40 protein-coding genes (2 of these 40 only partly in view) are annotated in these 57,671 nt (G+C 72.9%); 15 read left to right on the top strand and 25 right to left on the bottom strand.

Translation table 11 applies throughout. From position 1 onward, the window contains the following. Together ACGFMM_RS27730 and ACGFMM_RS27725 are read right to left on the bottom strand one after the other, a co-directional pair. Positions 1-727, bottom strand: the 5' portion of a protein-coding gene (locus tag ACGFMM_RS27730; RefSeq protein WP_393649181.1) for an XdhC family protein. The gene continues 425 nt to the left of window position 1, outside the view; 727 of the gene's 1,152 nt are visible here — the first part of the coding sequence; its start codon is at positions 725-727; its stop codon lies beyond the left edge, outside the window. Between the two features lie 43 nt (positions 728-770). Beyond that, positions 771-2,246, bottom strand: a complete 1,476-nt coding sequence (locus ACGFMM_RS27725; protein WP_393649180.1) for an NCS2 family permease — start codon at positions 2,244-2,246, stop codon at positions 771-773. A 404-nt stretch (positions 2,247-2,650) separates the two neighbouring features. Here ACGFMM_RS27725 and ACGFMM_RS27720 point away from each other — a divergent pair, with 404 nt between their 5' ends. Both ACGFMM_RS27720 and ACGFMM_RS27715 read left to right on the top strand, forming a co-directional pair. Then, on the top strand, positions 2,651-4,345 hold the full coding sequence (locus ACGFMM_RS27720; RefSeq protein WP_393649179.1) for a PucR family transcriptional regulator: 1,695 nt from the start codon (positions 2,651-2,653) through the stop codon (positions 4,343-4,345). Positions 4,346-4,616: 271 nt separating this feature from the next. Then, positions 4,617-5,393, top strand: coding sequence for a GIY-YIG nuclease family protein (locus ACGFMM_RS27715; protein ID WP_393649178.1), 777 nt, complete (start codon positions 4,617-4,619; stop codon positions 5,391-5,393). A gap of 10 nt (positions 5,394-5,403) precedes the next feature. Here the strand turns inward: ACGFMM_RS27715 and ACGFMM_RS27710 are convergent, their stop codons facing one another. Then, positions 5,404-5,787 (bottom strand): very short patch repair endonuclease, encoded by a 384-nt coding sequence (locus tag ACGFMM_RS27710; protein ID WP_393649177.1) that lies wholly within the window; start codon positions 5,785-5,787, stop codon positions 5,404-5,406. Between the two features lie 238 nt (positions 5,788-6,025). Between ACGFMM_RS27710 and ACGFMM_RS27705 the strand changes: the two genes are divergently transcribed. Next, positions 6,026-7,306, top strand: a complete 1,281-nt coding sequence (locus ACGFMM_RS27705) for a DNA cytosine methyltransferase (protein ID WP_393649176.1) — start codon at positions 6,026-6,028, stop codon at positions 7,304-7,306. 33 nt (positions 7,307-7,339) lie between these two features. Here the strand turns inward: ACGFMM_RS27705 and ACGFMM_RS27700 are convergent, their stop codons facing one another. The 5 genes from ACGFMM_RS27700 to ACGFMM_RS27680 form a co-directional block, all read right to left on the bottom strand. Next, positions 7,340-8,278, bottom strand: coding sequence for a DUF3883 domain-containing protein (locus ACGFMM_RS27700; protein WP_393649175.1), 939 nt, complete (start codon positions 8,276-8,278; stop codon positions 7,340-7,342). Between the two features lie 10 nt (positions 8,279-8,288). Further along, positions 8,289-10,169 carry a DEAD/DEAH box helicase gene (locus tag ACGFMM_RS27695; RefSeq protein ID WP_393649174.1) on the bottom strand — a complete coding sequence of 627 codons (1,881 nt, stop codon included), beginning with the start codon at positions 10,167-10,169 and terminating at the stop codon, positions 8,289-8,291. After that, positions 10,166-11,461, bottom strand: coding sequence for a ParB N-terminal domain-containing protein (locus tag ACGFMM_RS27690; RefSeq protein WP_393649173.1), 1,296 nt, complete (start codon positions 11,459-11,461; stop codon positions 10,166-10,168). Before ACGFMM_RS27690 ends, ACGFMM_RS27695 begins: the two co-directional genes overlap by 4 nt. Before the next feature lie 44 nt (positions 11,462-11,505). Next, on the bottom strand, positions 11,506-12,168 hold the full coding sequence (locus ACGFMM_RS27685) for a hypothetical protein (RefSeq protein ID WP_393649172.1): 663 nt from the start codon (positions 12,166-12,168) through the stop codon (positions 11,506-11,508). A 565-nt stretch (positions 12,169-12,733) separates the two neighbouring features. Beyond that, positions 12,734-13,345, bottom strand: coding sequence for a TetR/AcrR family transcriptional regulator (locus tag ACGFMM_RS27680; RefSeq protein ID WP_393649171.1), 612 nt, complete (start codon positions 13,343-13,345; stop codon positions 12,734-12,736). 99 nt (positions 13,346-13,444) lie between these two features. Here ACGFMM_RS27680 and ACGFMM_RS27675 point away from each other — a divergent pair, with 99 nt between their 5' ends. From ACGFMM_RS27675 to ACGFMM_RS27650, 6 genes are all read left to right on the top strand, one after another. After that, positions 13,445-14,377, top strand: coding sequence for a TIGR03620 family F420-dependent LLM class oxidoreductase (locus tag ACGFMM_RS27675; protein ID WP_393649170.1), 933 nt, complete (start codon positions 13,445-13,447; stop codon positions 14,375-14,377). A gap of 107 nt (positions 14,378-14,484) precedes the next feature. Next, positions 14,485-14,874 (top strand): RidA family protein, encoded by a 390-nt coding sequence (locus tag ACGFMM_RS27670; protein ID WP_393649169.1) that lies wholly within the window; start codon positions 14,485-14,487, stop codon positions 14,872-14,874. 17 nt (positions 14,875-14,891) lie between these two features. After that, positions 14,892-15,494: a TetR/AcrR family transcriptional regulator gene (locus ACGFMM_RS27665; protein WP_393649168.1), complete on the top strand. Its 603-nt coding sequence runs from the start codon at positions 14,892-14,894 to the stop codon at positions 15,492-15,494. Between the two features lie 403 nt (positions 15,495-15,897). Then, complete coding sequence (locus ACGFMM_RS27660) at positions 15,898-17,625, top strand: ATP-binding cassette domain-containing protein (protein ID WP_393649195.1); 1,728 nt, start codon at positions 15,898-15,900, stop codon at positions 17,623-17,625. 179 nt (positions 17,626-17,804) lie between these two features. After that, positions 17,805-18,599 carry a hypothetical protein gene (locus tag ACGFMM_RS27655; protein WP_393649167.1) on the top strand — a complete coding sequence of 265 codons (795 nt, stop codon included), beginning with the start codon at positions 17,805-17,807 and terminating at the stop codon, positions 18,597-18,599. 54 nt (positions 18,600-18,653) lie between these two features. After that, on the top strand, positions 18,654-19,142 hold the full coding sequence (locus ACGFMM_RS27650) for a protein phosphatase (RefSeq protein ID WP_393649194.1): 489 nt from the start codon (positions 18,654-18,656) through the stop codon (positions 19,140-19,142). Between the two features lie 52 nt (positions 19,143-19,194). On the opposite strand, the gene ACGFMM_RS27645 is transcribed toward ACGFMM_RS27650, so the two are convergent. Further along, positions 19,195-20,841, bottom strand: a complete 1,647-nt coding sequence (locus ACGFMM_RS27645) for a hypothetical protein (RefSeq protein WP_393649166.1) — start codon at positions 20,839-20,841, stop codon at positions 19,195-19,197. A 7-nt stretch (positions 20,842-20,848) separates the two neighbouring features. After that, a complete protein-coding gene (locus ACGFMM_RS27640; RefSeq protein ID WP_393649165.1) occupies positions 20,849-21,676 on the bottom strand; it encodes a GntR family transcriptional regulator in 828 nt (275 codons plus the stop codon). Positions 21,677-21,825: 149 nt separating this feature from the next. On the opposite strand from ACGFMM_RS27640, the gene ACGFMM_RS27635 reads away from it, so the two are divergent. Both ACGFMM_RS27635 and ACGFMM_RS27630 read left to right on the top strand, forming a co-directional pair. Then, entirely contained in the window at positions 21,826-22,683 is an 858-nt protein-coding gene (locus ACGFMM_RS27635) for a (2Fe-2S)-binding protein (RefSeq protein ID WP_393649164.1), read from the top strand. Between the two features lie 235 nt (positions 22,684-22,918). Further along, the gene (locus tag ACGFMM_RS27630; protein WP_393649163.1) at positions 22,919-23,992 is read left to right on the top strand and encodes a DUF2637 domain-containing protein; all 1,074 of its coding nucleotides are present in this window, start codon (positions 22,919-22,921) and stop codon (positions 23,990-23,992) included. Positions 23,993-24,025: 33 nt separating this feature from the next. On the opposite strand, the gene ACGFMM_RS27625 is transcribed toward ACGFMM_RS27630, so the two are convergent. The 4 genes from ACGFMM_RS27625 to ACGFMM_RS27610 form a co-directional block, all read right to left on the bottom strand. Continuing rightward, positions 24,026-24,457 (bottom strand): ATP-binding protein, encoded by a 432-nt coding sequence (locus ACGFMM_RS27625; protein WP_393649162.1) that lies wholly within the window; start codon positions 24,455-24,457, stop codon positions 24,026-24,028. Between the two features lie 221 nt (positions 24,458-24,678). Beyond that, positions 24,679-26,421, bottom strand: a complete 1,743-nt coding sequence (locus ACGFMM_RS27620; protein ID WP_393649161.1) for a pyruvate dehydrogenase — start codon at positions 26,419-26,421, stop codon at positions 24,679-24,681. A 41-nt stretch (positions 26,422-26,462) separates the two neighbouring features. Next, positions 26,463-27,812: a protein phosphatase 2C domain-containing protein gene (locus tag ACGFMM_RS27615; protein ID WP_393649160.1), complete on the bottom strand. Its 1,350-nt coding sequence runs from the start codon at positions 27,810-27,812 to the stop codon at positions 26,463-26,465. A gap of 108 nt (positions 27,813-27,920) precedes the next feature. Continuing rightward, the gene (locus ACGFMM_RS27610) at positions 27,921-31,682 is read right to left on the bottom strand and encodes a S8 family serine peptidase (RefSeq protein ID WP_393649159.1); all 3,762 of its coding nucleotides are present in this window, start codon (positions 31,680-31,682) and stop codon (positions 27,921-27,923) included. A gap of 191 nt (positions 31,683-31,873) precedes the next feature. Between ACGFMM_RS27610 and ACGFMM_RS27605 the strand changes: the two genes are divergently transcribed. From ACGFMM_RS27605 to ACGFMM_RS27595, 3 genes are all read left to right on the top strand, one after another. Beyond that, on the top strand, positions 31,874-32,857 hold the full coding sequence (locus ACGFMM_RS27605) for a helix-turn-helix domain-containing protein (RefSeq protein WP_393649158.1): 984 nt from the start codon (positions 31,874-31,876) through the stop codon (positions 32,855-32,857). Between the two features lie 109 nt (positions 32,858-32,966). Beyond that, positions 32,967-33,449: a DUF456 domain-containing protein gene (locus ACGFMM_RS27600; RefSeq protein ID WP_393649157.1), complete on the top strand. Its 483-nt coding sequence runs from the start codon at positions 32,967-32,969 to the stop codon at positions 33,447-33,449. A gap of 46 nt (positions 33,450-33,495) precedes the next feature. Continuing rightward, the gene (locus ACGFMM_RS27595; protein ID WP_393649156.1) at positions 33,496-33,900 is read left to right on the top strand and encodes a PPOX class F420-dependent oxidoreductase; all 405 of its coding nucleotides are present in this window, start codon (positions 33,496-33,498) and stop codon (positions 33,898-33,900) included. On the opposite strand, the gene ACGFMM_RS27590 is transcribed toward ACGFMM_RS27595, so the two are convergent. The 11 genes from ACGFMM_RS27590 to ACGFMM_RS27540 all read right to left on the bottom strand — a co-directional run bounded on the left by ACGFMM_RS27590 (position 33,869) and on the right by ACGFMM_RS27540 (position 57,341). Then, a complete protein-coding gene (locus ACGFMM_RS27590; RefSeq protein WP_393649155.1) occupies positions 33,869-34,309 on the bottom strand; it encodes a GNAT family N-acetyltransferase in 441 nt (146 codons plus the stop codon). The two genes, ACGFMM_RS27595 and ACGFMM_RS27590, sit on opposite strands and share 32 nt — an antisense overlap. 4 nt (positions 34,310-34,313) lie before the next feature. Further along, complete coding sequence (locus tag ACGFMM_RS27585; RefSeq protein WP_393649154.1) at positions 34,314-35,663, bottom strand: AlkA N-terminal domain-containing protein; 1,350 nt, start codon at positions 35,661-35,663, stop codon at positions 34,314-34,316. Positions 35,664-35,739: 76 nt separating this feature from the next. Beyond that, on the bottom strand, positions 35,740-36,870 hold the full coding sequence (gene rsgA, locus ACGFMM_RS27580) for a ribosome small subunit-dependent GTPase A (protein ID WP_393649153.1): 1,131 nt from the start codon (positions 36,868-36,870) through the stop codon (positions 35,740-35,742). Between the two features lie 259 nt (positions 36,871-37,129). Then, complete coding sequence (locus ACGFMM_RS27575; protein ID WP_393649152.1) at positions 37,130-39,541, bottom strand: ATP-binding protein; 2,412 nt, start codon at positions 39,539-39,541, stop codon at positions 37,130-37,132. Next, positions 39,538-42,804, bottom strand: a complete 3,267-nt coding sequence (locus tag ACGFMM_RS27570; RefSeq protein ID WP_393649151.1) for a hypothetical protein — start codon at positions 42,802-42,804, stop codon at positions 39,538-39,540. The genes ACGFMM_RS27575 and ACGFMM_RS27570 overlap by 4 nt, the downstream gene beginning before the upstream one ends. Before the next feature lie 3 nt (positions 42,805-42,807). Beyond that, positions 42,808-46,443, bottom strand: a complete 3,636-nt coding sequence (locus ACGFMM_RS27565) for an AAA domain-containing protein (protein WP_393649150.1) — start codon at positions 46,441-46,443, stop codon at positions 42,808-42,810. Next, positions 46,443-50,483: a hypothetical protein gene (locus ACGFMM_RS27560; protein WP_393649149.1), complete on the bottom strand. Its 4,041-nt coding sequence runs from the start codon at positions 50,481-50,483 to the stop codon at positions 46,443-46,445. The genes ACGFMM_RS27565 and ACGFMM_RS27560 overlap by 1 nt, the downstream gene beginning before the upstream one ends. Before the next feature lie 3 nt (positions 50,484-50,486). Beyond that, the gene (locus ACGFMM_RS27555; RefSeq protein ID WP_393649148.1) at positions 50,487-51,962 is read right to left on the bottom strand and encodes an esterase/lipase family protein; all 1,476 of its coding nucleotides are present in this window, start codon (positions 51,960-51,962) and stop codon (positions 50,487-50,489) included. 74 nt (positions 51,963-52,036) lie between these two features. Continuing rightward, positions 52,037-54,205: a PQQ-binding-like beta-propeller repeat protein gene (locus ACGFMM_RS27550; protein ID WP_393649147.1), complete on the bottom strand. Its 2,169-nt coding sequence runs from the start codon at positions 54,203-54,205 to the stop codon at positions 52,037-52,039. Then, positions 54,205-56,403, bottom strand: coding sequence for a protein kinase (locus tag ACGFMM_RS27545; RefSeq protein WP_393649146.1), 2,199 nt, complete (start codon positions 56,401-56,403; stop codon positions 54,205-54,207). The genes ACGFMM_RS27550 and ACGFMM_RS27545 overlap by 1 nt, the downstream gene beginning before the upstream one ends. A 17-nt stretch (positions 56,404-56,420) precedes the next feature. Further along, the gene (locus tag ACGFMM_RS27540; RefSeq protein ID WP_393649145.1) at positions 56,421-57,341 is read right to left on the bottom strand and encodes a hypothetical protein; all 921 of its coding nucleotides are present in this window, start codon (positions 57,339-57,341) and stop codon (positions 56,421-56,423) included. A gap of 293 nt (positions 57,342-57,634) precedes the next feature. Between ACGFMM_RS27540 and ACGFMM_RS27535 the strand changes: the two genes are divergently transcribed. After that, positions 57,635-57,671, top strand: the start of a protein-coding gene (locus ACGFMM_RS27535; RefSeq protein ID WP_393649144.1) for an N-acetylmuramoyl-L-alanine amidase. It continues 2,261 nt past the right edge of the window; 37 of the gene's 2,298 nt are visible here — the first part of the coding sequence; the start codon lies at positions 57,635-57,637; its stop codon lies beyond the right edge, outside the window.

Below are 57,671 nucleotides of genomic sequence, written 5' to 3'. Positions count from 1 at the left end.
CGGCGTCCGGGAAGCGGGCGCGGGTGGCGAAGACGGGGCGGGCGTCGCAGACGGTCACCCGGTAGCCGAGGAAGGCGCCGACCCGGGTCAGCGCGTCCGCGAAGTCGATCGCGCCGAAGACCAGCATCCGAGGCGCGGGCACGGAGCACTCGACCAGCAGGGTCAGCGGCTGCCCGCAGCGGCTGCCGTCCGCGCCGATCTCCACGGTGCCGGTGCGCCCGGCGTCGAGCAGCGCGCGGGCCTCGGCCGCGGCGGTGCGGTCCAGTGCGAGGTGGCCGCCGAGGCCGCCCTCGTACGAGCCGTCGGGCCGGACGAGCAGGGCCGCGCCGCGCAGTTCCTCGGGGCCGTCCGCGATCCGGACGAGCGCCGCCGCCTCGCCGGAGGCGGCGGCGGCCAGAGCGGCGGGGAAGACCCCGCCGCGGACCGGGGTGACGAGGATGTCGATGGTGCCGCCGCAGGTCAGTCCGACCGCGAAGGCGTCCTCGTCGTTGTAGCCGAACCGCTCGACGACGGTCCCGCCGTCCTCGAGCGCCTGCCGGCACAGGTCGTACACGGCGCCTTCCACACACCCGCCGGAGACCGAGCCGGTCGCGGCGCCCTCGCCGTCGACGGCGAGGGCGGCGCCGGGCTGCCGGGGCGCGCTCCCGCCGACCGCCACCACGGTGGCGACGGCGAAGTCGCGGCCCTGCCGGACCCACCGGTTCAACTCGTCGGCGATGTCCAGCATCTCGGCCTCTCCTCACGGGTGTGGTGGAGAGACGCTAACGGCGTCAGCCGACTCCGAGCCAGCTCTCGATGGGGTGGATGGCGAAGTAGACCAGGAAGATCAGGGTCAGGCCCCACATGAAGGCCCCGACCTCCCGCGCCTTGCCCTGCGCCGTCTTGATCACCGCGTAGGAGATCACACCGGCCGCGACACCCGTGGTGATGGTGTAGGTGAACGGCATCAGGACCACGGTGAGGAACACCGGGATCGCCACGGAGCGGTCGCTCCAGTCGACGTGCTTGGCGTTCTGCATCATCATCGCGCCGATGACCACCAGGGCCGCGGACGCGACCTCGGCCGGGACGATCGCGGTGAGCGGCGTGAAGAACAGGCAGAGGGCGAAGAAGCCGCCGGTGACCACCGAGGCGAGACCCGTACGGGCGCCCTCGCCGACGCCGGTCGCGGACTCGACGAAGACGGTCTGGCCGGAGGCGCCGCCGCCACCGCCGATGATGCCGCCCGCGCCGTCGATGAACAGCGCCTTGGACAGGCCCGGCATGCGGCCGCGCTCGTCGGCGAGCTTGGCCTCGGTGCCGACGCCCAGGATGGTGGCCATGGCGTCGAAGAAGCCGGCCAGCACCAGGGTGAAGACGATCATGGTGACCGTGATGTAGCCGACGTCGCCCCAGCCGCTGAACGAGACCTGCCCGATCAGCGAGAAGTCGGGTGCGGAGACCGCGCCGCCGTGCAGCTCGGGAGCTCCCGCGAACCAGGAGCCCGCACCCTTGGCCGGGATGTCGGCGACCGCGTTGACGATCACGGCGACGACGGTGCCGACGACGATGCCGATGAGGATGGCGCCGGGCACGTTACGGGCCTGCAGCGCGAAGATCAGGAGCAGGGTCACGGCGAAGAGCAGGACCGGCCAGCCCTGGAGCTCGCCGAGTGGGCCGAGGGTCACCGGGCCGCCGCCGGGGGCGGGGTTCTCGTGCACGAACCCGGCCTTCACGAAGCCGATGATCGCGATGAAGAGGCCGATGCCGATCGTGATGCCGTGCTTCAGGGCGAGCGGGATGGCGTTCATGATCATCTCGCGCAGGCCGGAGACGACCAGGAGACAGATCACGGCGCCGTACGCCACGGACATGCCCATGGCCTGGGGCCAGGTCATCAGCGGGACGACCTGGGAGGCCATCACGCCGGAGACGCTGAGCCCGGCCGCGAGGGCGAGCGGGACCTTGCCCCAGAAGCCCATCAGCAGCGTGGTCACGGCGGCGCAGATCGCGGTCGCGGTGATCAGCGCGGGCTGGCTGAGAACGTTGCCGTCCACATCCTTGCCGCCGAGGATCAGGGGGTTGAGCAGGAGGATGTACGCCATCGCCATGAAGGTGGTGATGCCGCCACGCACCTCCGTTCCGACGGTGGATCCTCTTTCGGAGATGTGAAAGTAACGGTCGAGCCAAGAGCGGCCGGAGGGGACGTTCGAGCCGGAGCCCGCGTCCTCCGCGGCGGTCTTGGGCTCCACTGACGACTGGGTCATGGGGCCTACTCCCAAGGTTCACAGGGGCACCCGCGCGCTGGCGGGATTTGGGATTGGTGATTGGCTGCACGACCCGGGGGACGGCCCGAGGCGAACGGGTGAATCTGTTTGCGGGACAACGGCGGGGTCTCCGCCGCGGGAGCCGGCGGGGAAGTCCGGGCTTGTCTCGGCGTCTGTTCACGCGCCGTTAACGCGGTGTGTGGCCTAGTACACAAGCCGGGCTCGCCCGGGTGCAGTCACCGAAACCATGAAGGAGTTGGCTGCTGTCCGCCCTCGTCTTGTAGATTCGAACGAAAGGCGGAGACGAAGCACCTCGCCGTTTCCCTCCGGAAACATGAGTACCCGATCCCCGCCGAGCACCAGACACCTTTGAGACCACTGACGAGAAGAACGGCGGCGACGAGATGCGGCTGCGCGCACTGCTGGAGACCGACGCGCTGGGCCTGCGGCTGCTCGGCGGCGAGGACGAGCTCGACCGTACGGTCCGTGGCGTGATGACGACGGACCTGAAGGACCCCAGCCGCTACCTCTCCGGCGGCGAGCTGGTACTCACCGGCCTGGCCTGGTTCCGGGAGCCGGAGGACGCGGAGCCCTTCGTCCGGATCCTTGCGGCGGCCGGGGTGGCCGGGCTCGCGGTCGGCGAGGCGGAACTCGGCGACATTCCCGACGATCTGGTGCAGGCGTGTTTGCGCCACCGCCTTCCCCTGTTCGCAGTCAACGAGTCCGTTGCGTTCGCGACGATTACGGAGCACGTTGTTCGACAGGTCTCCGGCGAGCGGGCGGGCGACCTGGCGGCCGTCGTGGACCGGCACCGGCGGCTGATGACGTCCGGTCCGGCGGGCGGCGGGCCGGAGGCCGTCCTGGATCTTCTCGGCTCCGACCTGGACCTCCGTGCCTGGGTACTCTCCCCCACCGGCCGCCGGATCGCGGGCGCCGGCGAGTCGCTCGACGCGGCCCGTGCGGCCGGTCTGGCCGGGGAGCACCTGGCCGCCACCCGTACCGGAAGGCGCGGTCCGCACCGGGTTTCCGTCGGAGGATCCACCTACTCTCTGTTCCCGATCCGAAACACCGGGCGTACGGCGGCCCCCGCCTCCCGCGACGTCCGGGAGTCGGTGCTGTCCGACTGGCTGCTGGCCGTCGAGGCCGACGCCGGCGACTGGCCCGCCGCCCGGCTCGACCTGCTGCAGGGCGTCACCCAGCTGATCGCGGTCGAACGCGACCGGCGCGACGCCGCCCGCACCGTGCGCCGCCGCCTCGCGCAGGAGGTCCTGGAACTGGTGCAGACCGGCGCGGCGCCGGCGGAGATCGCGGCCCGCCTGCGGGTCGCCGCCCCGGTCCTGCTGCCCGGCCTCGGCACCGCCCCGCACTGGCAGGTCGTCGTGGCCCGCGTGGAGTGGGACCAGGACGGCGGGACCGGCCCGGCGGTCGAGGCCGGACCGGTGGCACAGGCGCTCCTGGAGGAGATCCTGGTCGACCCGGGGACGGCCGGGGCGGACTCCGCCGACCGGATCGCCGTCGCCCACACGGGCGAGGAGGCGATCGCGCTCGTCCCGCTGCCGGCGGCGCCGCTGCCGGACAGCGAGGACGAGTCCGCGCCGGAGGTGGGCCTGCACGCGGACGCCCTGCTCACGGCCGTCCGCGAGCCGCTGTCGGCGGGCCTCGCCGACGACGGCCGGCTGACGCTGGGCGTCTCCGCCGCCGTCCACTCCGCGGAGGGGCTGCGGGGCGCCCTGGAGGAGGCCCGGCACGCCCGGCGCGTCGCCGCGGCCCGTCCGGGCCGGGTCTGCGCGGCCGGTCACCACGAGCTGGCCTCCCACGTCCTGCTGCTCCCCTTCGTCCCCGACGACGTCCGCCGCGCGTTCACGGCCCGCCTGCTGGACCCGCTGCGCGACTACGACCGCCGCCACAGGGCCGAGCTCATCCCCACCCTGGAGGCCTTCCTCGACTGCGACGGCTCCTGGACCCGCTGCGCGACCCGTCTCCACCTGCACGTGAACACGCTGCGGTACCGCGTGGGCCGGATCGAGCAGCTCACCGGCCGCGACCTCTCCCGCCTGGAGGACAAGCTGGACTTCTTCCTGGCCCTGCGGATGTCGTAGCCCGCGGCCCTTCGCGGCCTGAGCCCGGCGGGCCGCCGGGCTCAGGCCGCGAAATGGCACACCAGGAGGGCCAGTCGGCGGTCGTGAGCGTGCGCGGGAAGTCGGCCGCTGCGGCTCAGGCCCGCCAGACCGTGCAGACTCGCCCAGCACCTCGCCGTGAAGAGCCGTCGGCGCGCGCCCCCGTGCCGATCGTACGAGGACTGATGTGATACGAATCCAGGTCGCAAGGACCCGTTCGTATCAGTCTGACCATCTGAGGATCGCGACCCTGATGACCCCGCCCCCGGCTCCGAAGCGTGCTGACCTGCCCGCCCCGCTGGTCCGGGATTTCCGAAGCCTTCTGGAGCAGGCTCTGGAGGCGACGGACGCCGAGGGGCGTAAGTGGTCCGATGCCAAATGGGGTTGCTACGCGTTCTACGACTACGACGGCGAGCCGATTTACGTAGGCCAGACCAACGAGCAGCTGCGGACGCGAGTTCGCAGGCATCTGACCAATCAGCGCACCGACGCCGTGGCGATGCGCATCCTGGACGTCTTCGAAGTCGCGGAGATGGAGCTGTGGCCGCTCTGGGAATTCGAGGGCGCCAACGCCAAGGACAAGGACACCCGAAGCCGTCTCGACGCCGTCGAGTACTCGGCGTATGTCCAGGCGATCTGCGAGAGCCGGTTCCACGCGATCCTCAACGAGAAGATCCCCCCGCGTTCCGCTCTCGTCGACCTTCCCCCGTCTCGACGCTTCGAGCTGGCGAGCGCAGAGACGCGTCGGGAGCGCGGGCACCCCGACATCCGCATCGCGCGCCGGGCCGAGACGCTCTCCCGCCTGACTGCCGTGGCGCACGAGCGGGGCGTCGTGTCCCCGGGACTGCGCAGGGTGATCGTCGTCCAAGCTGTGCGCCTAGCTCATCTCGCGGCATCGCGGCTCGCGTACGCCGAGGGCCGACCTGAGCCCTCCGCCGGCGCGATCGACATCAAAGGTCTGGTGGGGACGCTCTTCCAGGAGCACTCCGAGCAGGCGGATCCCGACGACGGGGACTCCGACCTGGACTGACGGCCTGCCGCTACGAGGCGGCGCGGCGTTCCTTGACGGCCTGCTCGACGATCACCGCCGCAGCGACGGGGTCCTCGTGCTCCCAGAACCGGATCACGAGCCACCCTTCATCGGTCAGGCGTGTGGTGGTGTCCAGATCCCGCTCGCGATTGCGCCGGACCTTCGCCGTCCAGTACTCGGAGTTCCGAGCGGCCTGCGTGTGGTGCTCGGGGCAACCGTGCCAGAAGCACCCATCAAGGAAGATCGCGACCTTCTGCCTCGGGAACACGAGGTCGGCGGTGCGGCGCAGCGTCGGCACGGGGCGGGTCGCGACCCTGTACCGAAGCCCCCGCGCGTGGACGGCCCTGCGTAGAGCCAGCTCCGGTTTGGTGTCCCGGCTGCGGTTCGCCTGCATGCTGGCCCGAGTGCCGGGAGTCGAAGCCCACGATTCGCCCGAATGCGTCACACAGACGATTATGACGCCTCGGACGCCATGATCGCCGACGGTTCCCGACCCGGGGGCACATTCCTCTGATCGCCTCCCGGCACCCGATGTCAGTGGCTCCGGCTACGTTGACGATCACGTGACCGTAGCGCCGCCGGGAGGACCTGGCAGGCAGGGGCCTGCGGTCCTGGGCGTCTGGAGCAAGATCATGAACGACCGAACGACCGCACCGGTCGTCGACCCCGATCTGGGTTCGGGCAATCCGGCAGCGGTGGAGGCGGCGACGTGTTCTAGGATCCGGGACGTGACTCTCGCGCCCGCCGTAGCCTCCGTACCCCCTCCCGCAGCACCCTCGGAGCAGCCCGCCGCCCCGGCTCCCGCCGTGGCGGAGTTCTTCGCGGGCATCGGGCTGGCGCGGCTGGGCCTGGAGGCAGCGGGCCTAAAGGTCGTATGGGCGAACGACATGTCCACCGACAAGCGCGACATGTACGCCGGGCACTTCGCCGACGAGCACGACCACTACGAGCTCTGCGACATCAAGGAGATCGCCGAGGACGGGAACGCGTCGGGCCTGCCGCGCGACCTCGATCTCGCCTGGGCCTCCTTCCCCTGCACGGACCTCTCGCTGGCCGGCGGACGCAAGGGCCTCGCGGGCAAGCATTCCGGGACGTTCTGGGATTTCACCAAGATTCTGGAGAACCTCGGCAAGGACCGCCCCTCCGTGGTCGCGCTCGAGAACGTCAACGGCTTCGCGACCAGCCACGGCGGAGCCGACCTCCGGGCGGCCGTCCAGGAACTCAACAGGCTCGGGTACTCGGTGGACGTCCTGACGTTGGATGCCCGCAGCTGGGTTCCGCAGTCTCGCCCGCGTCTCTTCCTCATCGGTGCTGAAAACGCTCCCAAGGAAGAGGACCCGGAGAATCGGAACGCCCTGCTGCGACCGTCCTGGCTGGATCCTGTACTCGACGACGACCTGGGTACTCACCGCGCTGCCCTGCCCAGCCCTCCCCCGCACCGTGTTGAAGGGTGGACGACTCTCATCGAGAGGAACGATCCCGTACCCGCGGACGTCTGGTGGGACGATCAGCGGCAGAAGAAGTTCGAGGACCAGCTCTCCGAGATCCAGCTTCAGCGCATCGCCCAGCTGCAGGAGAAAGGTTCGGTCGTCTATCGGACCGCCTATCGGCGCACTCGCGGCGGGAAGCCGGCCTGGGAGATCCGGGCGGACGACATCGCCGGCTGCCTGCGCACGACCGGCGGCGGCTCCTCGAAGCAGGCCGTGGTGGAGATCGGCCCGGAGGCCGTGCGGACGCGGTGGATGACAGCGCAGGAGTACGCCTGCCTGATGGGTGCGGACGACTACACGCTTCCGACCCGCACGAACCAGGCGCTGATGGGCTTCGGCGACGCCGTCTGCGTCAACGCCGTCGCCTGGCTCTCAGAGCACTATCTGAGGCCGCTCATCGCGCAGCAGAAGAAGAGCCGCTGACCGAGGAGAGCCCGGGTCCGTACAGACCCGGGCTCAGCCGCCTGCCGCGTCTCGCGCGTCGAAGCCGCGTCGCAGGAAGTCGGGATCCGGCGTCAGGCGGCTCGGCAGCCACATGGACGCCGGCGGCGTGAGAACGGCCGATGTCTCCCACTTGAACCCGGGAGTGTCGCCAGGTACGAGGGCGCGCACCGCAGCGGCGGGCAGCTCCCGTATCTCCCGAACGTCTGCGGCCGTGATCCGGTCCGTGACGAACGCACTCGCCTCGAACACCACCTGAACGATCCGCCATGCGTCCCCGCGGCGGACGCTGGTGTCGAACTCGTTGCGGGACAGATGGAAGCTGTCGGCCGTGCGCGGTCCCGCCGCCTTCACCTCCAGGAACCGGATGGGTCCGTCGGACAGCTCCACGTCGTAGCCGTAGGCGTCCGAGATCCGGGCGACGTGCAGCGGCTTCCTACCGGCCGCTCTCAACGCCGCGACGACGATCTCCTCCGCGGCATCGCCGATCTCCTTGGCCAGGTCCGGCTCCTCGCGATCGCCGACGAGCCGGCGAGCCTCCGTCAGAACCTCGTCGAGGGCCTCGCCCAGCCAGCTCAGCGCTTCGAGGTCGGGCTGAGGGATGTACGCGCGCTCGACGCTCTCGCTCCCCACGGCCACGCGCAGCCAGGCAGGCGGCTGGGCCGCCAGCAGCGTGACCGCCGCGTGGCGCATTGCGCGGCGGGAATCGCCCGACGCGGCCAGCGCCGCCAAGGGACGCGTCAGCCCTATGCTCCCTTCCTCGCCCGTCGAGGCGAGCCCGGCTGCGAGCAACGCCTGTGCAGGAGAGTGCAGGTCCGTCGCGGCGGCGAGGTAGGAGCCGTGCTGCCGCGCTGCCGTCACCCACTCGTCGACGCCCTGCCGTGGGGAGAGCCTCGCCACGTGGGCGAGCAGGACCGCCGCATAGGCGACGCCGTGCCGAGGAAGCAGATCCATGACTGCCCTCTCACCGACGAAGCATGGCTGCCACGACCTGCATGTCGTCGTCCGCGGCAGCAGATCCCCCGACCTGTTCGTCGGGCTCTGGAAGCGACACGCGGACGAGACCGGGGTCGTTCATCAGCTTCGCCATCGCCTCGATCTTGTCCCGCAGCCGCCCATCGACGGCTTCGTCGATCGTCTCCTTGCTCATCAAGAGCGTGAATTTCGTGAGGGTGCCCTCCGCGAGACCGATGCGGTGGATGCGGTCCTGACTCTGCAGATAGTGGCCTGCGTTGAAGGTCCGGTCCAGGTAGACCGCGTGATGGCACCAGTGCTGCAGGCTGACGCCCTCACCGCATGCGGCCGGGTTGGCGAGCAGCACCTTGCACCGCGGATCGTTGCGGAAGCGGTCGAACTCGTCCTCCCTGGTCACCGCTCCCGCAGGAGCCCCGTCGGCGGCTGGCACGCCGCCGTGCACCATCGCCGGCTCGTACTCGCCGAGGAAACCGCGCAGGATCTTCAGATTGCGCACGAACGTCGACCACACCAGGACCTTCTGCCCGCGTGCGGCTTCGTTCACGACGATCTCCCGGACGCGGTCGTACTTCCAGGGCACCTCGTGCGCCTGGTACGAGTTCAGGAGCTTCATCAGGGGCTCGTCGCCCGCCACCTGCAGCGGAGGATGCGCGAACCCCGTCTCGTCGTCCCGGTCGGAACCCGCCACCAGCAGCGCCGGATTGGTCGCCGCTTCCAGCAGATACATCACGATCCGGCCCAGCCGGTCGAAGTCCCGGCGATCCTTCGTGGCCAGCGCGAACTCGCCCCGGTAGCGGCCCAGGAGAGCCTCGTAGATCGCCTTCTGAACGGACCCCATCTCCTGGGACTCCACGACGATCTCCGTCCGCGGCAGCTGGAGACGTGCCTTGGGAGTACGGACGAAGTACTTCGCGATCGCCTCTCCCGTGTCCCGGACCACGGACTCGTCGCGGCCATTGCGCTCGTTGTACGCGCTCTGCGGCAGGATCTTCCGGTCCTGCCCCGGATACAGGAACCGGATAGGAGCCACCAGATCATGCGCTCCCTGCGGAGCAGGCGTACCGGTCAGCACGTCGCGGCGGCGCGCCGCGTAGGCAAGGTCGAGCACCGCGCGTCCGTGGACACCTCCGGAACCCCGCTTGATGCGGTGCGCCTCGTCCAGGATGACCTGCGTGGGACGACGCGCCACGAAGTCGCGAATGCGGTCGTAGTCGCCGGCGGCCCGGTTGTAGTTCGTCAGCAGGATCTGCGTGCTGTGAGGGATCAGCGAGCCGGCGCCGCGATGGACCGTGAGCCGCGGCGCGGGCTCCAGACAGGCCACGACCTCCTCCTTCCACGCGGAGAAGGCAGCGAGCGGGGCGATCACCAGCATCTGCTCGACCTGGCCCCGAGCACGCGCCACGGCGTGGTTGGCCAGGGCCACCGTCGTCTTGCCGGCGCCGGGCACCGAGAAATCCGCCGCGTGCGGCAGCTGCACGATCCGCGCCAGGTTCTCCATCTGGAAGGACTTCAAGGTTCGGGTGAACCCCGCGGAGGCAAGCAGTTCCTCAAGATCCGCAGCCGAGTCGACGGCACCGGGATCGTCCAGAGCCGCCTGCCGCTGACGTTGGTCCGACAGCAGCGCCTGGACCTGCTCCTTCAGCGCCGGGCCCAGCTCCAGCTTCTCGCTGTAGCGTTTGCGGACTGTGCCGATGACGTGGAGCTCGGCGAGGAACACCTCCACCCGGACCTCTGTCCGGTCGCTCGCGCCGCCGACGATCCCCCGCGTGAGCGTCTCTTGGATGCTCGCCCACGCGCCCAGGCCCGTGTCGGCTCGTTTCTCCAGGACGACGACGGGCCGGGGATCCCCGTACAGCTCGGCGTAGATCAAGACTGCCCCTTGGCCTTCAGCAGGAGCTCCTCGATCTGCTCCACCTTGGACGTGAATGCCGCCTCGTCCCAGTCGTCGTACCGGCGGGCACGCGGCAGCGCCTCGATCATGCGGTTGAGATGCGAGATGACGTTGCCCGCCCGCTCGAGGGGCGCCGTGACTTCCTTGCGGTCCTGCGAGTCCTCCTTCGCCTCGGTCGCAGCGTTGGTGATCGATCGACGAAGGCCGCGCAGCAGCTGGCTCACCTCCATCGGCGGCGCGTCGCCGAACTGGATCGTCTCCTCCTCATCCTTGGCCGCGACGAGTTGCAGGAGACCGCCGAGCGGTTCGGAGGCGGCGGAGGGCCCTTCGTCGAGGAAGGCGTCCAGCAGGTCGTCCTCCCCTCCGGCACCAGGGCTCTTTGCCGCCTCGTCCAGCACCGCCTCCAGCCTGGAATCGCTCCTGATCTCGTCGAGAACGAGCTCAGCGGCGTCGGGACGGCGCAGATGACGCAGATTCCGGTACTCCACGCCAGCCAACGTGCCGATGAAGTAGACGTCCTTGACGCTCTGCGCCTCGGCCTCGGGCTTGTTCTTGATGTGCTTCGCGAGCTCGTCGAACGCCGACTCGTTGGGAATGAAGTCCACGTACTCGCGGGTGCCCTTCGACAAGGCCACGAGCTGGTGAACCTGCTGGATCTTGTCGTAGTAGGCGCGGACCTCGCCCTCCTTGCGGTGCACCCGCTCCGCGACCCGCTTGAAGCTCTTGTTCTCGCGCTCGTACAGCTCCTCGATCAACAGGGCCTCGTTGATCCACGAGTAGTCCTGCTTGAAGTCCTTCGCGACCTGGAGCTCCGTCTCAAGGTCGACCAGCTCTGCGGATGTCGCGTCCGCGGGAAGGACCAGGCACCGTACGTACCGGGCGTCGCGCACGTCGTCGTCGACGAACAGCGACCGCATGGCCGCAGAACGACGGTTGCCGTTGATGAGGACCCCGTCAGCAGTGACGATTGCGGGCTCCTGCTGCCCTCGCGCCTTCAGATCCTCTTTGAGGTCGGCGAAGCCATCCTGCTCGCGCAGGATGCGGTACTGGGCCTCCTGCGCCTCCTTCTCCAGCGGGCTGCGGGTGAACAGGTCGTCGCGACCGCTCTTGCCCCGCTCACGGATCTGTTCCGCCTTGGTGCGGTGATTGATGGTGGAGAAGCACACCCAGGTGACCTCGAGGTTCACCAACGGCAGCTCCTTCTCAGGACGCGGCCACGCGGGCACCGGCATGGTCCGCGGCGAGTCGCCCAGGCGGGCGGCGAGGTACACGGACCGGTTCGGATCGAGGGCAGGGACGGGGACGTGCATGGACGTCAGCTCCTGTGCGAAGTCGTGCGGCCGAGGCCGTAGCGCGAGATGATGTTGGTCTTTCGCCGGCCGCCGACCATCCGGTAGCCGATGCTCCCTACGAAGTGCGCCATCTGGTCTTCCGGAATGCCAAAGGCCTTGAGCAGGACGGCGGGGAAGCGACGCTCCTGTCCCCCGCGCCAGTTCCACTCGCTCGCCGAGGGGTCCCGGTCCGGGAACACGTAGATGCACGGAGGCGGCACCTTGCGTCCGTCGATAGTGACGGACCGGTCCGCCTTCGGGCAGACACGTCCGGGCCCGCCGCAGGGGCTGCTGTGGAAGATCACGCCGGCGAGCCGGTCCGGCCTGTCGTCCGTGAAGCGCTGGAACAGCCGGTTGACTCCCTTGGAGACGTGCTCACCCGGCTGGAAGCCCATGTTGTCGCACACCCACCACAGATAGGCCTCGCCCGCCCACTCGGGCACCGTCCATCGAGTGCTGCTGTGAGCGCCGTCCGGGCACCCCTTCTGGATGACGGCGACGTCGTGGTCCATTCCGGGAACGGCGAGGCGGTAGACGGTGTCGTCGCCGTACACCGGCTCCTCGACCCGCCCGACCAGACCGTCGGCGACAAGGCGGCCCATCACGCTTTGGACGAACTCCCGGCGCTCGGCGGTGCTGGCGCTCATGCTTCCGCGCATCCTCTGGATCGCCATCGGCAGTGCGTCGCGGAACTCCTCCTCCGTGACGCCGTTGCGAGCCAGCAGCTCCGCCTCCGCCCCGAGGCTGCGGATCAGGCCGGAGATCCTCTCCACGACCTCCGGGGGCGGAGCCCCCGCGTGACGACACGGTGCGGCGTCCTCAGCGCCCATGCTGCTGCCCCCTGGTCCACGTAAACTGTTTCGCCGAAAGCCTCTGCCCCGCAAGCGCGTTGAGTCCCACACGAAGCGCCCGGACACTCCACAGATCCCCGAAGAGCAGAGCAAGAATCGTAACAACGGGGTCCGACACCGTACGTTGCCCACTTGAGTTCACTGCCTGAACGCCTCCGAGCCGTCGATGCCGACAACGCGGGGTGCGGGCCATCGGTGTGGATCCGGGCGAACCAATATTCGGCGCAGCCCGCGGCCATTGGCCGGAGGCGGACTTCCGGATCGCGGGGCGTAGGAGCCGCCGCCGCTGACCGGCTCTTCCTGGCCCCGGCGATGTTCCTCGCGGCGACACCCGCGGCGGAGTGAGTCCCCCGCTGCGCCCTCAGCCGCTGCGACGCCGTCCCGCATGCGCCGCGTCGAGTGCGAGGGCGAGCAGGCGCTCGGCCCGTTCCGCATCCTCGTCGTGAGCGGTGGCCAGCGCGATCCCGGTGACGAGGTGGAGGAGGTCGTCGACGGCCAGGTCGGCTCGGGCGGTTCCCCGCTCCTGAGCCAGGGCGAGCAGACCGGCCGCGGCGTTCAGGATGAGCCCGTGGCAATCGACGTCCGTCGCGCCGGGTTCGTCGACCATCAGGGCGGTGCCGATGCCGTGGTGGGCGCGCGCATGGGCGAGGAACGCGCCCAGCCATCGCGCCAGCGCGTCGTCGGCGGAGGCAGCCGCGTCGGCCGATCCTGCCGTACGCAGTCTCGCCGCTTCGTCGCACAGCGCCTGGACCCGGTCCTTGAGCACCGCGGTCAGCAGGCTCTGGCGGTTCGGGAAGTGCCGGTACAGGGTTCCGGGGCCCACGCCGGCCCGGCGGGCGATCTCGTTGAGCGACGCTCCCGGACCGCCTTCGACGAACACCTCGTGCGCGGCGGCGACCAGACGCTCGCGATTCAGGCGCGCGTCCGTACGCCTCGGCGGCCGCGCGCCGTCGTCACCCTGTCCGGCCGTCATCGTCCTCCTCACGGGCTGGCGAAACGGAGAGTCTCTCCGTATCGTAGCGCCCACTAACCGGAGAACCTCTCCGGAACGCGCACCCGAGGAGTGACACCCATGACGGACGGCACATCGGCAGCGCTCGGCCAGGTGGGGATCTGGACCTTCGCGTACGACGGGCAGCCCGCCGGCCTGGTCCGCGAATCGGCCGCGGAATTGGAGGAGTTGGGCTACGGGGCACTCTGGTACGGAGAGGCCTTCGGCCGTGACACGGTGGGCCAGGCCTGGCTGCTGCTCTCGGCCACCCGCCACCTCCCCGTCGCCTCCGGCATCGCCAACATCGCCTTCCGGGAGCCGCTCGCCACCGCCGCCGCGGCGCGCACGCTGGGCGAGGCGTTCCCCGGACGCTACGTACTGGGCCTGGGCGGGCACCGCGTCGACGGCACCGTCCAGGAGGTCGACGGGTACGCCGTACCGACCCGCACCAGGGCGCTGTCCACGATGCGTTCGTATCTGGACGCGATGGACGCGGCTCCCGCCCACGGCCCGCGGCCGGACCCCGCCCCCCGCCGGCTGCTGGCCGCGCTGGGCCCGCAGATGCTGAAGCTGGCCGCCGGGCGCACCTGGGGCGCGCACACGTACTTCGTGCCCGTCGAGCACACCGCGCGGGCCCGTGCACTCATGGGACCGGACGCGTTTCTCGGCGTCGAGCAGGCCGTCGTCCTCGACCACGACCCGGCCCGGGCTCGGGACGTGGCCACGGCGCACGTCGCGGGGTACCTGTCGATGGCGCCCCACCAGGAGGCGAACGTACGCCGACTCGGATTCGGGGACGAGGACCTCGTCGGCGGCCCGAGCCGCAGACTCGTGGAGGCGATCGTCGCGTACGGCGACGTCGACGCGATCCGCCGCCGCGTGCAGCAGCACCTCCAGGCCGGCGCCGATCACGTCTGCCTTCAGGTCCTGACCGCCTCCCCGACCGCACTGCCGCGAGCCGAGTGGCGCGAACTCGCCCCCGCCCTCCTCGACCGTCACACCGCACCGAGATGAATTTTGAAACGATCGATCCATAACCTGGTAACGTCGGCCGAGTTCTGCAGCATTCGCTACAGAACTTGAGCGCCACCGGCACACCCGGAAACCATGAAGGAACCACCATGCCCACCCCCACCGCCGTCGCCGGCGCCCCCGACTGGTACGCCCCGACGCGCATCTCGCTCGGCATACGCGTCGGGGATCTGGTCTTCACCTCGGGCCAGGCGCCCGTCGACGACAGCGGCAGCACCGTCGCGCCCGGGGACTTCGCGGCGCAGGCCCGCCAGGCCATGGCCCATGTGGCCGACGTCCTCACCCGCGCGGGTTCCGGCCCCGAACGCCTGGTCAAGGTCACCGTCTTCGTCACCGACATCGCTCACCAGGACCTCTTCGCAGCGGTGCGCGACGAGTGGTACCCGACCCCGTTCCCGGCCGAGTCCTTCGTCCAGGTCGCCGCGCTGGCGGACCCCCGGTGGCTGGTCGAGATCGAGGCGATCGGCGCCGTCGGCTGAAGCCTTAGGGTGGACATATGGCCAGGCCACGACAGTTCGACGAGGACCGCGTCATCGACGCGGCCATGGACACGTTCTGGCGCAAGGGGTACGAGGCGACCTCCACCCGGGACCTGTGCGAGAGCACCGGCCTGGGGCCGTCCAGCCTCTACAACACCTTCGGAGGCAAGCGGCAGTTGTATCTGCGCGCGCTGGACCGGTACTACGAGACGGCCCCCGCCGACCAGCTGGAGCTCCTGGCCGGGCCGGGCACCGCGGTGGAACGCATGCGGGCCCTGATGACGCATGCCGTCGACGCCGACGTGACCACCGGGAGCGCCGCACCGCCGGGCTGCTTCGCGGTCAACGCGGCGATCGAGACCGCGACGCTGGACCCCGACGTCCGCCACGTGGTGCGGCGCACCTTCGACCGCGTCGAAGACGCCCTCCGGACGGTCGTCACGGCAGGCCAGGCCGCCGGCGAGATCCGCACGGACCGCGACCCCACCACCCTCGCCCGCCAAGTGCAGAGCGCCTACTACGGGTTGCGGGTGCTCAGCCGGGTCCACAGCGACCGGGACGCGCTCCTCGCCACCGCAGACGGCACTCTGGAGTCGCTCCGCCCCGGCCCGGTCTCGTGATCAACACGCACGACTGACAGACCGCCACGTCCCACCCCTCCCACCCGTCACGAGAACCGGCGTTTCGGTCAGTCGCGGTCACCCCGGAGGCCCCGCGGCAGCGCGGTTCGGCGTGCGGGGGCCCGGAATCCGGGGGGTGTACGTCGTCCGGAATCGAGCGCGTTCGATTCGTGCGCGGCCTCGTTGAGCCGGTCACCGCCGCACCGTCCAGGGGCGGCGACGACCCGGAGGAGGCACGCAGGTGACCACGCACGACACCGCGACAGACAGGACCGAGACGCCTCCCCCTCCCCCGCCCGCCACGATCGGGTACGAGGGGAAGTTCGGCAAGAACCCGCTGGCGGAGGCCAGTTTCCGGAAGCTGTGCGGGCGGCTGCCGTCCGTGCTGGGGCGCACCGCGCGCATGGCCTGGGCCGTCGACCGGCCGGCCTCCGTGCTGCTGCTGGTGAGCCAGCTCGTCACCGGCGTCGCGGCCGCCGTCGTCCTCGGCGCCACCGCCCGCGCCATGACGCATCTCCTCGGCGACGGCGCCGTGCCCGAACGCCTGCGCGCGGCTCTGCCGGCCCTCGCGGTCGTCGCCGCCGCGGCGGCGGCCGGACGGATCAGCGGCGCCTTCGCCTCGTACGCCGACGGGCGCATCACCCCGCGCCTGACGACCGAGGCCGACGTCGCGCTCGTCTCCGCCGTCTGCCGCGTGGAGGCGTCCGCGTACGGGGAGGACGGCTTCGCCGACCGGCAGGAGGCGGCCGAGGTCGGCGTCAGCCGCACCACGATGATGGTGAAGGACGCCCAGCGGTTCATGGCGGCGCTCATCCGCATGATCGCCGCGGCCGGCGTCATCACCGCGCTGCACTGGCTGATGCTCCCGCTCCTGCTGCTCGCCGTCCTGCCCGCCGGCGCGGGCGCGGTGCTGTCCGCCCGGGTCGACTACGAGACCCACTACGCCAACGTCGGCGACCGCAACGTCCGCGGCATGATGCGCTGGTGGGCGACGTACCCGCGGCACGCCGACGAGGTCCGCGCCAACGGGATGACCGGCTACCTCGTGTACTGGTACCGCGCCCTGTCCGAGCGCATCGACCGGCGCACCCTCACCGCGGCGCCCCGCATGCTCCGCATCGTCCTGGCGACCTCCGCGCTCGGCGGGCTGTTCCTCCTGCTCACCTGGGCCGCCCTCGCGTGGCTCGCGAGCGGCGGGCACATCGCCCTGCCCGTCGCCGCCACCGCGGTCGTCGCCGTGCAGACGACGCTGGCCGCGCTGTCCCAGCTCGTCCAGAACGGCGCCGCGCTGTTCCACACCTCGCTGTACCTCGCCGACATGCGTGCGTTCCTCGACCTGGCGGGCGAACGGGCCCCGCGGCGCGGCGAGTCGACGATCCCGGACCGGGTCGACGAGATCCGGCTCGACGAACTCGTGTACCGGTACCCCGGCAAGGAGGCGCCCGCGGTCGACGGGGTCTCGCTCACGCTGCGGCGCGGCGAGATCCTGGCCGTCGTGGGCGAGAACGGCTCCGGCAAGTCCACGCTGACCAAACTGATCACCGGCATCCTGCTGCCCGACAAGGGGCGCGTCCTGTGGGACGGCACCGACCTCGCCGACGCCCGGCCGGACTCCGTCTGGTCCCGTACGGCCCTCGTGCCGCAGAACTTCGCCTGCTGGCCGCTGCGCGCGCGGGAGAACATCACGCTCGGCCAGCCGAGGACCTACGACGACGCGCCCGTGTGGGAGGCCGTCGACGCGGTCGGGATGCGCGATGCGGTCGAGAAGCTGCCGCGCGGGCTCGACACCCTGCTCGCCCGCGAACTCTTCGGGGGCGCCGAGCTGTCGGGCGGTCAGTGGCAGCGCCTGGTCTGTGGCCGGGCCCTGTACCGTCGCACGCCGCTGCTGATCCTCGACGAACCGACGTCGCAGATGGACCCGCGCGGTGAGCACCAGATCTTCCTGGAGATCAAACGCATCGCCGCGGAGCGCATGACCATCGTCGTCACCCACCAGCTCGAGAACACCCGGCTCGCCGACCGCATCGTCGTCCTGCAGAACGGCCGCATCACCGAACACGGCCACTACGACGAGCTCGCCCACGCCGGCGGTCTCTTCGCGGAACTGCTCGCGCTGGCCAAGGACCGGTGAGTCCCGTGTCCTCGGAAGACCGCACCCGCCGGTAATTCATGTTCGATTACCGGTAAACGACCGGGGATTGTGAATTCATTCACCTAACCCCTTGGCCGGGCCGCCCGTTCATGCTGAGATTCGATCTGACTCAACAGCTCAATGGCGCGCTCGGGGAGGGCAATGTGGCGGACACCGCCATGTCTGGTTCCGGTTCCGAATCAAGGGATGGCGACGATCCGTCCCTCGCCCATGGCAAGGAGACCGCCGTACAGACCGCCATATGGCGGTTGCGCTCCCGGGGCTGCTGGACCGACGCGGCCGCCCTGCTCCTCCCGCACACCGACGATCCGGCCGCGGCGCTCCAGCGCGCCGCGCTGCTGATCGAGCGGTGCCTCTACACGGAGCAGGGCTGGGCGGAGGCCGAGGAGGCGCTGCGGGCGGCCGAGGCGGTGGCGCAGGACGACGAGGAGCGCGGGGCGGCCGCCTGCGAACGGGGCTATCTCGCCTACGCCTCCACGCTGTTGGGCGTCCGGGACCGCGCCGACGAGGCGCGGGCCGCGCTCGGCCGGGCGGCCGCGCTGATCGGGCCCTCGGCGCAGGGGCGGCCCCTGCTGGACTTCCGGCGCGGGCTGATCGCGCAGAACCTCGGCGACTCGCCGCAGGCGGCGCGCGCCGCGTACCGCCGGGCGCACGCGGGCGCGACGGCGCAGAACGACACGCTGCTGCTCTCCTCCACCTGGCGGCACCTCGCCGGACTCGCCCTGCACGAGGGCGAGTTGGCGGAGGCACGGCACGGCTTCGCGGAGTCCCTGCGGATCCGTGAGGAGCTCGGATATCTCGTCGGCACCGCCCCGGCGCTCGCCTCGCTCGCCGCCACCGAGACCGAGCCGGAGGCCGGGCGGCTGCGGGCCGAGGCGCGCCGGCTGTTCCATCTGCTCGGCGGGGTGCCGACGTGGCTGGCCGCGCATTTGACCGCCCGGCCGGCGGTCTGAGGCCCGGCGGGAGGGGGAGCAGGCGTGACCGAGAGCCGCGGCGAAAACGAGGAGGTGCCGGAACCCGGCGCTCCCTGGAGCGAGATCATTCCGGGACTGTGGATGGGCGGGCACTTCTGGGACGACGGTTCCGGAATTCCCCGGCCGGCCGTCGCGAAGAGTGAATTCTCGCTGGTCGTGAGTCTGTTCACTCGTTCGGGTCATGGTCCGGACGACGGAGTGGATCATCTCGTCCATGAAATCCCCGACAATCCGCTGACGTTCGAACAGCTGGGTGCGGTACGGGAGGCGGCCGCGGCGACGGCGGCCGCGGTACGGGACGGCCGGCCCACGCTCGTCCGCTGCTTCGCCGGCTACAACCGCTCCGGCCTCGTCACCGCGCAGGCGCTCGTGGAGCTGGGGCTGGACGCGGAGGAGGCCGTCGCCCTGATCCGGCGGCGGCGCTCGTCGTGGGCGCTGCACAACGAGGTGTTCGTGCAGTACCTGGAGACCGGGCTGGACGTCGCGCAGTTGCTGACGGGGCTCGATTCACCGGCGCCGTGAACGGCCGCCGCCGTGAGCAGCCGGCGCTGTGAAGCGGCCGCCGCCCCGGCGGTCAGGCGCTCGCCGGCAGGCCGAGCAGGATCAGGGACTCGTCCGTGCCCACCACGGCCGTGCCGTCCGGCGTGAGCGCCACGGCGCGGACCGGCGGCCCCGGGCGGAACGGGACCGGGGCGGAGCCGCCGGGACGGTGCAGTTCGACGAGGCCGTCCGCCCAGGCGACCAGCAGCAGCGGGCCGTCCGGCCCGGGGGCGGCGGCCAGCGCGACGACCGCGCAGGCGCGTTCCGCGACGGGCGCCGGGCGTGGGGTGCAGCCGGGACGCCAGGTGCGGACCGCGCCGTCCGCGCCCCCGCTGCACGCCAGCGGGGACGGGCCGGCGACGTACGCCAGGGCCGTGACCCGTCCGGCGTGCAGGGCGGCCTGGTGGACCCCGTCGATGCCGAAGGCATGCACGGACCCCATCCGGTCGCCCACCAGGACGGCTCCGTCGGCGGTGGTGAGCGCGGTGCCCGGGTGCACGTCGAGCGTCTCGGCCACGGCTCGCGTGAGCCGGCTCCCGGGCCCCCGCTCGGTACGCAGCCGCCCCCGCTCGTCCAGCAGGAGCAGGGTGCCGTCGTCGAGGACGGCGAGGGACCGGGGCCGGCGTACGGAGGTGGCGAACGCTTCGGCGGCGGCGACGTAGGCGGCGTCCAGGGTGTGGACGGTTCCTAGGTCGTCCGCCAGGAGCAGGTGCCCCGTACCGTCCACGGCCAGGGTTGCGGCCGGACCCGGCCAGGCAGGGGCGTGGTCTCCTCGGACCCTGGTCGCGACCAGCCGCCAGGGCTCGTCGCCGGCCAGGTCCGCGAGGTCGGCCCGGAGCACCGGATCGGCGTCCTCGCCGAGCGCGGCGAGCAGCGCGAGGGCCCGTACGCCGGCGGGCACGTCGCGTACGACCGCCTGACCGGCGCGCAGCCAGGCCCGCCCCAGCCCTCCGTGCTCGGCCCCCTCCCGGTCGTACGCCACGGTGACGCGCCGCGGGTCCGCCGCGCAGACGGCCCCGGCGGCGCCGAGATCCAGTCCGTCGCCGGCGGGCTCCGGCCGCCGCGCGGCAGGGAGGGTGGGGCCGGGACCGGCCTGTACGGCCGCGGGCGGGGGTCCGGCGTCCACCGCCGTGGGCGCGTGTCCGGCTTCCACCGCCGCGGGCGCGCGTCCGGCTTCCACCGCCGTGGGCGGGGGTCCGGCGGCGTCCACCGCCGCCGGCGCGACCGGCCGGACCACCGCCGGGGCGTCGTCCATCAGGCTCGTCAGGTCGTCGTCGTCCGGCCAGTGGGACCGTTCCAGTTCGTCCAGGAGGATCGCGGGGCCCTGGGAGAGCCGGGGGGTCAGCGGGTCGGGCGACTCGACCAGGAGGCGGAGGCAGCCGAGGTCGGCCAGGGAGAGGATCAGCTCCGCGAGGCCCTTCGGGTCGTCCGCCTCCGCGAGGCCGGGAAGGGCCAGGGTGCGGCGGCGGCCGTCGGCGAGGAGGGCCGTCAGGAGCTCCGCCGGGGTGCGCGCGGCGACGCCCAGCGTGTTGGCGAGGGTCCAGACCGCGCCGGGCACGCCGTGGCCCGCCAGCGACAGGACCGTCACGCCGGGCAGCCGCACCGGCGGCAGCTCGGGGACCAGGCAGAGCCGGGGCGCGCGCGGGTCGGCGAGCCAGGCGCGCAGAAGAGCCTCGGGCACGTGTGCGTCAGCCTTCCGATCCGGTGAAGTGCTCCCGTACGAGGGACCGCACGACGGGCAGGTCCTGTGCGATCAGCGCGTCGAGCAGCGCGCTGTGCTCCGCCGCGTCCGCCACGAGGTCCGCGTGGCGGGCCACCGGCGCGCTGGTCAGCGGCCACTGGGAGCGCCGGTGCAGGTCGTCCGCGACGGCGACCAGCTGGGCGTTGCCGGCCAGCGCCAGTACCGCCCGGTGGAAGGCGCGGTCGGTCTCCGCGTAGTGCGCCCGGTCGCCGCGCGCCGCGGCGGCCCCCGTCGCCTCGGCCAGCGGCCGCAGCTCGCGCCAGCGCTCCGCGGGGACCGTGCGGGCCAGGTCCAGCATGACCGGGACCTCGATCAGCGCCCGTACCGCCGCCAGCTCGGCGAGCTCCCGGGGCGTGCGGACCGTCACCCGGAAGCCGCGGTTCGGGACGACCTCGACGGCGCCTTCCAGGGCCAGCTGCTGCATGGCCTCGCGCACGGGGGTCGCCGAGACGCCGAAGCGGTCGCCGAGCGCCGGAGCGGAGTACACCTCGCCGGGGACCAGCTCGCCGCCGACGAGCGCGGTGCGCAGCGCGTCGAGGATCTGCCCGCGCACCGAGTGCCGGCGCACGACCCGTGCGGCAGGGGCGGGCGGCTCGCTGTGGGTGTGCTCCCCGCGCGCCTGCTCGTGCGCGGGTATGCGCGCCTGCTCGGGCACGCGCGGGGCCGTGGCCTCGTACGCGGGCGTCCCGAAGTCGTCGTAGGCGTCGTAGGCGACACCGCCGGAGGCGGCGTACGGCTGCTCCGCCGCGCGCTCGCGCGCTCTGCCCTGCTCCACCCGGGTCCTCCCGCGGCCTCGTGCCGAGCCCGGCTCGCGATACCGGGTTCCCCTGTGCACCATAGGCGGACAGACCGGGAGTTCAAACATCGAACGCGTCGGGTAAGGTAAGGCTAACCTGCTAACGATCGCGATTCGGTGGTCCCTGAATGGCCGTCCCCGCTCTGCTCCCCGCCGTGCCCGCAGTCCCCTCCTCCCCGGTCGCGGCCGCGTACGCCCGGCTCACCGAGGTCTTCCCCGGGCTGCGGATACAGGAGCTCGGGCCCGGCGAGACCGCCCCGCGCGGCGGCGGCTGGGTCGGCGCGGACGAGCTCGCGGCCGGCGGTCCCGCCCTCGACGCGTTCCTCGCCTGGGACGACGCGCAGGTGCTGCGCGACTACGGCACCCGGGCCCGGCCCGACGTGGTCGCCAGTTTCGGACTGCACCGGTACGCCTGGCCCGCCTGTCTCCTGGTGACGATCCCCTGGTTCCTGCACCGCCGCGTGCCCCGCGTCCCCGTCGCGGACGTGGCCTACGAGCGGGCGCACGGCCGGATGACCGTACGGATCACCGACTTCGCCTGTCTGCCCGGCGACCCGGCCGCCGCGCTGCCCGGCGCACGCGTCGTACCGGACGAGGAGGCCCTGCGCGCCGAGGTCCGCGAATCCCTCGCCGAGCACTTCGAACCCGTCCTGAACGGCTTCGGGCCCCGGATGCGGCGCGGGCGGCGGGCCCTGTGGGGCATGGCGACGGACGAGATCGTCGAGGGGCTCTGGTACCTCGGCGCGCTGCTCGGCGAGGAGCCGCGGGCGATGGCGGAGCTGGAGCTGCTGCTGCCGGGCACGGCGAAGCCGTACGTCGGGGCCGCGGGCTTCCGCGAGCTGGCCGGGCCGGACGGGGCGGCGCTGCCGACCCGGGACCGGGCGAGCTGCTGCCTCTTCTACACGCTGCGCCCCGAGGACACCTGCGTGACCTGCCCGCGCACCTGCGACGCGGAGCGGCTGCGGCGGCTCACCGCCGCCGCCTGACCCCCGGACGGGGTCACCACGGGGTCACGCCTTCCCGCGGTATTTCATGCCACCCCTCCGGGTGGCATGAATCGAACGCAACTCGCGCCATCGGTACGGCAGTTCGAGCAGATCGCACCTATTCGTATGCCTCGCGGCCTCATTGGCGTGCTCTTGGTCCGAAACCCCCTGTGGAGCCTCGGCCTTCGGTCAATATGGGCCGCCGAAACGCCTTACGCGATGCAAGGGACACCGCATGAGACTGACCGACATATCGCTGGACTGGCTGCTTCCGGGTGGCGTGATGCTCGTCGGAGTCCTGACGGCGGTGGCGGTGCTCGCGCGCGGTAAGCGCGCCGGTGACCAGTCCTCGGCCGACGACTCCTGGGAACGCAGCGAGGAGCGCCGCCGTCGCAAGGAGGCGGTCTACGGCACCGCGTCCTACGTGCTCCTGTTCTGCTGCGCGGCCGTCGCCGCCGCGCTCTCGTTCCACGGCCTGGTCGGCTTCGGCCGGCAGAACCTGAACCTCACCGGCGGCTGGGAGTACCTCGTCCCCTTCGGCCTCGACGGCGCGGCGATGTTCTGCTCGGTGCTCGCCGTCCGCGAGGCGAGCCACGGCGACGCGGCCCTCGGCTCCCGGCTCCTCGTCTGGACCTTCGCCGGCGCGGCCGCCTGGTTCAACTGGGTGCACGCCCCGCGCGGCCTGGGCCACGACGGCGCCCCGCAGTTCTTCGCCGGCATGTCGCTGTCGGCGGCGGTCCTGTTCGACCGCGCGCTCAAGCAGACCCGCCGGGCGGCACTGCGCGAGCAGGGCCTGGTGCCCCGCCCGCTGCCGCAGATCCGCATCGTCCGCTGGCTGCGGGCCCCCAGGGAGACCTTCGCGGCCTGGTCGCTGATGCTCCTGGAGGGCGTCCGCACGCTGGACGAGGCGGTCGACGAGGTCCGCGAGGACCGGCGCGAGAAGCAGCACAACCGGATGCGCCGGCGCGAGCAGCAGAAGCTGGACCGGGCCCGGCTGCGGGCCATCAGCGGACAGCACCGGGCGTTCGGCCTCGGCCGCGGCGGCCGTCAGGTCGAGATGCCGCCGCTGCCCGCCGGCACGGCCTCCGCGGCGACGGGGTCGGTCCCGTCGGTCGCGGAGCCCGCCATAGCCGACCCCGGACAGCTGCCGCTTCGACCCCGGCCCTCCCTGCAGGCCGTGAGGGGCGCTGACGTCCGGGGCGCCGAGTCCCGGACGGTGGACCTCACCGCGGAGGACGACACCCAGACGCTGCCCCGTCTCGATTCGCTCGAGCGCAAACTCGCCGATCTGGAGCAGCAGTTCGGGTGAGCTCCCGGTGTCGGAACCGTCGGCGCGGCGCGGTCACGCGGCCGCGCCGGCGAGTTCGAACCAGACGACCTTCCCGGGCTCCGAGGCCCTGATGCCCCAGGCGTCGGCGAGGGCCTCGACCAGGACAAGACCCCGGCCGTGCGTGGCCTGATGGGCGACGGGTACGTCCCCGGGCGTCGCGCGGTCCGGGTCCCCGGGCGTCCCACGGTCCCGGTCCCCCGGCGTCGGACGGTGCGTACCGCGGTCGGCGTGCGGCACGTACGGCTCCGGCAGTTCGGGGACGAAGTCCCGCACCTCCACCCGCAGGGTGTCCCGGGTGTCGGGGACGACGGTGGCGGTGACCACCGCTCCCCGGTCGGTATGGACCAGCGCGTTGGTGACCAGTTCACTGGTGAGCAGCAACGCGACGTCGCTCGCGCCGGGTTCGCCCCAGTGCCGGAGCATCCTCCGCAGCGCGTGTCTCACCTCAGGTATCGCCGCGAGTTCGGCGCATCCCACCTTTCTCCGCAGTTGAGTCGGGCGTCCTGCCTCCCCGTTCATAACCCCCACCCACACGTCGGAACGACCCTTTCTCTCGAACACGCTCACGGGGATGCATGCCCCGACAGAACGCCCGCATTCCTGACCGATCGCCGACGAGCGGATGCATCGGGGTAAGTCGCTCCCCCGCGGCGCACGCCGGGAGTTCAGGGACGGGGCACATGGCGCAGATTCGAGCGGGCCATCTGGAGCATCCGGCCGACCCCACCGTCCAGCACGATCTTGCTCGCGGAGAGCGCGAACCCGGACACCATCTCGGCGCTGATCTTCGGCGGGATGGACAGCGCGTTCGGGTCGGTGACCACGTCCACCAGGGCCGGGCCGCGGTGCCGGAAGGCGTCCTTGAGCGCGCCCGCGAGATGCTTGGGCTTCTCGACCCGTACGCCGTGGGCCCCGCAGGCGCGGGCGACGGCGGCGAAGTCCGGGTTGCGGTTGGTCGTCCCGTAGGAGGGCAGCCCGGCGACCAGCATCTCCAGCTCGACCATGGAGAGGGAGGAGTTGTTGAACAGGACGACCTTCACCGGTAGGTCGTACTGGACGAGGGTGAGGAAGTCGCCCATCAGCATGGAGAATCCGCCGTCTCCGGACATCGACACGACCTGCCGCCGCCGGTCGGTGAACTGCGCCCCGATCGCCTGCGGCAGCGCGTTGGCCATGGAGCCATGGGTGAACGAACCGATGATGCGGCGCCGGCCGTTGGGCGAGAGATAGCGCGCCGCCCAGACATTGCACATGCCGGTGTCGACGGTGAACACGGCGTCGTCGTCGGCGAGTTCGTCGAGGACGGAGGCGACGTACTCCGGGTGGATCGGGACGTGCTTCTCGACCTTGCGGGTGTACGCCTTGACGACGTTCTCCAGCGCGTCGGCGTGCTTCTTCAGCATCCGGTCCAGGAAGCGGCGGTCGGTCTTGGCCCGCACGCGCGGGATCAGACAGCGCAGCGTCTCGCGGACGTCGCCCCAGACGGCCAGGTCCAGCGTGGAGCGCCGGCCGAGGTGCTCGGGCCGCACGTCCACCTGGACGATCTTCACGTCGTCGGGCAGGAACGCGTTGTACGGGAAGTCGGTGCCGAGCAGGATCAGCAGCTCGCACTCGTGGGTGGCCTCGTAGGCGGCGCCGTAGCCGAGGAGTCCGCTCATCCCGACGTCGAAGGGGTTGTCGTACTGGATCCACTCCTTGCCGCGCAGGGCGTGGCCGACCGGCGCCTTGACTCGCTCCGCGAACTGCATGACCTCGGCGTGCGCGCCGGCGGTGCCGCTGCCGCAGAACAGGGTCACCCGGTCGGCCGCGTCGATCAGCCGGACGAGTTCGTCGATCTCGGCGTCCCCGGGGCGGACCGTCGGGCGGGTGGTGACCAGCGCGGTCTCGACGGACCTCTCGGGGGCCTGCTGGGAGGCGATGTCGCCGGGCAGGGCGACCACCCCCACACCGCCCCGGCCGACGGCGTGCTGGATGGCCGTGTGCAGCACGCGGGGCATCTGGCGGGGGTTGGAGATCAGCTCGCTGTAGTGGCTGCACTCGCGGAACAGCTGGTCGGGATGGGTCTCCTGGAAGTACGAGAGGCCGATCTCGCCGGACGGGATGTGCGAGGCCAGCGCGAGCACCGGGGCCATGGAGCGGTGGGCGTCGTAGAGGCCGTTGATCAGGTGCAGATTGCCGGGGCCGCAGGAGCCGGCGCAGGCGGCGAGCCTTCCGGTGAGCTGCGCCTCGGCGCCGGCCGCGAACGCGGCGGTCTCCTCGTGCCGGACCTGGATCCAGTCGATGCCGGGGCGGCGGCGGATCGCGTCGACGACCGGGTTGAGGCTGTCGCCGACGACCCCGTAGAGGCGCTGGACCCCGGCGCGTACGAGGATGTCGACGAACTGTTCTGCGACGTTCTGTCTGGCCATGGGTCCATCAACCCACGGGTGGCCGGATCGCGCCTGTGCGGTTACGCCTCCCAGACGGCGACGCCCGTGCGGTCGTCGGCGTAGCCCTTCACCCGCAGCTGGGTGTCGGCCAGGAAGGCCGCCAGGCCCGGCGGTTCCCGGTCGGCCCAGCGGGACGCCAGCTCGGCGGCGAGGGCGGGCTCGCCGCGCAGCGGCTCCGCGAAGCCGTAGGACGCCAGCAGGAGGATGTCGCCGGGCCGGGCGACCGACGCGCGGAACCGAAACGGTTCGGCGGGCGGCGGCAGGGGGTCCTCGACGAACGGGCCGGGCGGGGTGACGATGCCGAGGTCGACGGTGAGCCCCTCGGTGGCGGGCTCCTCCTGTGCGGCGGCGCTCGGCGACCCGAAGCCGACGACCGGCGCGCCGGTCAGTGCGGCGGGCTCCGGGACCAGGGGCTCTATGTCGTGCCACGCGCCGTCGCGGAGCCGGAACAGGCCGCCGCGGCCGATGCCGAAGAACACGCGGGTACGGCAATCGGGGTCGGCGGAGATCAGCAGACAGCGCAGGGTCGCGGTGTACTCCTCCGGGTCCAGGCCCTGTTCGGCGGCGCGGCTGCGCAGCCGGCCGTAGGTGCGGTCGGTGAGCCGGTGCAGTCCGGACTTGAGGTCGCCGCGCCGGCCGGCCCGGATGTCGTCGGAGAGCCGGGCGTGGCTGCGGCCGACCGCCTCGCCGATCCACCGGCACGCGTCGGCGGCGGCGAGGTGCGCGGACTCGGCGCCGCGGACGCCGCCGGCGACGGCGACGAGCACGAGCGCGGCCTCGTCGTGTCCGAACCGCGCGGTGAGCAGCGCGTCGCGGCGCGGCTCGCCGCGGTACCGGGCGGAGTCGCCCCGGACGGACGCGGCGCGCAGGGTGCAAGCTCCGTAGCGCGCCCCGTCGAGCACGGTGTCCGCGACCAGTTCCGCCAGGTCGCCGGGGCGTGCGGCGGGCAGGGCGGTGGGCTCGGACTCGTACGTGGGCGGCCGGTCCCCGACGTGACCGGTACGGGGGCGGGGGACGGCGGCGGGTACGGGCTCGGCGGCGGGTACGGGCTCGGGCTCGACGGCCTCGGCGGCGGGGGCGGGCGGTGCGGGCGGCTCCGCCGACCGCGAGGGAAACGTGCGGGGCGCCCGCGCCCCGGCGAGCGGCGCCTCCCACGGGGCGCGGGCGGTCTCCCGGGCCGGCGCGTCAGCCGGTGCCTGCTCCCGCGCGTACGCGGCGGGTTCCGGCGGCTGCCCCTCCCCCGTCGCCCCCGTCGCCCCGGTCGCCGACGCGAAGCGGTCGTCCAGTGTGTCGCCGGACGTCGTCGGGGCCGTGTCCGGGGTGGTCGCGTCGTAGAGCTGGTCCCACCAGTTGTCCCCCTGCTGAGTCATGCCCTTATTGTCCACCGCGAGGGGCATGCGAAAACGGGACATCAGGAAAAAGTGGTCCGCCGGGCGGCCCCACCCCCCACGGGAAGGTCGCCCGGCGGACCGGCGTGGTCAGCGCACGTCGTAAGCGCGGACCACGGTCTGGGTGACGGAGTTGCCGTTGGCGTCCGTCAGTTCGGACTTCAGGGTGACCGGCTTGCCGGATGCGTCCGCATGGTTCACGGTCGCGATCCACTCACCGCCCTGCTGGGTGACCTGCGCCGACGTCCAGGTGGTGCCCCCGTCGTAGGAGTACGAGAGCTTCGCGGAAGTGAGCGCGGCAGGCGTGTAGCCCGCGTGACCCGTCGCGGTCAGGCCGATCTTCTGGCCGTCGGTCGCGGCGAGGGTCTTGAGTCCGTCCTCCGGAAGGTCGTACCGGGGGAAGAGAATCGGGATGCCTTGAGAGTAGACCTTCTCGTCGAGCTTGGAGGTGAATTTCCAGACGGAGTTGACGGAATTCGAACGGTTCCAGACCTTGCTGCCGATCTTCGTGACGTTCTGTTCGAGGGTGTACGTCGCGTTCTCGGACGGGACCTCGAACACCCCGAACGGCCATGCGGTCTGACCGATCAGCTCGCCGTCCTTGTGGAGCCGGAGGTTGCCGATGTCCCCGAAGGAACCCGCCTCGGCATGGTGCGCCCCATCGCCCCAGATGGCCGCGGCGAAGCCGATGAGGTCGCCCTGCCGCTCGGCGGAGAGGACCGGCCGGCCGGACGCGTCGCGCGGGGCCCTGGGGACGACCACGCCGTCGTACCAGTTCTCGGTGCGCCGCTCGCCGGCCTTGTAGACGTGCGGCGTGCCGATCATGAACTCGCCGAACGGGAAGCTGGAGCAGAGCATCTTGGACCAGACGGTGTCGCCCGTCGTGTAGTACTCGGTGCGGGAACCCGGCGCGGGGGCCGTCTCCAGGCCGGCGAAGCCGATCGCCGCGCCGCTCGGGCGGCGCGCCGTGCCGAAGTCGAGGAAGTCGTTGACGACGCCCATCGCGGTGTACGTGGACGTGGTACTGCCCAGTTCGGCGTCGCGGACCCGGTACGTCCGGTCGTCGCGGATCGCGCCGGACTCCGGGAAGCCGAGGTTGTACAGGTACGGGCTCTTCGCGGTGGCCTTCCAGGAGAGGCTGACCTCGCCGGCGGAGAGCTTGCCGAGCAGCGTCGCCGCCTCGGCGGACTCGACGGAGAGGACCGGGAGTCCGGCGCTGCCGAACCCGGCGGAGGGGTACCAGCGGCCGGGGGCGGTCCGGTGGGCGAGGACGGCGATCGCGCCGGCGGCCTTGGCGTTGCGGGCGACGGTGGCCGAGGCGTTGCTGCCGTCCGGGAAGCGGACGAATGCGATACGCCCCTTGACCTGGGCGGCCGTCAGTTCGGCCGGGGTGCCCGCGCCGGCGTCGACGAGAGCGGCGGAGCCGGTGCCGTCGAGGTTGTCGGAGCCGGTGGAGCCGGTGTACGGGTGCAGCACCACGCCGTCGGCGGTCTTCAGCTCGGAGACCTGCGGGGCGGCGGTGCGCCAGTAGCTGCCGAACTCGAAGTCGCCGTCCTCGGCGGCGCCTTCGACGGAGGCGTAGTAGCCGCGGACGGTGCGCGGCCCGGAGAGGGTGCCGGCGTGCGTCCAGGTGTCGTCCCAGGAACGGGAGAACGCGAGGGTGGCGCCGCGCACTTCACCGGCCTGGTCGGTGCGGACGGACAGCTTGTGGGCCTTGCGGGCGTCGAGGACGAGGACGGTGTCCTTCTTCAGCTCGACCTGCGGGCGGCCGAGGTAGCTGACCGAGTCCTCCAGCTTGGCGCCCTCGCCCGCGTCGCGGGTGGTGACGTAGGAGGACAGGAAGTAGCTGCCGGGGCGGAGCCGGTAGACCTGGTCGGCGGAGCCGTTGTTGAAGCGGCGCTCGCCGGTGGCGGTGTCGGTGCCGATGACGTCGAGGGACGACGCGCCTGCGGCGGGCTTGCCCTGACGGTCGATCAGCTTGACGCGGAGGGTGACCGTCTCGGGCTCGACGTACAGCGCGAACGGGGTGGAGATGTGGACGCCGCCGGGGGCGGTGGCGATCACGCGGCCGGTGACGTCGCCGTACTGGGCGCGCTGGAGGTCCGCGGCCGGGTCGAGCTTCAGCGGGACCTCGGCGGTGCCGCCGGCCGGGACGGTGAGGGTGCGCGCGCCGAGTCGGGCGACGGGGGACGCCACGGCCGAGCCGTCGTTGCCGGTGACCTTCTCGACGGCGAGCGTCAGGGTGACGGGCCTGTCGGAGGTGTTGGTGTACGGCACGGCGACCGTGGTGCGATCGGTGGTGTTCTGCGGCCAGTTGAAGGTCCCGCCCTGGACGGCGTCGGCGCCGAGGACGGTCTGGTCGACGGCGGCCTTGACGTCCAGCCGGCCGCCGCCGACCTCGCGGACGTCGCCGGGGACGCCGCTGTCCGCGGAGGAGACGAGGGCCGCCTTGATCTGCTGGGCGGTCCAGTCGGGGTGGCGCTGCTTGACGATGGCGGCGGCGCCCGCGACGTGCGGGGTGGCCATCGACGTACCGGACATGCCCTGGTAGGCGTACACGCCGCGGCCGCCGGCCGCTGCGGCGTTGATGCCGACGCCGGGGGCGGCGATCTCGGGCTTGAGGGTGTGGCTCAGGGTCGTCGGGCCGCGACTGGAGAACCACGCGGTGGAGTCGTCGCGGTCGGTGGCGCCGACGGTCAGGACGCTCGGCGCGCAGCCGGGCGAGGAGACGGTGTTGAGCGAGGGGCCCGAGTTGCCGGCCGCGATGACGAACAACGTGCCTTCGTTCTGGGCGAGTTCCTCGGCGGCGACGCTCATCGGGTCGGTGCAGTCGGTCTCGGAGGCGTTGCCGAGGCTCATGGAGACGACGTCGGCGCCCTGGGCGACGGCCCACTCCATGCCGGCGATGATCCAGGACGTGGCGCCGGAGCCGCCGTCGTTCAGCACCTTGCCGTTGAGCAGCTCGGCCCCGGGGGCGACGCCCTTGTTCTTTCCGCCGCTCGCGGCGCCGGAGCCGCCGACGGTGGAGATGGTGTGGGTGCCGTGGCCCTGGCGGTCGTCGGCGCCGGGGGAGTCGGTGAAGTTCTCCGCGGCGGTGATGCGGCCCTTGAGGTCGGGGTGCTCGGCGTCGGCGCCGGTGTCGAGGACGGCGACCTTGGTGCCCGTGCCGTCGTAGCCGGCGGCCCACGCCTCGGGGGCGTGCACCTGCTTGGTGGAGCGCTCCAGGGTGGCCCGGACCTTGCGGTCCAGCCAGAGCTTCTTCAGGCCGGAGGCGCTGCGGGCGGCCGGGGCCTCGACGTCCTTCCAGAACGCGCCGGCCTGCTTCTTGTCGGCGGCGAGGGCGACGCCGCGGACGGTCTTGAGGACCTTGCCGCGCTTGGCGCCGCGCGGGGCGGCGGGCGTGGAGCGGGCGACGTCGGAGCCGTACACGGCGATCAGCGGCAGCGTCGTGGCCGCGTCGTCGTCGTAGCCCTGCCGGATCAGACCGGTGACGTTGAACAGCTCCTGGTCGACGCGGCCGGCGGCGAGCGCGGCGGTGGCGCCCTCCGGGTAGACGTACAGGTCCTGGCCGGAGCGGCGGGTCTGCACGAACGGCACGGTGCCGTCCTCGCGGGGCAGGGCCGCGGCGGAGGGGTTGCCGGCGGCGTCACGGGTGACCAGGATCCGGTCGCCGGTGACGAGGGTGACGGTCGAGGACCTCTCCCCCGTCTGTGCGGCGGCCTGGCTGCCGACCAGCGGTCGCTTGGCGGACGCCTCGTCCTGCGGCTGGGCCGCGGTGGACGGGGCGACCGCGGTGACGGCCAGGACGGCGGCGGTCGCCGCCCCCAGTGCCGTACGCGATATCGGGCGCATCGCTCTCCCCAGGTGAATCCGGGCATGGGTCGACAAAGCGCCCTTTCCCGGAGGCTGTTGGTGCTGCGGTGGCACGACATTGGCAGAGGAGCGGGTGGTGCAGGGATGATGTGCGCGGCGGGAATGCGCCGTGGCCGATTCCCGCCAGAGGCGTGTTGGAACGTGAACGTCCGGTAAGGGGTGGGGCAGCGGTGCTGGGAGCGATAGGTCTCGACGAACGCCAGGAGTCCGCGTACCGCGCGCTGATCGCGCTGGGGGCGGCCGAGGTGACCGATCTGGCCCACCATCTGGCGGTACCGGAGACGGACATCGAGCGGGCGCTGCGCCGCCTTGAGGCGCAGGGGCTCGCCGCGCAGTCGTCCGCCCGGACCGGCCGCTGGGTGGCCGCGCCGCCCGGGGTGGCGCTGGGGGCGCTGCTGACCCAGCAGCGGCACGAACTGGAGCAGGCGGAGCTGGCGGCGGCGCTGCTGGCGGAGGAGTACCGGGCGGAGGCGGCCGAGCCGGCCGTGCACGACCTGGTGGAGGTGGTGACCGGCCGCAGCGCGGTGGCGCACCGCTTCCTGCAGCTGCAGCTGGGGGCCACGGACGAGGTGTGCTGCCTGGTCACGGGCAAGCCGATCGCGGTGAGCGGACCGGAGAACGACGCGGAGGACCGGGCGGCCAGCCGGGGCGTGTCGTACCGGGTGGTCCTGGAGCGCGAGGTGCTGACGACGCCCTCGGGCCTGGGCGAGCTGACGGCGGCGCTGGGCCGCGAGGAGCAGATCCGGGTGGTCGACAGGGTGCCGACCAAGCTGGTGGTGGCGGACCGGACGCTGGCGATGGTGCCGCTGACCGGGCGCGGCGCGGAGCCGGCGGCGCTGGTGGTGCACGCCAGCGGACTCCTTGAGTCGCTGATGGGGCTGTTCGAGTCGGTGTGGCGGGAGGCGCTGCCGCTGCGGCTCGGCGCGGGGGCGCAGGTCGCCCAGGACGAGACACCGGGCCCGGACGCGACGGATCTGGAGGTGCTGTCGCTGCTGCTCGCCGGGATGACGGACGCGAGCGTGGCCAAGCAGCTGGACCTTGGGCTGCGGACGGTGCAGCGGCGGGTGAAGGGGCTGATGGAGCTGACGGGGGTGACGACCCGGCTCCAGCTGGGCTGGCACGCGTACGAGAAGGGCTGGGTCGCCCGCCACTGAGCGGGCCGTGGCCCGGCCAGTGGCGGGCCACGCGGGCGGCGGACCTGGGCGCGGTCCGTTCGGGCCGTGCTGACCTGCACGGACGGCGGAACTCGGTCACCCTTGGCAGATGGGTGTGTGGCAGCTCCTGCTGATCGCGATGGTCATGCTGCTCGGCCTGTGCGGGGTACTGGTTCCCGGCCTGCCGGGGCCGTGGCTGGTGTGGGCGGCCATGCTCTGGTGGTCGCTGCACGAGCAGACGACGCTGGCCTGGATCCTGCTGGTGTCCTCGACCGCGCTGCTGCTCGTCACCCAGGTGGTCGTATGGCAGCTGCCGCCCCGCCGGATCCGGGGCCTCGGGATCACCCGGCGGATGGTGGCCTCCGCCGGGATCGGGGCGCTGCTCGGCTTCATTCTCATTCCGGTGATCGGGGCGATCCCGGGTTTCGTGGGCGGTGTGTATCTCACGGAGCGGCAGCGGCTCGGCGGCCACGGCCAGGCCCGTGCTTCGACGCGCCGGCTGATGCGGGCCGTGGGCACGAGCGTGCTGGTGGAGCTGTTCTCGTGCATGCTGATCGCGGGGGCGTGGCTGGGCGCGGTCATCTGGGGCTGACGCCGTCCCGATGCCCGGTGCGCCGCCTCGCGGGACCCTGGATCACATGAGGGACTTCGAGGGATTCAGCGAGGATGAGCGCGCCTATCTGCGCACCCAGCGGCTGGGCCGCATGGCCACCGTCGACACGGCGGGACAGCCCCAGGTCAACCCCGTCGGCTTCTTCCCGCAGGACGACGGCACGGTGCTGGTCGGCGGCATGGCGATGGGCCGGACGAAGAAGTGGCGCAACCTGCACGGCAACCCGAAGGTCGCGCTGGTGGTCGACGACCTGGCGAGCGTCCGGCCCTGGCGGGTCCGCGGGGTGGAGATCCGGGGCGAGGCGGAGCTGCTGGTGGGGCCCCACGGACTGGGGCCGCACTTCAGCGAGGAGGTGATCCGCATCCACCCGCGGCGGATCCACAGCTGGGGTCTGGACGTCAGCGGGGAAGGTCGATCTGGTACTTCATGAAGCCGGTGTCGCGGGCGACCTTGTCGTACAGCCGGCGGGCGGTGGTGTTCGAGGTCTGGGTGTTCCAGTAGACGCGGTTGCAGCCCCGGTCCTCGGCCCACCGGGCGACGGCGTCGATCAGCGCCCGGCCCACGCCGTGGCCGCGGACCTCCGGGTCGGTGTACAGGTCCTGGAGGTAGCAGAGGTCCGGGCCCGAGGTGCTGGGGTGGACGAAGAAGTGCGTGATGCCGACGAGCCGCCCGTCGATGCGCGCGCCGAGGGCGTGCAGCCGGGTGTCGTCCTGGAACTCTCGCCAGGCCCTGTCGTACATCTCCTGGGCCTCGCTGCGGCCGTAGAAGTCGATGTATGCGCGGAAGAGGGACTCCCATGCCTCGCGGTCGGCGGGCTCGAGCCTGTCGGTGATGATCATGTGGTCATTGTGCCGGTACGGCCGCCAGGTATCGAACGGCGTACGAACGCCAGGGCCGCCAGCTCTCCTCGTCCGGTCCGCCGTCCGGCGCGACGTCCGGGTCGCCGAGGGCGCGCGTCCGGATCGCGGCGGCCGCGGCCGGGCTGACACCGTCGACGGCGAGCAGCGTCCGCTCGGCCTCGTCGCGGTCCGCGCCGGGGTCGAGCCGTACGGCCCCGGCGGCGAGCGCGGCGGCCAGCGGACCGGCGACGGGGTGGCCGGTGAGCGCGGCGGGCTCCGGGAACAGGTGGGTGAGGCCGCCGCAGGGGGTGTCGAGGGCGGTGCCGTACGCGGCGACCAGACGGGCGGCCTCCTCCGGGCCGAGGAGCGCCCGGAGCGCGTACTCCTCGGGCTCGGCCGCACCGGGCGAGCGGACGCCGGGGCGGGCGGCGAGCCGGGGCGCGAGCGCCGGGTCGGCGGCGAGCCGTTCGGCGACCGCGTACGGGTCGGCGTCCAGGTCGAACAGGCGGCGCAGCCGCTGGACGGCGGTGGTGAGGTCGCGCAGGTCAACGAGGTGGATCCGGGCGTCCAGCCAGGCCCCGGGGGACGCCTCGTCGACGGCGGCGACGCCCCAGCCGTACGGGAGGCGCAGGGTGCGCCGGTAGGTGCGGGCGCCGGGCGGGCCGGTGACCTCCTCGACGCGGGGCAGGGCCTCGGCGGCGAGCAGGTCGAAGACCTCGCGGGCCGCGTACGGGCCGCGGTGCGCGAGCCGCAGCGGGACGCCGGCGGTGTGCGCGGTGCGGGCCGCGGTGCCGGTGCCGGACTCGGCGCGCAGGGCGCTGGGGGTGCGGGCGTAGATACGGCGGACGGTGTCGTTGAATTGGCGGACGCTGGCGAAACCGGCGGCGAAAGCGATGTCGGTGACCGGCAGCTCGGTGGTCTGGAGCAGCAGCCGGGCGGTGTGGGCGCGCTGGGCGCGGGCCAGGGCGATCGGCCCGGCCCCGAGCTCCGCGGTGAGCTGGCGCTGCACCTGCCGGGCGCTGTAGCCGAGCCGGCCGGCGAGGCCGGGCACACCCTCGCGGTCCACGACGCCGTCGCCGATGAGCCGCACGGCCCGGCCGACGACGTCGGCGCGGACGTTCCATTCGGCGGAGCCGGGCACGGCGTCCGGCCGGCAGCGCCGGCAGGCCCGGAAGCCGTGGCCCTGAGCGGCGGCGGCGGTCGGGAAGAACCGCACGTTGACGCGCTTGGGGGTGACGGCGGGGCAGCTGGGGCGGCAGTAGATCCCCGTGGTCTCGACGGCGAAGAAGAACGCCCCGTCGAACCGGGCGTCCCGGCTGCTGACCGCCTCGTACCTGCTGTCGTCGTCCCTCACACCCCCAGTGTGGAGGACGGGACACGGGGCGACCGGCGGTTTTCGGACGCCGCGTTCCGCCCCGTGCCCCGGTGCGTCACCGGACCTGTCCGCCGCGCTTCAGGGCCATGGCGGCACGGCCCTCGGCGCCCCGGCGCTTCCACGTCTTGAGCATCTCGGAGCGGACCCGGGCGTCGGTCTTGGCGACGATGCGCCGGTTCTCCCGGAGCAGCTTGCGGTAGCTGTCCAGGCGGCGCACCGACAGCGAGCCGTCCTCGACGGCCGCGGCCACGGCGCAGCCGGGCTCCTGCTCGTGGGCGCAGTCGTGGAAGCGGCAGTCCTCGGCCATTTCCTCGATCTCCGCGAAGACCTGGCCGACGCCGGCCTCCGCGTCCCACAGGCCCACGCCGCGCAGCCCCGGGGTGTCGATCAGGGCGCCGCCGGCGGGCAGCAGGAGCAGGTTGCGGGTGGTGGTGGTGTGCCGGCCCTTGCCGTCGACGTCCCGGGCGGCCTGCACCTCCATGGAGTCCTCGCCGGTCAGGGTGTTGGCGAGGGTCGACTTCCCGGCGCCGGAGACGCCGAGGAGCACGCTGGTGCCGCCGGCGACGATCGCCTTCAGGGTCTCGACGCCCTCCCCGGTCTGCGCGCTGAGCGGGAGCACGTCGACGCCGGGGGCGACCTGCTGCACGTCCTCGACGAGGTGGGACAGGGTGACCGGGTCGGGGACCAGGTCGGCCTTGCTGAGCACGACCAGCGGTGCCGCGCCGGACTCCCACGCAAGGGCGAGGAAGCGTTCGATGCGGCCGAGGTCGAGCTCGACGGCGAGCGAGACGGTGATGATCGCGTGGTCGACGTTGGCGGCGAGGACCTGCCCCTCGGACCGCTGGGACGAGGTGGAGCGCGCGAACTCGGTCCGGCGCGGCAGGTAGGCGCGGACGTAGCGCGGGTTGCCGCCGGTCTCGACGGCGGCCCAGTCGCCGGTGCAGATCACCCGCAGCGGGTCGTGCGGGGTGACGAAGGCGGTGTCGGCGCGTACGAGTCCGTCCGCGGTGACGACGTCGCACTGTCCGCGGTCGACTCGGACGACCCGCCCGGGGACGAGCCCTTCGGCGGCGTACGCGGCGAACGCGGCCTGCCAGTCCTCGTCCCAGCCGTAGGGGGCGAGGGACTCGAACGAACCGGAAGTACCGAGGGTTTCGGAAGAACCGGAAGAAGCGTGGAAAGACAAGGGGAACCCTTCGAAGGGGTGGCCCCGGCAACGCGCCACGACGGCGCGTGAGAAGAAGGTGGGATCAGCCGGAAGCCACGGAGGTGGAGTGGACGGTCTTCTGGATGCGGGCAGTGCCCTGCGCGACGACAGCCATCGGTCACACCTCCTGGTTCGCTTCACCGGCCGCAGCGGCCGACGGCCGCTGCGGAACGATGCGTACGCTACTCCGGACTTCCGCCGGCCCGCCAACTCTTTTTCGCAACGAGCAGCACGGAGATCACGCGCTCGGGAGCAGCAGCCGGAAATGAGCGCCCTGCAGCACGGGATGTCCGAGGACGCGGGAGCGGACGACGAGGTCTCCGTCCACGTCGCGGGCCAGGCGGCGCGCGGTGTACAGACCGGTGCCCCGGTCCGACCCGCGGGTCGACTCGCCCTTGCGGAACACGATGTGCTCGGTCCCCTCCGCGTAGGCCAGGCCCGGGCCGTTGTCCTGGATGTCGACGGCGAACTCCGCGCCCAGCGGAACGACGGTCGCCCGTACGGTGGGATCGCCGTGCCCGGCGCACGCCTCGGCCGCGTTGGTGAGCAGTTCGTAGAGGATCCGCTGCAGTCCGGCGGCCGAGACGCCCACCGGGCAGCTGTCCGGCGCGTGGATCTGCAGTTCCATCTTGGCGTACTTGGTGGTGAAGGAGTCCTTCATGGCCCGAAGCGTCTCGGCGAGGTCGGCCTCCCCCTCCACCGGGAGACCTGCGCGGAGTTCGTCGGCCGTGACGGTCAACGCCTCGGCGGCGGCCGACAGTTCCTCGGGAGTGGCGGTGGCGGCCGCGGCGAGCTGCCGGTAGTTCCCCAGCTCGGGGCGCAGGGCGTAGCGGTACAGCTGCCAGTCCTCCGGACCGAAGAGGAGGTTCTGGCCCGCGCCGAGGGCCGCGGTCTCCTCCGCCAGCCGGGCGACGGCCTTCTCCAGCTTGCGGTCGGCGTCCCCGCCGAGCACGAGCAGGACTCCGCACCGGTGGAAGAGGACCTCGTCGGCGTCGGCCCTGTCCACCACGGGCAGGGCCGCGAGCCGGGCCAGACCGCGCCGGACCTCCGCCTCGTGGCCGTCGTCGGCCATGCCGTCCCCGGCCACCGACGCGGCGCTCAGCAGGATCTCCTCGAACGTGACCTGCTGTCCCGGGACGGCGGCGGACAGCCCGGCCCAGAAGGCGACCTGGGCGGCCGCCGAGTCGGCGATGGGGGTGAGGGTCACATGCTCGACCCTCCGGGCGAACGACGAGTCCTTGGCCCACTCCCGCACGACCGCGAACCCGTCGCGCTGCTGCGACGACACCTTGGGCCGGGCCAGAAACTCCAGGAAGAGATGGAGCAGTGCCATGTCGGGGCCGGCCTGGAAGGTCAGCGCGTCGGCGGTCGTCAGGTCCCCCAGTCCCGCGAGGTCGACCATCCACCGCAGGACGTGCCAACGCTCCCCGGGGTCGACGCCGAGCAGCGCCTCCAGCGAGGCGGCCGACCCGCCGGTGAACGCGTCGAGGGGCCACTGCCTGCCCAGCACTCTCAGCAGTTGTACGGGGACGTGTCCCTGCAGGGTGACCAGTTCGACGAGATGACCGAGGTCGAGCACCGCGCAGGCGGTGCGCTCGGGGAACGCCGCCGCCTGCAGGGCCCGGCCCACCGCGACGTAGGGCTGACGGAGGTCGAGTTCGGGCCGGTGCGTCGTCTCCGCGTCGGCGACGAACAGCTCGACGCTGCCGGTCGGCCAGAACCGTGCCGTCTCCGTCTCGGCGAACACGCCCGTGATCGCGGTGAGATACCCGCCCTCGACGCGGTGCACCGGCGGCGCCGGGCGGCCCACGACCCCGAGAAACTCCGTGAGCGCCTGGGCGAACTGCGCCACCGCGCTCTCGTTGTCGTCGGCCAGGGCGTCGTACGCCTCCAGCAGCTCCTGACCGCTCGGCGAGACGGGCCGCCAGCGGTCGTAACTCATGGGCCTGACGAGGGGGTTGAGATGCCACTTCAGGACCTCTGCCGGCGTTTCGGCGGCCCGTGACCAGCCGCGCAGTGGCGGTACGACCTCCGGCCCCGGGCGCGGTGAGGAGCCGTTGTCCAACAGCAGAGCGGCGGCGCGCAGTTGCCCGGCCTTCAGCAGCGCCTCGGCGGCGCCGAGTGCTTCCGGGTCGACGCCCTGGGCGGCCGCCTCCTCGCACCGTGCGCGCAGTGCGTCCCGCTTCTTCTTCAGGGCGTCTTCGAGCGCGTCCTCGTCCGCCCGCAGCCGTTCCTCCACCTGCGGCCACGACCGCGCGCAGAGCGCCGTGAGCGCGTCCCGCTCCGGTACGGCGTCCACGTCGGCCGCACTCGCCCGGTCGACGAGCTGCTGCACCTTGCCCAGCAGCGTCTGCAGGCACTCGCCGCGGCGTCGGCCCAGGCGCGTGCGCAGGTCCTCGGTCTGTGCGGCGTCCAGCGCCTGGCACTCGGCGAGCATCTCCTCGGCGACCTGGAACTCGCCGGCCTGGATCAGCCCCGAGCAGGCCCGGAACTCGTCGTGGTCGCCGGCGATCCCCTCCAGGCCCGCGAGGGCCAGGTCCTCCAGGGACACCGGTCGGCCGTCGGAGAGCGCCGTCAGCAGCCGGGGAAAGCGGAACCGGCCCGGCCAGACGGCGAGCAGGGACCTCAGCGAGTCGTCGGTGTCCGTCATGTCTCTTCACGCCTCCTGCTGCGCTGTGACCTGTGCCATTGGGCGAGGGGGCCGAGCCGGTCCAGGACGGCGAGGAGCGGGGACGCGTAGGGACGGCCGAGTCCGCCCGCGTCGCTGAGCAGCGCGTCCCAGCTGTTCGCGATCAGCTCGGCCAGCTCCGCGCAGCCCGCGAGTTCCTCGGCCGGCGCGGCGCCGGCGGCCCGCCCGTTCGGCAGGGGGGTCAGGGACCGGGCACGGCGCACGATGTCCTCGATCATCTGCAGGAACGTGCGCTGATTGCCCCATTGGATCTCGGGACGGCCGCCGTCGGCCACGATCTGGTCCAGATGGCGGCGGACATGGGCGGGAAGGCCCGCCTGGATCCGCACGCACTCCTCGGTACCCGCCGTGGCCGCCGCCCGGATGGACGACAGCAAGCCGTCCTTGGCGAACAGTTCCCGGTGCAGGAACTTGCCGGAGTCGAAGGTGAAGCGGTGCAGCCGTTCCATCCGGTCGATCAGTTCGACGAGTTCCGCCCACTGCTCGGCCGTCTCGCCGAGCTCCGTCATCCGGGACAGCTCCGAGGCGAGCAGGGCCAGCGGCAGCGGGCCCTTGCCGTCCTCGCGGTGCCGTCGGGCCGCGTCGGCCAGCTCCTGCCACGAAGGCGGCAGCGCCTCCTGGAGCAGTTCCAGCACGGCCGGACCCTCCCCCGGAAGGCTGCGCAGCAGCGTCTCGGCGAGCCCGGCCGCCGCGCCCACCGCCTGCGCGGCCGGTTCGCATTCGGTCAGATCCAGCGCCGCGTCCTGCAGCGCCATTCCCAGCGGGCCGGTCTCGATCGCCGCGGCCGCGGTACAGGCCGCCGGCGGCACCGTCTTCTCGCCGTCCCGCACGAGCCGGCCCAGCAGGGACGCCTCGACGAAGGCGCGCCGGTCCCAGGCCTCGGCGATCAGCCAGTCCGCCCAGCGCTCCCAGTGCTCTCCCCGGGTGTCGCGCTCCTGGATCAGTGCCGCGGCGACGACCGGCCTCAGGTCCTTGGGCGGGACCTGCTTCTGGTGCCAGATGTCCAGGACGCCCCAGAGGTCGTCGACCTGGCGCAGCCGTTCGGCGACGGTCGCCGCGTACTGGGCGCTGCCCCGCTCGGCGCCCACGTCGACCAGCAGGGACAGGGCGACGGCGGTGGCTCCGCGGAGCCGGCCGTCCGGCTCGGCCGCGGTCGTCGGCTCGGAGCCGGTGTCCGAGGCGGCGCCGAGTTCCGCGGCGATCCGGTTCACGGCGTCCGCGCCCCGGATGTGGACGCCCAGGTGGCTGGTGCGCGCGGACGGGGGCAGGGCTCGCCGGCGTTCGCGCAGCAGCGGCAGGCTGCCGAGGACCGCCTCGTCGTCCCAGACGGCGGCGCGCGCCCCGGCGCGCTCGTGGCGCACCTTCAGTCCGCGCCGGGTGAGTTCTTTGAGCATCGGCTGCGCCGCGGGCCGTTCCTGGCCGCGGGCGGTCGGCCGGACCAGCTGCACCTCGACGCCGTCGTCGAGCCGGTTCTTGAGGTCGGCCAGGAACCGTTCGTCGGAGGCCTGCGTGTCGGTCCCGTCGTCGGCCAGCAGCAACCGCCGGCTCGCGGTGTGCAGGGCCTGCTGGACGAGGTCCCGCGGGGATCCGTCCTCCATGATCTCGACGACCGGGTCGCCCTGGGTCGCCCGGTGCAGGACGTCCGTCAGCACGGCGTGGTGCTCCGCCCAGCTCTCGGCCCACAGCGCACGGGCGGAGCCGTCCTGGCGGAGGACGTCGATCTGTCCTTCCTCCTCGCCCGGCGGCGGGACGGCGGCGGGTTCGGCGCGGCGCTGTTCCGGTACGGGCTCGAAGTGGTCGTCCTGGACGAGGATGCGCTGGCCGAGCTGCCAGTACGGGAACGACTTGCGGGCCCAGATGAGCAGGTCGGTGACGCATTGCGGGGAACCCGGCGGACCGTCCTCGGTGGCGCTCTCGACGAGGATGCCCACCTCCCCCCGGGTGTCGTGCGCGGTGTTCACGTCCAGCGGGCTGTGGGTGCCGACGAACGCCCGCTGGTTGTCCTGGATCACCACGCAGGCCGAGGTGCGGGAGCTGCGGTCGGCCAGGAGCACCCGGGAGCGGTGCCGGGCCTCCAGGTCGAAGAGGGCCGTCTTGACCCGGTCCGGCAGGGTGTCGCTGTCCCTGCGGCCCCAGAGGAAGACCAGGTGCACCCCGCGGTCCAGCGCCTTGCGCAGCAGCGGCAGGAGTCCGCTGAGCGCCGCGTAGCTGATGTGCGGGGCGGCGAAGACCAGTTGGTTCCTGGCGGACTGGATCAGGTCCTCGACGGTCCACTGGTGGCCGGCGGCGCGGGCCACGACGGTGACGGCGGCCTTGGCCCGGCTGATCTCGACGATCCGTGCGGAGATCCGCCGGGACAGGTCGGCGAGGAATTTCTGCCGTGTCTCGACCTGGTTGGGCTCGACCTCGGGGAGCGTGAGGACGGACTCGCCCATGCGGCGCAGCAGGCTCCCGGCGCTCTCGGCGGGGACGAGTTGGGCGGTGGCCCGGCCGCGCAGCGAGCGGACGAACTCGTGGTCGGGCTGCTGTTCCGCGAGATCGGCGAGGTGCTGGCGCATCCGCTCGCGGGCCCGGGAGTTCCACCCCGGCTCGTCCATGAGCAGGGCCGAGATCCGCCCGGTGTCGTTGTCGTGGAACACCTGCGCGTGGGCGCTCAGCCAGCGCAGTTCGCTGGCCGGACGCAGTACGGGGCTGCGGAAGCCCACGTCGAGCACGTTCTGCCGGAATCCCCTGGTGTGACGGTCGTGGCGGATGGCGGTCTGCACGGCGCGCAGTAATTCGGCGGCGGGCAGGTCGGTCTCGCTGAGGACCTGGTGCAGCGGTACGTGGAGGCTGGCCTGGGACGGCCGGCGGCTGCCGGCGTCGGCGGGGAAGATCCGGCCGGTGACCGGCTCGAAGAGGAACTGCCGGTGTTCCTGGCGTACCGCGCTGTCACGCAGCGACCCGCCCGAGGCGATCACTTCACGGGCGCCGTCGGTCAGTTCCAGCGTTCCGTTGCTGAACTCGACCATGACATGGCCCTTGCGCCACAGGCTGTGCACGACGTCCAGGACGATCCGCCGCGGGAGGGCGAACAGCTCCGCCTGGTCCTCGACCGTGGTGCGGCCGGCGGCGATGGCCTTCGCGACGAGATCCTCCAGGGTGGTGAGGCCGTCCTCGGGGCCCAGGAGCAGGGAGAGGGTGACCAGCCGGCAGGGGATGGAGAGTTCGACGTCCTGTGCCACGGTTCACTCCCACTCGTCGACGGGGACGATCTTGCCGAAGCGTTTGACGGTGTCCGTCACCAGCCGCCAGTCGGAGCCGCCGTGTTCGGCGAAGTGGCTCAGGCTGCCGACCATGACGAGCAGCCGGCGCGCCCGGGACATCAGCACGTTGATCACTTCGGCCTGGCCGACGTGTCCGACGCTCTGCAGCATGTTGCCCCGCACGGTGGACCGAACCAGCGAGACGACCACGCGCTGCGCCTCGCGGCCCTGGAAGGAGTGGACGGTGTGCACCCGGCCGCGCAGCGACCCGCGCTGCTTGAGCAGGGCCGCCTGGGCCGCGTAGGGGGTGAGGACCGCCAGGCTTCTGCGGGCGTCCGGGTCGGAGGGGTCGGACGGCGCCGGCTTCATCCCGGTGACGAGGCGGTCGACGAGGTCGACCTCGCCCTCGTTGGTCCAGTACCCCTCGTCGCCGCAGCGGGCCACCCCGGTGGTGTCGAGCCAGACCAGCGGACGCTCCGCCAGGAAGGCCGGGCTGCTCACGTCGTGCAGCTCGTTGGCGCTGTCGTGCGTGGTGAGGAAACTGACCGGCAGGCCCAGTTCGTGGTCCTGCACCGCGGGCTCCTTCGGGTAGAAGGCGCGGCTCGCGGGTTCGGCGATGTCGCGATGCATGCGGAACTGCTTCTCCAGACTGCCGAGCGGGGGGATCTGTCTGCTCTGCGCCGGCCGATCCCGCTCCGTGCGGAACAGCTGGCCGAACAGGCCGAGTACTTTGAGATAGCTGTTGCGAGCCTCGTGGTGCCGCTTGACGTCGGGGTCTCCGTGCCCGGCGAGGCTGGTCAGGAAGGCCCGCAGATCGCCCTCGCGGTGCGGGCCGAGCTGCCGGTGGTCGCCGATGAGCGTCCAGCGCACTCCGAGCACCAGGGGTACGACGACTTCGGTCGGCCAGGCCTTGGCGGCCTCCTCCAGGAGCACCCAGTCGAACAGGTCCGACGGGTCGCGGACGGTGTCGGTGACGGTGGCGGCCATGGAGCAGGTGGCGAGGACGATGTTGGCGCCGGCCTTGATCCGGTCGGAGATCTCCACCTGGTTGGTCTCGACCTGCTGCAGCCACTGCTGCGCGAGGGCGTCCTCGTTCCGTTTCGCGGCGGATCCGCCCGTGACCGTCGTGCGGCCCAGTTTCTGTGTGATGTCGCGGACGACCGCACGGGTCAGTTCGGGCAGGGTGTGCTTGTGCAGCCGCTCATCGACCTTGTCGATGCCGCGTGCCTCGGACATCTCCCGCAGCAGCAGGATCTGCCCCTTGCCGATGCCGTCGGCGAGTTCCTCGGCCAGGCGGATGCCGAGGTTGTCCAGGGCGAAGTTCGACTGGGCGCTGACCAGGACGCGGGCGCCCTTCTCCATCGTCAGATAGCGGCTGACCGCGTGGGTGGCCACGGTGGTCTTGCCGGTGCCCGGCGGGCCCTGGAGGGCGTAGAAGGGGTGCAGCGAGAGCATGTCCCGGATGACGCTGGGGGCGTTGCCCTCCAGGTTTCCGTCGTCGGCGTCGTTGTAGCGTCCGCGGCCGAGGTCGATGGAGAGGGGTTCCCTCAGGGCCCGGATGAGTCCGGGCAGGTTGCCCAGGGCGTGCCGGGCCCGGGCCTGCCGGCCGAGCTGGATCTCGGATCCGGCGTCGGTCGAGGGACGCAGCCAGCCGGACGCCGGGATCTTCCCTCCGCCGATCCTGGACACCTCGATCGAGCCGGAGTCGAGGCGCCGGAGGAACTTCAGCTGGATCGGGTTGCGGCCGAAGTGCGGCCGCTCCGCGTAGTCGAGTCGGACGAAGGACTCCTCGTCGGAGCCGAGGTCCGCCACGAAGTCGCCGAACGGGGAACGGCGGTGCGAGTCCGCGGCGTAGGCGGTGAGCAGCGGGTTGCGGTGCAGCCGGCCGTCGTCGCTGCCCTGGTCGTACGCCAGGACCGCGATGTTCCCGGCCGCTGCGCCGGTCGTCGTGTCCGTCGGATCGTCCACACGGACGAACGGGTACTTGCGGGCGTTGAGTTCCACCGTCTGGTAGTCCATCAGGAAGTCGAGGGCGGTGAGGAACGCCTCGTCCTTGTGGTCCTTGCTCCGTGCGCCCACCGACACCGACTCGGTGAGCCGGGCCCATGACGGGCGGCCGGTCCGGTGGTGGGAGATGTCCTGGCGGGCCTTGTAGGCGACGAGGTCGATCCGGGAGAGCCGGCGCCGGGGGTGGGCGTTGACGAGTTCCTGGGCGAAGTCGCGGTCGCGGAGGTACTTGATGACCAGGGTGTCGTCGTAGACGCGCTGGTCGTCCGTGCGGCCCGAGTCGTCGTAGAGGTAGGCGCAGAACCACACCGCGCTCTCGCCGATGAGGACCCACTCCGCCTCGCGCAGCTTCTCCTCCTGGCCGGTGGCGTAGCCGAAGGCGCCGTTGGGCGATCGGACCAGTTCGGCCTGGCGCAGCTCCTTCTCGAAGAAGGCCTTCAGTTCCTCGCGGCCGGCCGCGTCGTCGGGACTGCGGGAGACCCATTTGCGCTGTTTGTAGATCGTCTCGACGGACTCGTCGGGCATGAAGGCGACGAGGTGCGGCAGCTGGCTCTCGTCCTTGTCCTCCCAGACGCCGCAGACCGCTTCCCAGTCCCGCTCTATACGGCGGTTCGCCTCGTACGACGTGATGCGCGCCTCGGGGCGCGCCTCCATCATGCCGCGCAGCAGCCGGGTCAGCGCGGCGGGGATGTCGGACGTGTTGGACAGGTGCGTCCGCATCGCCCGGTGGAGCTTGCTCAGCGCCTGGCTCAGGCCGGCTTCGTCGGCCTGCACGACGGCCGCGTAGTCGTCGGGCACGCAGGTGCTGATCGGACCGCAGAACAGCTCGAAGCCGAGGACGCCGAGCCCGAAGACGTCGGTGGTGTCCCAGTCGCGGCGCGAGGCCGGGCTCGCGTCGAAGAGCGAGGAGTGGGTCTCGGGGGCCAGGTAGGCGAGATGGCGGGCGGGCGCGACGTCCTCCGGCGGCGCCAGATAGAGCTGCCGGATGCTCTGCTGGGCGCTGTTCTTCTGGGACTGCGTGCCCATGGAGCGCAGCAGGTTGCCGATGAGCGTGCTCATCTCGAAGCGCTCGAGCCCCAGGGCCATGTGCTGGGAGGTCTCGCCGTGGCCCGTCTTGACCCGCAGTGCGCCGAGGGTGAGGTTGCGGTGCAGGATGCCGGAGCCGTGCAGCTGGCTGAGCCCGTCGACGAGCACGCTGAACTGCTCGAAGGCGGCGATCCGGTGTTCCTGCGCCCAGGCGACGGCGCGGTCGATGTTCAGCGGTCTGCCGTTCTCCTGGGTCATCGTGAAGGCGATGCCCTCGGTGGCGTCGAAGCTGCCGTCGCTGATCTGCGGCAGCGCGGGGTGGTTGAGCGCCTGGAGCCTGAGCAGGCTGCGCACCTCGTGCTCCCAGAGCTCGCCCGCGAACTCGTGGATGCCGTCGAAGAGCGACATCTCGAAGGTCTCGTACTCGTCGCCCGGGGTCTGCATGCGCACGCGCACCAGCCGGTCCTCGAGCACGATGACCGGCTTCTTGATCCTTTTGTACGGGCCGTACGGGGCCCCGGGCCGGCAGAAGAGCCGGTCCACGAGTTCGCCGTACCAGTCGGTGTCCTTGCCCCCTGCGGACATCACGGCTCCCCTTCTGTCCGGGCTGCCAGCAGCCAGGACTCCATGCGTACGACGAGGATTCCCTCGTCGGTTCCGATCGCGATCCGGCCGTCGCCGAGGTCGGCCAGGCTGAAGCATTTGGTGTCGAGCGTGAGGGTGTGCAGCGGCGTGCGGTCGACGGGCTCCGGGCGGCCGGCCGGGGTCGCCGGGCCGGTCGGGTCGGCGGGGTCCCAGAACCGGACGGTGCAGTCGTTGCCGTCGCCGCAGGAGGCCATGAGGCGCCGCCCGTCGCCCGTGGTGAACTCGACGACGTCGGTCACCCAGTCCTCGTGGGCCTTCAGCGGCGTTCCGTACGGGCGGTCCGTCGCCTCGACGGTGAGCTCGATCTCTTCGCTCCTCTGGTACGTGGCGCGCAGGAGCACCCCTTCCGGCCCGCGCACCGTCGTCGTGCCCGGTGGCGGCCCCGTGGGTTCGTGGCCCGGGGGCACGTCGAGGCGCTCCCCGGTCGCCGCGTCGAAGGCGTCGAGGGCGCCGCTGCGGTGCTCGGCGATCAGCAGGGTGCGGCCGTCGGGGCACTTGGTGGTGGTCAGCCGCACGATCCTGCCCATGGGCGGGTCGCCGTCCGTGCCGGGCCCGGCGTCGGCGGTGCGCGGCCGGGGGTACGGATGCCACACGCTCACCACGCCGTTGTCGGCGGCGGTGGCCAGCAGCGGGTCGCCGCCCGGTCCTGTGAAGGCGGTGATGGCCAGGCCCTCGGCGGACCGGCCGGGGGCTTCGTGGCCGGGCCGGCGCTCCTCGGCGGGTGCGCCGGCCGCGCCCTGAACGGGCGCCTCGGTCACGCCTTCCGTACTGCCGGACAGCGCGTCCCAGACCCGTACCGCTCCGTCCCGGGCGACGGCGGCGATCAGCGGCCGCCGGCCGTCGGCCGCGGTGAGGGCGGTCAGATCGTGCACGGGGCTGTCGGAGGCGAACTCGGCGACGGCCTCGCCGGTGGCCGGGTCCCAGACCCGCACCCCGCCGTCGTCCCACCCGCCGGCCAGTAACGCGCCGCGGCCGTCGGGCCGTTCGAAGGCCACCACGGCCCGGGCCGCCGCACCCTCGCGTCGCACGGGTTCGCCCCTGCGGCGCAGGTCGCGTACCGCCCAGACCCGGATCCCGTCGCCCGCCGCGCTGGCGAGGTGGGTGGCTCCGTCGGCGTCATGGAAGGCCGTGAGGGCCCAGACCGGTCCGCTGTCGTGGCTCCGGCCGGGGCGCCGCCGGCCGGTGCGCGGATCGATCAGGCTGATCCCGCCGCCGTACTCCCCGACCGCCAGCAGGGGCGCCCCGGCCGGACCGTCCCCGGAGCCCCCGGGGGCCGGGCAGCCGTGCAGGGTGTGCGGCCACATGCCGTTGCTGTGGGAGTCGACGAGGCGGGGCCGGTGCGCGGACACGTCCCAGATCCGTATGGACTTGTCGTGGCCCGAGGTCGCGAGCATGGTGCTGCCGGGGAGGGCGGCCACCGAGGTCACCGGCCCGTTGGTGGCGGCCGTCGTGGCGGCGTACTCGCGGGCCGGGTCCCAGACATGGAGGCCGCCGTTGTCGTCGACGCCGGCCAGCAACGGCCTGCCGCCGTAACCCGTGACGGGCGTCAGCGAGCGGACCGGAACACCGCGGCAGTCGAGGGTCAGCCGGGGCGGGCGGGGCCGCAGCCGGGCCCAGCACACCTGCCAGCCCGCGCGCCCCTCGTCCTCGTGCGGCTCCTCCCGCACGGGGGCGGTCCCGGTCGCCCGGACCGTACCGAGCTGGCGCAGACCGACCCGGTCGGCCGGTCCACCCCGCCGCAGCAGGTGGGCGGTGTCCAGGACGCCGAGCACGGCCGGCGGCAGCTCGCCCGATTCGCCCACCGCGCGCAGGACGTCGGTGGCGACGGCGGGTACGGACAGCCGGTCGAGGACGGCCGGCCGCGCCGCGAGCGTGGCCCAGCCCCGGACGCCCGCCGCCGCGGCGTGCCCGGAAAGGTGCCGCTCCAGATAGGGGTTGAGCCGCCCCGGCTCGTCGTCCGCGAGCCGCACGAGGGCGTCCGTGATGCGCTGCGCGCGCTCGCCGGCGTCCTGGGCGCCGGCTTCGGTGAAGTACTCGGCGAAGGTGCGGTGCGCCAGGCGGTGAACGCTCTGTCCGTCCTCTCCGTCCAGCATGATGTACGGCGCCGCGGCCCGGAGGACGTCGTCGATGTCGTCGGGACCGGCCGGGTCGGCGGGCCCCTCGCCGAGCGCCGAGGCCGCGGTGGCCCAGATCCGGTCCGCGCGCGGCAGCCCTCGGCCCTGGGCGTGGGCGAGCGCCTCGATCAGGGGGAGGGCACGCGGGTGCCGGGCGCCGAGCCGTCGCAGGGCGGCCGCGAAGAGGGTGCGGTGGTCGCCGCGCAGCAGTTCGGCGAGTTCGCCGACGCGGTCGGCGGTCAGCAGGCCGGGGTCGGCGAGGATCTCGTGCACGGCGAGTTCCGCGTACAGGAAGTGCCGGTCGGCCTCCTCGTCGCCGACGATCAGTACGGCGGCGCGCCGGACGGCGTCCTGGAAGGCCTCCGGCGCTCCCGGGAAGGCGTCCCGTGCCGGTTCCAAGCGCTGTGTGACGAACTCGGTCAGGGCCTGCGCGTCGCGGCGTAACCACTGCACGTGGACATGCTCCTCGCCCTGGCCGAGAGCGTCGAGCAGGTCCTCGTCGGCGCGGGGCGGCCGGTCGGGCGCCTCGCTGGAGGAGGGACGGGACCCGACGACGATGCGTATGCCGGTCTGCGTGCCGAGTTCGCGCAGCAGACCGGCGATGAGCAGGGGCTCGTGCGCCTCGTCCAGGGCGTCCGCGAGGAGCGTGTACGTCCGGTCGGGGCGGGCGGCCGAGCGCGAGGCGCGGACCAGGGCCTGGGAGCGTTCGACGGGGTACAGGGCGTCGGACGGCACCTCGATGGCGAGGGCCTGGGCGAGCCGGGAGGTGACGTCGTGCACGGTCGCCCCGGTCAGATGGAGGGTGGCGTCGAACTCCGGCAGTTCGGGGGAGGTTTCGCCGTCCTGGCTGACGAAACCCGCCCGGGACAGGTGGGGCAGCAGCTCGCTCAGGTCGGCGTTCGCCCGCAGCAGGACGTCCCCGAGCAGCGCGGATTTGCCGGACCCGGCCCGGCCGGTGAGCACCAGGAGGCCCGAGCGGTGTTCCGCGAGCCACCCGGCGAGGGCGTCCCGGTCGTCCCCGCGCCCCAGGAAGCGCCAGGACAGCTCCCCGACCTCCGAGCCCAGCCCCCGGCGGGCGAGGCTCGCGCGCTCCGCCTCCGGCAGTGCGTCGATCGCCTCGCGCAGGCGGGCGTGGTTCTCCACCGAGGCGGTGACGGGAAAGGCGGTACGGCGGCGCAGCGGCGGAAGGCCGCCCAGGTTGAGCGCGCAGACGAAGAACTCCTGCGCCTCGTCGAGGTTCTGCGCGAGTCCGCCGACAGGGATCTCCGTGTCGTGGTCGGAGTAGCGCCGGGTGAGGATCCGGTCGAGGACGCGGCGGAACGTGCCGAGGTGCCCGCTGCCCTCGTCCCGTCCCGAGCCGACGAGCAGCAGCCCGCTGGCGCTCTTGGCCGCGCCGATCGCGCCGAGGGCCCGCTCCATGAATCCGGCGGCGCCGCAGGCCTCGACCACGACGATGTCCCATTTGCGGTAGTGGGACCGTAACCGGCGGGCATCGGTCACGTGCTTGGCGAAGGCGGCCGGGGAGAACTCGGCGTCGTGGGCGGCCGTGGGCCGCCCACGCACGTACAGGGCGGAGTCCTCGCCGTTCGAGGTGCCGTGTCCGATCCAGAGCAGGACGCCGTTGCGGACGTCCTCTGGGTCGGCCCATGCGCGCAGCCGCTCGTCGACCTCTGCCAGATCGCGTTCCGCGGGCCGGGCCGCCCAGGGAACGAGCGCGCCGCCGAACTGGGCGAGCAGCTCGGCGATCTCGCGCGCCTCCTGGTCGGCGTCGAAGTTCTCCTGCCGCAGGTAGTCGCCGAGCGCCACGGAGTAGACGTCGAAGCCGTCCCCGTCCGGCTCCGCCTCCGGGTTCGTGTCCCCCCGCACAGGTCAGCCGCCGAGGTCCGGGTCCTCGGCGGCGGCCATGACCAGCCGGGTGACCGGCTCGCTGCCGCCGGACACCTTGATCCGGTACAGGCCGGGTTCCCGCAGCCGGCACCGGACGCGCAGCTCGCCGGAGCTGTCGCGGCGGGGCGGCAGGCGTGGTGCGTCGACGACGCGGTCGGCGTCGCCGGTGTCCTGGATCCGGCAGGTGAGCCGGCGCGGGTCGGCCTCGCCGGTCACCGTTATCTCGAACTCCTCGTGCACGCCCACGAGATCGGGGGCCTCGAGCCCGGTCTCGCCGTCCCCGAGGCGCTGTCCGAGATCTTCGAGGCGACGCAGCCCGGTCAGCAGTCCGCGCGCCCGGTCGACGGCGCTGCCGCAGGTGGCGAGCGCGCCGTGCTGCTGGGCGTAGGTGCCGCCTTCCTCGACGCCGTGGACGTGTCCGGCGTAGCGGTAGACCGTGCCGTCGCCGCCGCAGTCGTCCGTGAGCGGCCGGCCGATCGCGTCCCGCACCACCGAGTCGTCCGGGTGCCGCCGGAAGACGTACGGCTGCGGAATGACGACCCCGTCCTTGAGCCGCATGCTCTGCATGGTGTGCTGGGCGATGCCGACGACCTTCACATGGTCGGGGATGCGTACGGACCGCAGCGCGGCCGTGCGGTCGAGGGACGCCGCGGCGAGTTCGGCGTCGCCGCCGAGGGCGGCGATGTCCGCGGGGGTCGGCGCGACCATGTCGTCGTCGGTCTCGACACAGCGGTAGGCGGGCAGCAGGTCGTGCAACCCGGGAAGGGTGCGGGCCAGGTCCCGCAGCTGCCGGTGGGGCAGCGGTACGGGCGCGCCGCGCCCGGAGTTGAGGATCGCCGCCGCCTTCACCGCGCCGTGGAAGGGTGTGCCGAGCGTGAGCGTGGCGCGTACCCGGTCCATGGCGCCCGGGATCCGGGTGAGCTCCCGGACCAGCAGGCCGCCCATCGAATGCGCGACGAGCACCACTTCGGCCGGCCGGCCGTCCGGGTCGTGGCGCCGGGCCGCCGTGTACTCGGGAAGGGCCGTCCATGCCTGCAGATGCCGGTCGATCGCGTCGGCCAGCAGCCGGGCGTTGTACGCGACAGGGAGCCGCCAGTCATAGGCGAACTCGCAGATCGCCGCCGGGTGGGCGACCGCGGGCGTGATCCCCCGGACGAGGTCGGTGTACGGCTCCACTCCCCCGAGGAGAGGCGACCAGGAGGCGAACTTCAGGAGCCGCCGGGCGGTGATCCGGCCCGTGCGCCCGGCCCGCTCGTCCTCGCGGACCGCGAGGGCCGCCATCCCGCGCTTGTGATGCCAGCGGGCGGAGTACGCGAGCGCCGTCCGCATGCCCCACAGCACGTCCCCGGACTCCGTGTCGACCAGTTCGCTGCCCATGATGCCGGGGATGACCACCACGGCGTCGTGGGTCGCGGCATTCCCGACAGCGGGCGGATTGACGGGATCTAAGCGCTCCATGAGCCAAAAGCTTACGGTGAGTTCCGCCGGTTTCGTGGCGAGTCCGTCAATTGCCCCAGTCCTGGTCCCGCCACTCACAGTCCGAAGGCGAGCAGGGTGCCGGAGTGGCCGGCGAAGAGGCGGTCGGGGGTGAGGGCGGTGGACCAGTACGCGCCGGCGGGGCCGCCCGTGACGGGGTGGTGCCAGAGCTGTGCGCCGGTGGCGGCGTGGAAGGCGTACAGGCCCTTCGCGCCCGTCGCGAGGTACATGTCGCGGGCGGCGCCGATGAGTTGCAGGTCGACGAGGCCGCTGCCGGCGGTCCAGCGGGCCGCGCCCGTGCGGACGTCGAGACCGCGCAGCGCGCCCGCGTCGAGGACGCAGACGGTGTCGCCGGAGCGGGCCCAGCCGCGCTCGCCGCGGGCGGCGGTGCGCACGGTCCAGCGGTGCGCGCCGGTCTTGGGGTCGAAGGCGGCGAGCAGCCCGCCGGTGGAGCCGTTCGCGCCGGTGCCGGGGTAGCAGAACAGGGTGTCCCCGTCGAGCTGCAACGCGCGCTTCCACAGAAGGGTCTGACTGTTCGTCGGGGGCAGGCTGGTGGGGCGGCTCCAGAGTTTCGCGCCGTCGGAGGGCCCCCGGGCCACGAGGTTCATGCTGCCGTCGAGCCCGTACAGCGCCTCGCCGCTCGGCGGCGCGTACAGCATGACGAGGTCCTCGGACCACCGGCGGGCCCCGGTCTTCGGGTCGAGGACGTGGTAGCCGCTGAGCATGGCGGTGCCGGACGTGTGGGCGGAACTGCCCCAGACGACGAGCCCGCCGTCCTTCGCGGCCCCGTCGACGGAGAGCAGCCCGGCCACGTCCGCCTGCCACTTCACGGTGCCGCTCGCCGCGTCGACGCCGTGCACGCGGTCGCCGCCGGTGGCGGTGACGAGCAGCGAGCCGTCGGCGTACTCCAGGCGCGGGGCGTCCGCTCCGGCCGGGGCCGCGGCCCACAGTTCGGCGCCGGTGCGCAGGTCCAGGGCGTGGACCCGGCCGTCGGTGCGCAGGGTGTAGACGCGCCGGTCGTCGGAGCGGGCGGCGGTGTTCTGGCCGCTGAGGTCCTTCCAGAGCAGTTTGCCGGTGCCGCGGTCGAGGGCCCCGCCGGAGGTCTTGCCCGCGACGAGCAGGGTGGTCGGCGTGTGGGCGAGCAGGCTCATGCCGGGCTGCGGGAGCGTCGCGGTCCACAGGAGCTGGGGCGGGTCGGCGTCGGGGGTGTCCGGCTGCCGCAGCCACCAGGTGACTCCGCCGGCGGCCGCGGCGGCCGCGAGCACCGCGCCGCCGCCGAGCAGCCGGCGGCGGCTGAGCAGCGGACCGCGCAGCTGGTCCCGCAGGTCGGCCTCGGAGGCGTCCACCTGCTGCTGGACGGCGCCGAGCCAGCCCTCGGTGGTCCGCGGGCGCAGCCACACCTGGAGTTCGGGGACGGAGGGACGGCGCGCCGGGTCCTTGTCGAGGCAGGCGGCGACGAGTCCGTACAGGGCGGGCGGCACGCCGTCGAGCCGGGGCGGCTCGTGGGCGGTGCGGTAGAGCAGGGCGTGCAACTGGCCGGTGCCGAAGGGCGGTTCGCCGGTGGCGGCGAAGGCGAGGACGGCACCGAGGGAGAACACGTCGCCGGCGGGGGTGAGTTCGGCGCCGGTGGTCTGCTCGGGTGACATGTAGCCGGGCGAGCCGATGATCTGGCCGTCCGCGGTGAGCACGGTGCCGTCGACGGCCCGGCTGATGCCGAAGTCGATGACCCGGGGGCCGTCGGCGGCGAGCAGGATGTTCGAGGGTTTCAAGTCTCTGTGGATCAGCCCCGCGCGGTGGACGGCGGCCAGGGCCTCGGCGAGGCCCGCGCCGAGCACCCGCAGCGTCGGCTCGGGCATCGGCCCGTGCGCGCCGACGGCGGCGGTGAGCGAGGGGCCGGGGATGTACGCGGTGGCCAGCCAGGGCTGGGGCCCGTCCGGGTCGGCGTCGACGACGGGCGCGGTGAACACTCCGCCGACCGCGCGGGCCGCGTCCACCTCGGCGCGGAACCGCCGCCGGAATCCGGGGTCGGCGGCCAGTTCGGGCCGGACGACCTTCACGGCGACGGCCCGGCCGCTGCGGGAGGCGGCCAGGTACACCCGGCCCATGCCGCCCGCGCCGAGCTCGCGGATCACCCGGTAGGGACCGATGGACGCGCCGAGGGCGGTGGCGGACGTCGAGGCCGGGGGCGTCGAGGCCGGGGGCGTCGGGGCGGTGGGCACGGTCATCAGGTTTCGCTCCGGAAGGCGTACAGAGTGGTGGAGGACGCGGCGTACACGGTCGGGCCGACGGCCCGGACGGACCACTGGCCGGTACTCGCCGTCTCGGCCCCGGCCGCCCGGCGGGCCCACAGCGGGCGGCCGTCGGAGGCGCGGAACACCATGACGCCCGGCGTGTCGAAGGTCGGGATCGCCACCAGCGAGGCGGAGGCCGCCGGGCCCGCCCGGTCGCCGCCGCCGGGGGCGAGGTTCAAGGGGCTGGGGGTGTGCCATTTCTGGCGGCCGTCCCTCAGGTCGAGGGCGAACACGGTGTCCTGGCCGTCGGCGACATAGCCCGTTCCGGCCACGACGGCGGTGCCGTCGAGGTTGGTGGTCTCGTTGACGGCGGTCCAGCGGGCGCGGCCGTCGGCGGCCCCGTACGCCCGCACCTTGACGCCGGTGAGGAGGACCGCGCCGGCGCCGACGGAGACCTTCGGATAGTCGCCGGGCCGGGCGACGCCCTTGGTCGTCCAGCGGACCGCGCCGCTCCTCAGGTCGAGACCGAGCAGGTCGCCGTCGGCCAGGAGGAAGCAGGTGCGGCCGTCGGAGGCGGCCCGGTAGTCGCTGCCCTTCACCGTACGGGCCCACAGGACCGTGCCCTTGGCGAGGTCCACGGCCCGCACGCCCCAGTGGTCGCCGAGGGTGTTCAGGACGGCGACGGAACCCACGACGCAGAACACGCCGTTGACGCTCTCGGCGGACGAGCCGGCGCTGCCGCGGCTGACGACATGGGCGAAGCGCAGGGCGCCGCGGGCGTCCAGGCCGACCAGGTACTCCCGGTCGTCGCCCCGGGCGCTGCCGAGCAGCAGCGAGCCGTGCACGCCGAACCACTCCGGCGTGCCGTCGACGTCGGAGGGCAGCCGGGGCGCGGCCGTCCAGCGGGGGGCTCCGGTGGCGGCGTCGTGACCGACCGCCGTCTCCCGGTTCCAGTACACGACGGTGCCGTCGAGCACGCCGACGCGGCCGTCGTCGAGCCGCTTGGCGAGCCGGCGCGTCCACAGCGGCTTCGGGGCGGGGGCGACGGCCGGCGTGCTGGGCCGGACGGTGGTGCCGGGGCCGGGGTCGGCGGCCGGCCGGTCGCGCCGGGACCAGAGGAAAGCCCCGCCGCCCGCGGCGGTTCCCGCCAGCACGGTCCCGCCGGCGGCGAACGCCAGGAACCTGCGGCGGCCCGGCGGCGCCCCCGTGGCCGCCGGGCCGCCGGGCAGCGTGGCGGGCACCGGCGGCGCGGTGAGCAGGGCGGCGGCGTACGCCTCCCGGGCCGCGAGGTCCTCGCGCAGTCCGGGCGTGAGCAGGGCGGCCGGTTCGGCGGATCCGAGGGCGGCCAGCACGTCCTGGACGGAGGGTCTGCGGGCGGGGTCCTTGTCGAGGCAGGCGGCGAGCAGGGGGTGCAGCGTCGCGGGCACCCCGTCGAGCCGGGGCGGCGCGTGCACGGCGCGGTACAGGACCTCGGCGCTGGTGCCGGCGCCGAACGGGCCGGCGCCGGTGGCCGCGTGGGCGAGGACGCAGCCGAGCGCGAACACGTCGGCGGGCGGCCCGGCCTCGCGGCTCGCCACGATCTGCTCCGGGGCCATGTAGCCGGGCGTGCCGATGACGGCGCCGGTGCGGGTGACCTGGGTGGCGTCGGCGGCCCGGCTGATGCCGAAGTCGATGACGCGGGGCCCGTCGTCGGTGACGAGCACGTTGGCGGGCTTGAGGTCGCGGTGCACGACGCCGGCGGTGTGGATCGCGAGCAGCGCCTCGCCGAGGCCGCTGCCGAGGGCGCGCAGCGCGGGCTCGGGCAGGGTGCCGTAGCGCTGGACGACCTCGTGCAGGGACGGCGCGGGGACGTAGGCGGTGGCCAGCCAGGGCCGTTCGGCGTCGGCGTCCGCGTCGAGCACGGGCGGGGTGAAGAAGCCGCTGACCCGGCGGGCGGCGTCGGCCTCGCGCCGGAAGCGGCCGCGGAAGTCGGGCGTCTCGGCGTACTCGGCGCGGACGACCTTCACGGCGACCAGCCGCGCGCCGGGCGACCGGGCCAGGTACACCTGGCCCATGCCGCCCTCTCCGAGCAGTTGGAAGACCTCGTAGGGGCCGATGCGGTGCGGGGTGTACGGGGCCGGTCCGGCGGAGGGATACAGGGACGGATCGGCGGACGTGTACGGGTCCGTGTGGGCGTGCGTCGGGAAGGTCACCGGCGGTCCGGGCCGGGTCAGGAGAGCGAGCCGAGGACGTCACGGGCGGCGGCGATGGCGCCCTGCTCGGCCTGCGCCTGCGTCCTGCCGCTGTCCTCGGGGTTGTAGTTGTACTGCACGGTGAACGCGGCGTTCCCCTCGCGGACGACCACCTCGGACTCGGCCCCGTCGAAGGGCGCCTTGCCGACGTGGTGGACGACCATGGCCTCCTCCCCGAGCCCGGAGAGCGCCCGGCCGGTGCTGGTGCGCATGGTCTTCGCGCCGGTCAGAGCGGTGGTCTTCTTCATGTCGTACTGGCCCTTGGCCGCCGGGCTGACGACCAGGCTGACGCGGACGGTGAGCATGGGGCCGCCGGAGCCCATGGGGGTGTCCCACTCCGGCATCTTCGTGATCATCGAGGCCAGAGTGGCGTTGTCGAACTGCGACGGCTTGCACTCCGCGCCGGGCACCAGGCCGGCGACGGTCGCGGGCTTGATCAGGTCGCAGCCCTCCGGCACCTTCGTGAACGCCTTGCCGCCGGGCTCCGGCTGTTCGGCGCCCGGTGCGCCCGGGACACCCGCGGGACCGCCCGGCGCGGCGTTCGTGCCGCCGCCGCCCGACGTGGCCACCACCACGGCGATGACGACGGCGGCCACGAACGCCGCGGCGCCCCCGATCAGCCAGGGCGTCGGGACGCCCCCCGGACGTCCCGTGCCCGTCGCGCCGTTCTGCCCCTGGAACGGCGGGAGCGGCTGGGTCCACGCCGACGTCGGCGCCGGGGCGCCGGCCGGCGGCGGGCCGGCCGGCCGGTCCGGCATCGGAGGCTGCCCGTAGGGCGGTTGACCTGCCGCGGGACCCGGCGCTCCCCAGCCGGGAGCGGCCGGCGCGGCCGGCGGCAGGGGCTGGGTGGGGCCCGTCGGTACGGGCGGCTGCTGCGGGTTCATCGGGGTCTCGCTCACGGGGTGTCCCGCTCTCCGTTCGGCTGTCGGTGTCGGAATCGGCCAAGCCGGTCCTGGGGGGCCGGGGCTCGGCACGTGGACGTGCCGGGCCCGGGCGCGACGTGCAGAAGCGTTTCGCGGGGCGCTGCAATTCCGATGAAATCCTGCTGATGCGGGGACTGACCAGAGCGTTCGGCAAAAAGGGAAGCCCTACCCCGGCCCCGCCGGAGGAAACGGTTCCGCGCTCCGATAGGTTTCGCGCGACAGGCGCGTTCCGGCGCGCGGAGCTGACGACACACAAGGGGTGGGGCCGCATGAAGCGGCGTCGGGTGTGGGGCACGGCGATGGCCG

It is taken from the genome of Streptomyces sp. NPDC048604 (assembly GCF_043199435.1).
Classification (GTDB): domain Bacteria; phylum Actinomycetota; class Actinomycetes; order Streptomycetales; family Streptomycetaceae; genus Streptomyces.
This window is presented reverse-complemented; position numbering and strand designations above follow the sequence as displayed.

What these genes read in the sequence shown, in the direction of transcription:
- ACGFMM_RS27610 (WP_393649159.1), bottom strand. Translation starts at nt 31,682, where the DNA reads ATGCGCCCGATATCGCGTACGGCACTGGGGGCGGCGACCGCCGCCGTC.
- ACGFMM_RS27655 (WP_393649167.1), top strand. Translation starts at nt 17,805, where the DNA reads ATGTCTGGTTCCGGTTCCGAATCAAGGGATGGCGACGATCCGTCCCTC.
- ACGFMM_RS27565 (WP_393649150.1), bottom strand. Translation starts at nt 46,443, where the DNA reads ATGTCCGCAGGGGGCAAGGACACCGACTGGTACGGCGAACTCGTGGAC.
- ACGFMM_RS27670 (WP_393649169.1), top strand. Translation starts at nt 14,485, where the DNA reads ATGCCCACCCCCACCGCCGTCGCCGGCGCCCCCGACTGGTACGCCCCG.
- ACGFMM_RS27665 (WP_393649168.1), top strand. Translation starts at nt 14,892, where the DNA reads ATGGCCAGGCCACGACAGTTCGACGAGGACCGCGTCATCGACGCGGCC.
- ACGFMM_RS27700 (WP_393649175.1), bottom strand. Translation starts at nt 8,278, where the DNA reads ATGGATCTGCTTCCTCGGCACGGCGTCGCCTATGCGGCGGTCCTGCTC.
- ACGFMM_RS27620 (WP_393649161.1), bottom strand. Translation starts at nt 26,421, where the DNA reads ATGGCCAGACAGAACGTCGCAGAACAGTTCGTCGACATCCTCGTACGC.
- ACGFMM_RS27680 (WP_393649171.1), bottom strand. Translation starts at nt 13,345, where the DNA reads ATGACGGCCGGACAGGGTGACGACGGCGCGCGGCCGCCGAGGCGTACG.
- ACGFMM_RS27590 (WP_393649155.1), bottom strand. Translation starts at nt 34,309, where the DNA reads ATGATCATCACCGACAGGCTCGAGCCCGCCGACCGCGAGGCATGGGAG.
- ACGFMM_RS27715 (WP_393649178.1), top strand. Translation starts at nt 4,617, where the DNA reads ATGACCCCGCCCCCGGCTCCGAAGCGTGCTGACCTGCCCGCCCCGCTG.
- ACGFMM_RS27575 (WP_393649152.1), bottom strand. Translation starts at nt 39,541, where the DNA reads ATGACGGACACCGACGACTCGCTGAGGTCCCTGCTCGCCGTCTGGCCG.
- ACGFMM_RS27550 (WP_393649147.1), bottom strand. Translation starts at nt 54,205, where the DNA reads ATGACCGTGCCCACCGCCCCGACGCCCCCGGCCTCGACGCCCCCGGCC.
- ACGFMM_RS27720 (WP_393649179.1), top strand. Translation starts at nt 2,651, where the DNA reads ATGCGGCTGCGCGCACTGCTGGAGACCGACGCGCTGGGCCTGCGGCTG.
- ACGFMM_RS27725 (WP_393649180.1), bottom strand. Translation starts at nt 2,246, where the DNA reads ATGACCCAGTCGTCAGTGGAGCCCAAGACCGCCGCGGAGGACGCGGGC.
- ACGFMM_RS27555 (WP_393649148.1), bottom strand. Translation starts at nt 51,962, where the DNA reads ATGGAGCGCTTAGATCCCGTCAATCCGCCCGCTGTCGGGAATGCCGCG.
- ACGFMM_RS27600 (WP_393649157.1), top strand. Translation starts at nt 32,967, where the DNA reads ATGGGTGTGTGGCAGCTCCTGCTGATCGCGATGGTCATGCTGCTCGGC.
- ACGFMM_RS27675 (WP_393649170.1), top strand. Translation starts at nt 13,445, where the DNA reads ATGACGGACGGCACATCGGCAGCGCTCGGCCAGGTGGGGATCTGGACC.
- ACGFMM_RS27710 (WP_393649177.1), bottom strand. Translation starts at nt 5,787, where the DNA reads ATGCAGGCGAACCGCAGCCGGGACACCAAACCGGAGCTGGCTCTACGC.
- ACGFMM_RS27615 (WP_393649160.1), bottom strand. Translation starts at nt 27,812, where the DNA reads ATGACTCAGCAGGGGGACAACTGGTGGGACCAGCTCTACGACGCGACC.
- ACGFMM_RS27660 (WP_393649195.1), top strand. Translation starts at nt 15,898, where the DNA reads ATGGCCTGGGCCGTCGACCGGCCGGCCTCCGTGCTGCTGCTGGTGAGC.
- ACGFMM_RS27630 (WP_393649163.1), top strand. Translation starts at nt 22,919, where the DNA reads ATGAGACTGACCGACATATCGCTGGACTGGCTGCTTCCGGGTGGCGTG.
- ACGFMM_RS27595 (WP_393649156.1), top strand. Translation starts at nt 33,496, where the DNA reads ATGAGGGACTTCGAGGGATTCAGCGAGGATGAGCGCGCCTATCTGCGC.
- ACGFMM_RS27685 (WP_393649172.1), bottom strand. Translation starts at nt 12,168, where the DNA reads ATGAGCGCCAGCACCGCCGAGCGCCGGGAGTTCGTCCAAAGCGTGATG.
- ACGFMM_RS27635 (WP_393649164.1), top strand. Translation starts at nt 21,826, where the DNA reads ATGGCCGTCCCCGCTCTGCTCCCCGCCGTGCCCGCAGTCCCCTCCTCC.
- ACGFMM_RS27705 (WP_393649176.1), top strand. Translation starts at nt 6,026, where the DNA reads ATGAACGACCGAACGACCGCACCGGTCGTCGACCCCGATCTGGGTTCG.